Source organism: Rhodophyticola sp., assembly GCF_965284195.1.
Lineage (GTDB): Bacteria > Pseudomonadota > Alphaproteobacteria > Rhodobacterales > Rhodobacteraceae > Rhodophyticola.
On sequence record NZ_CBDIRM010000001.1, the window covers coordinates 1,287,570 to 1,344,491 of the forward strand.

Below are 56,922 nucleotides of genomic sequence, written 5' to 3' on the forward strand. Positions count from 1 at the left end.
CGACTTCGTGCAGGGGATCACAGCGGTTGCCCGGTCAAAGCCGCAGCAGGATGCGCGGCTGATCATGGAGGGGAAGGCGAAGGTTCTGTTGGAGAAAGCATGATCGCGCTTAATATAACATACATTCAATGCCCTGCAGAGATACGCTCACGCACTGAATGAAGATTTCGAGGGGCGCTATAGCCCCTCGATCGTGAACTCGGGTGCACCTTGCCAAACCAGCTTCCAGCTCGCGCCAGGGCGGACATTCTGGATGATCCCGGGATCGAAGGCGACGAAGCACCGGCCGCCGGGGTGGCGCATTGACGGATAGATCAGTCCACGATGCCCCTCTCCCCTCAAGTCCGCGGCGAGACGCTGCCCGGCCGGATAGCCCTGCTCGGGGACCGGATCGAGCGCCGGATGCTCCTCCCTGTGCAGATCCGGGAAATCCCCGATGAAATCCGCCAGAAGTTCCACGTAGCGTGCCTCGTCCTCGTAGCGGCCGATGAAACCCAATTCACGGGTCCGGTGGAACCCAACTTCCTGCGCGCTCGTCAGCATGTCCCAGGCGCAGTACCACGCGCCGCGGTCGCCGGTGTTGAACCGGTTGCCCGAGGGTCGCGTATAGGTGAAGGCCGCGTTGATATGGCTCTGGCCGTAGAGGGTCAGGTCATGTGACCGCCGCGCGAAAGCGAGTTCGCGGCGGTCGAGCGCGGGGCTGCCCTGCGCTTCGGCGATCAGGCGGGCACTGGTCTCGCCCTCGATCTCGGCGAGAATCGCGGCCTCCGCGTCGCTGTCGACCAGTCCCCGCAGCACGGGCGGCTTGTGATGGGTCTCGGAGATCAGCCGGATAAGGGCGCGGTCGTTGACCGACGTGATCCTCAAACCCCGCCCCGCAGCGCATCGACATAGCCCCGCACGCGCAGGATCTTGGGCAACCCGCCCGCGATCATCGCGTCCACGGGCCGCGCGCCGTCGAACTCCGGACCCCGGTTGGGCAGCTTCGCCCAGTCCCGCGAGATCGGCTCGTTGAAATAGAGTTCGAGCGACTTGTAGAGGCCGATCAGCGCGCTCAATCGCAGCATCTGGTCCCGCGTCAAATCCCCCGCAAAATCGGGCTTCTTCGCCCGCTTCCAGGTCGAGTCCGACATATCCGCCAGTGCAGCCGCCTCCCGCAGGGTGAGCGACCAGGCGTCCGCGATCCGGGCGAAGGCCTTAAGAGCGACACCCTGCCGATCCGGCGCAGGACGTTCCAGAACAACGTTCTCCATGTGTTGGCGCTCCTTCCTAGCTTGACTGATGATATAAGGTCATATGGATTGTATTACAAGTCCATATGACCTTTTTGGTGCCTCCAGAGTAAGAGGGGTGCCGGGTTTTCCGTGACGGGTTTGGAGGTCGGGAGAGAGGCTCCCGGCGGGCCCGTCGCGGAGATATCCCGATGACAAAGCAACAGAAAATCACCCTCAGCGCCTCGCGCGACATTCCCTTCAACAAGCTGATGCTCAGCCAGTCGAACGTGCGCCACGTCAAGGCGGGCGTGTCGATCGAGGAACTGGCCGAGGACATCGCGCGGCGGACGCTGCTCAGCTCCATCACCGTGCGGCCCGTGCTGGACGACAGCGGCGCCGAGACCGGCATGTACACGATCCCCGCCGGTGGGCGGCGGTTCCGGGCGCTGGAACTGCTCGTGAAGCAGAAGCGCATGAACAAGACCGCGCTGGTGCCCTGCATCGTGCGCACCGACGGCCTCGCCGAGGAGGACAGCCTGGCCGAAAATGTCCAGCGGGCGCCGCTGCATCCGCTCGACCAGTTCCGCGCTTTCCAGGCGATGCGCGAGAAGGGTCGCACCGAGGAGGAGATCGCAGCGGCGTTCTTCGTCTCGGCCAGCGTGGTCAAGCAGCGGCTGAAACTCGCCGCTGTCGCGCCGTCGCTGCTCGACGCCTATGCCGAGGAGGAGATGACGCTCGACCAGCTCATGGCCTTCACGGTCAATCCCGATCACGCGCGGCAGGAGCAGGTCTGGGAGGCGCTGCAGCGGCACTATTCGCGGCAGCCTTACGAGATCCGCCGCATGCTGACCGAAGGCGCGGTGCGGGCCTCGGACAAGCGGGCGCGCCTCATTGGGCTCGACGATTATGTCGAGGCCGGGGGCGAGATCCTGCGCGACCTGTTCCAGCAGGACGACGGCGGCTGGCTGCAGGATGCCGCCCTTCTCGACGTCATGGTGCGCGAGAAGCTCGCAAAGGAGGCCGAAGCGATCCGTGCCGAGGGATGGAAATGGGTCGAGGTCGATACCGAGTTTCCCTACGGCCACACCTTCGGGATGCGCCGGGTCCATGGCGAGGCGGTGCCGATGTGCGATGAAGAGGCTGCCAGCTACCAAGCGCTGAAGGCCGAATACGACGCGATCGAGGCCAAGCATGCGGAAGCCGACGAGCTGCCCGACGAGGTCGATGCCCGGCTGGGCGAGATCGAGGAGGCGATGGAGGCACTCGAAGCGCGCCCGATCCGGTTCGAGGCCGAGGATCTTGCGCTGGCCGGGGCCTTCGTCAGCATCGACAGCTCCGGGCGGCTGCGGGTCGAGCGGGGCTATGTGCGAGCGGAGGATGAACCGGTCGAGGAAGTGGAAGATGTGGGCGAGGTCGCATCCGATCCGGTACCGGTCGCGGATATCGACGAGACCGCCACGTCCGCCCCTGACGACGAAGAAGACGACGGCCTCAAGCCGCTCTCCGATCGCCTCGTCATGGAACTCACGGCCCATCGGACCCTGGCATTGCGCAATGCGCTGGCCCAGGACCCGCAGGTCGCTTTCCTCGCGGCGCTGCACGCGATGGTCCTGCGGCTCTTCTACCGCTACGCCGTGGACAGCTGCATCGAGATCGAACCACGCAACGCGGGTTTCGGATCGCAGGTGCCGGGTCTCGGCGACACGGCCTATGCGCAGGCCATCGACCAGCGCCACGAGACCTGGGCGCGCAACCTGCCGAAAGCGCGCGAGGACCTCTGGGAGGCGCTGACCGAGTTCGACAGCTGCAGCCGCGAGGCGCTCTTCGCCCATTGCGTGGCAATGAGCGTGAACGCCGTCCACGACCCCTACCAGCGTCGCCCACGCGCCATCGCGCATGCGGATGTGCTGGCCGGGACCGTCGGGCTCGACATGGCCAAGGCGGGCTGGACAGCGACAGGCGACAGCTACCTCGGCCGCGTGACCAAGGCGCGCATCCTCGAAGCAGTGCGCGAGGCGAAAGGTGAGGACGCCGCTGACCGGATCGCCGGGCTTAAGAAGGCCGAGATGGTGACGGCAGCAGAGGATCTGCTCCTCGGCACCGGCTGGCTACCGGACCCGCTGCGCACACCGCCGCTGCCGGAAGAGGACGCTCCGGAGATCGAGCTGGTCGACGAGGCGCATACCGCCGATGGAGGACCTTCGGACGACGATCCCGACAGCGGCGAAGCGCAAACGGCGGAAGACGGCGGCGAACCGGCTATCGGAGATTCCGAACCCTCGGGAGAAGATGATCCCGTCGCCGGTGACGCCTTCGCCCGGACTGCCGCCGAGTGACCTTCGAGCAGGTCGGAGCGTTCGTGCCCTGGCAAAGGTCCCCCGGACCTTTGCCAGCCGGGCACTCACCCCCACGAGTTCCGGCAGCCGGGGTCCGCCAGAAAAGGCGGGCCCCTTTTTCTATCCATGACAGGAGGCATAGAGCATGCACAGCCCCGCCGCCGACATCGCCCGCCGCCTTGCCGAGAATGCCGAGACCGTCTGCCGTCACTACCTTACGAACGGGCGCAAACAGGGCCGCTACTGGATCGTTGGCGATGTGCAGAACACACCGGGCCGCAGCCTCTATGTCAGACTGACCGGTCCGATCTCTGGTCCCGGTGCCGCCGGAAAATGGACCGATTCCGCAACCGGGCAGCACGGGGACCTTCTGGACCTGATCGCCCTGAACATGGGTATCACCACGCTGAGGGACACGCTGGACGAAGCGCGCGGGTTTCTCAGCCTGCCGCAGACGGACAGGCACCGCGTCGCCAATCCGTCAGCCTCTCGCGGCTCACCCGAGGCCACGCGGCGGCTCTGGGCCATGGGCCAGCCCATGTCTGGCACCTTGGCAGAACGCTATCTCGCAGGGCGCGGCCTCACAGGGCTGGGCCATCTCGACAGTCTTCGGTTTCACCCGAACTGCTTCTACTGGCGCGAGGATCACGCGCTGACAGACCGGCCCGAGGCCTGGCCAGCCCTGCTCGCCAAGGTGACGGACCTCGATGAACGGCTTACCGGCCTGCACCGCACCTGGCTTGACCCCGCCACTGCGGACAAGGCCCCGGTCATTCCACCGCGCAAGGCGATGGGCAATCTCCTCGGCCATGGTGTTCGCATCGGCAAACCGGTAAGCGTGCTGGCCGCGGGCGAAGGGCTGGAGACCATGCTCTCCCTGCATCTTGCGCTGCCGGAGTTGCCTGCGGTGGCGGCTCTGTCCGCCAATCATCTCGCAGCCCTGCAGCTGCCCGCCGATCTTCGCCGCCTCTACATTGCCGTCGATGCCGATCCGGCAGGCCTGTGCGCCGCAGACCAACTGGCGCATCGGGCCATGGGGGCCGGGATCGACGCGATCCACCTCTACCCCCGTCTCGGCGATTTCAATGACGATCTGCGGGCAATTGGCCGCGACGCGTTGCGCGCGCATCTGCGTCCGCAACTGGCGCCCGAGGATGCCGTGACCTTCCTCGACGACACCATCGATTGATCGGAGTCGGCGCAGCCGGCCAGCGCCTCCGCGATCAGAGCCACGCCTTCCGGCCTTCCGAGAGCGGGCAAAACGGAGCAGAGCCCGGACGGGCCCGCAACGGCCATGGCCGTCCTACGCTGCGCTTCGGTTCCACCCCATCGCGCGGGCGCGACGGGGACCCCTGAGAATGCAGACCCGCCCGGTCCCCGCTTTTCCGTTGCCCAGGAAGGCCGCGAGAGGCGCGGTCTTCGACAACCGGAGACGACATCATGACCGAGACCCATCTTCACACCCGATCCTCCACCGCCGTTGTGCTCGAAGAACTCCAGCTCTATGGCTGGCGCCCCTTCACGGACGAGGCTGACCCCCGCCCCTTGCCGGAACCCGACGCCATTCGCACCGCCGTCGCCGACATTTTCGACGCGCTCGTCTCGACCCTGTCCGACACGCGGCTGGAACCCGACCTCGAAGATCTGCTCTGGTCCACTGCGAACCTGTTTCACCGCATGGCGACGCGGACAGGCCGGGATCTCGACAGTAACGAACAGGCACAGAAACGGGCGCAGCGCGAACAGGACGGATCCGAGGTCCGGTCCGTCGAACTGGAAACCCTGATCGCGGAGGGCATCACGCTGATCGAGCGGCGCAACGCCTTTGAGGCCATGCGAGATCTCGCTGCCGAGTTGTTCGAGACCCATCTTGGCCAAACCTGGCACCCGCGCGGGGGCAGCCACGTGAACCGCCGTACCCTGACCGCTTCCCTGATCGACAGCCGCGACCACCTCGCCGCAAAGCGCCGGGCCGATCTGGAGCCGCTCCTGCCGCAGGGCACGAAAATCGCATTCACCGGCGGGCTGGACTGCAGCGATCACGCGGCCATCTGGGCGGCCCTTGACCGTGTCCACGCGAAACACGCCGACATGGTCCTGTTGCATGGCGGCGCGCCGCGCGGGGCCGAGCGCATCGCAGCCGCTTGGGCCGACAACCGCAGCGTGACGCAGATCGTCTTCAAACCCGACTGGACGCGGCACGGCAAATCAGCCCCGTTCAAGCGCAACGACCAGTTGCTCGATACCCTGCCCATCGGGCTCATCGTCTTCCCGGGCTCCGGCATCACCGAAAATCTCGCCGACAAGGCCCGCGCGATGGGCATCCCGCTCTTCGATTTCCGGCCGAAAGCCGCCCCCCCGGCATGACCGGATTTCCGCCGACGCCCGCCCCGGACCCTCCCAGGGTGGGCCGTTTTCTGCTATGATCGGCCTGTGCCAATGGAGGAGGTGGCGGCGCGATCCTTATTCTCGAAAGGAGTGCCTCATGTTTTTCTCCACCCTCTTCACGCTGTTCGGCCTCGGTGCCCTCTGCTGGATCTTGTTCAACCTGGCTGTCTACGCCCTGCCCTTCGCGATCGGGCTGACGTCCGGCATGTATCTGCATGAGTCTGGCCAAGGCGTCTTCCTGTCGATCATTGCGGGCCTCTTCATCGGCGGCTTCGTCGCGGCTCTCGGGGAATTCGCCTTTGACCGTATCCGCTCTATCCCCATCAAACTGGCCATCGGCCTGATCTACGCGGTCCCTGCCGGGATCGCCGGGTTTCATGCGGCAAAGGGTCTTGCCGAATTCGGCAGTGCGGGCGCTGGGACCACCACCTTCTTGTCCTGGCTGGGCGCGCTCATTATCGGCGGGACAGCTTGGGCGCGGGTGTCGGGCTGGTCCGAGGTCAACGCCATGTCCGAACCACACCCGCACAGATCTTTCGACGAACGCTGAACGCCCTGTGAAGCTTGTGCCGGTGCGTGCTGTCCGCCAAATCGTCAGCGTGCCGCGCAACCGATTGAGGCAACAGGTCTCGATCCTCGTCGTCACCGCAGAGTTGCGATTGGGCAGGACCGGCTGAGCAAAGCCAGATCACTGAGACCCATGTCATGGCGCATGTCCCCGGTCGCGCATGCACCTAGATCGTCGGCAGACCGAACCGGCAGACAAACACAGACACCGCGAGAGGGGGCAATCCCGGAGTAGAGAGGCACGTCCGGGACATGCGTCGTTTCCGCGAGCACGCTAAAACCTGTCTTTGCACGACGTCTGCTGCCGGAGTCTTGCGCGGTCCAGAGGTAGCCTGTCATCCCCTCTCCCATGGCTTGCGCCACGCGTCCCTTGCGGGCCTCTCAGCGGCTGATCTGACCGGGATCGGCTAACGCCTCGACCGCCTAGGCCGCAACGGTCGGTCCGGACTTTCTTCCCCTGGCGCCCCCGAACAATATCGGGTCCGCCATTCCTCGCGGAACAAGAAAGACCGGCCTTGCCGTCCTCCGCTGGCGCTGCGGGCCACAGGGGCTGCGTCGGCGGATCGCCCCGGTCCTGACGATCGCCATCGAGGCCGCGAAGGGCGCGGGCTCGGACAAGCCAAAAGGAGATATGATATGGCCACCATCGGAACCTTCAAAAAGACCGGCAGCGAATACGTCGGCGAAATCGTCACCCTCAGCGTTCAGGCGAAAGCCGTCCGCATCGTCCCCGAGGACAGCACCCCGAACGAGAATGCCCCCTCCCACCGCGTCTTTGTCGGCCGTGCCGAGATCGGCGCCGCCTGGTCCAAGCGCTCGACCGAGGGCCGCGACTACCTGAGCCTCAAGCTCGACGACCCGAGCTTCACCCAGCCGATCTACGCCAACCTCTTCGACGACACGGTGATCGAAGGCGGCGAAGAGACCTTCAGCCTCATCTGGTCGCGCCCCAACACCCGCCGCAACGGCGACTGACAGCAGACCGCCCCGCCCGGGATCACCGGGTGGGGCGAACTTTGTTTTCGCTGGTTTGGCAAGGAGCGGCTCGGCGTCACATTTAAAACTGTCGCCGGCCCACAGCTGCCCCGCAAGCTCATCGAAACGAAAGGCAGGAAACAATCAGGGCCAGCCTCGTCGGCCCGCGACATCAGCGTGGCAATCCTTAAATTTTCTGATATCCTCGTCCTGCTCTTTGGTCGGGAGAAAGATTTGATAATTCAGCCATCACTTCTAAAAACTGCGGCGCAAAACGTGTCATCTCGCGTTTTTGTTTGTGGTCCCGGATATTCCTCCCATGGCATCGCTGTCAGGGACATGGCTCGTGATGCGCTTCAGCAGATTCCGAATGTGAAGGCCCTCTACGGAGAAGAAATCGAAAGCCAGAGTAGCTACAAAAAGCAATCGACTGACCTGCAAACACTTGAGGTTCGATTTGCCCACGATGTTGACTTCACACTTCTGATCCTAGAGTCCCCGGGTTCTATTGCAGAGCTTGGGACATTCACGCAGATTCCAGGAATAAGGGAGCGCCTAATGGTCTTGCTGTCCGGCAGATTCTACCGGGCAGAAAGCTACATCTCACGGGGACCCCTAAGCTTGCTCACCCGCCTCAATCCAAATAGTGTCATCTATTTCGATGCAGAAAACAAAAACGAGATGTTGGATCGCGTGAGGTACCCGCTAACTTTTTTCAAATACGCTCAATACCTGAACCGATTTGACTACCTGAGAAATACAATGCTCCGCTACCAGAGAAAACCCACCAATTACTCCGCCTACATTAAGCCAATTCGTGATCAGTACCAGATGGCGTCCACCCTGATTGCAGTCTTGACTGGTGACAGGCCAAGCTACGCTGAGCTGCTCCTGTCTTCTGGACTTCACCCCGACCAGTTGAACTCGGCACTACATGGCCTCTACAAAGCGGGGAAAATCGAAAAGGTCGGTTCTGGCCGCTACCGCTCGGTGAACGGCTTTGCGGACGATCTCTTGGAGCCGTTTAGTTCGACCGCGATCAGCAAAACTCGATCTAAGAGGTTGGCCGCTGCTTGACGCCAGCCCCCGCTGAGGTAGTGTTGTCACATTCCTAGCAATTCCCCGTGAGGGGAGACGCAATGTCATCGTTGCGGGCACGCGAAGTACGCAGAAGCCTGCCATGCAATAAACCGATCCGAGGATTTCCTCGCATGCGTTTTATTGCATGGCATCGAGAGAGAGAAGAAGTAGGAATGGGTGCTGCGGACGATTGCAAGGACTTGGCGTCTCTCGCTGATTTCTTGGGATTTGCTCCGCAGCACATCTTCTATTTGGTCGAAGACCCTGACAGGTGCTACGTCTCCATCGAAATTCCGAAGAATTCCGACCCCACAAAGTTTCGGAAATTAGACATCCCCATATCAGAATTGAAAGGCGTTCAGCGAACGATCAACAAGAAGATCCTGTATGAGTTCCCGGTCGATGAGTGCGTACACTCATATGTGACCGCTCGATCAATTCTAACGGCGGCCCGAGAATTTTGCCCCGGTCGCGCTGTCCTAAAGGTGGATATTGAAGACTTCTTCCCATCTATCACCTTCGTGCGGGTTTTAGGACTTTTCAAGGCTCTTGGCTTCTCAGACGCAGCTTCCTTTATCCTCGCTCGACTAACTACATTCGGGGATCGCTTGGCACAAGGCGCTCCAACAAGCCCAGCCATATCAAATTTGATCATGCGAGGTATTGATCTTCGCTTGAAGAGGCTAGCTGCCACCTGGGAGTTGAAATACCTAAGGTATAGCGATGACATGTTTTTTCACAAAGAAAAGAACTTCAATCACCCGAAGCTGACCACCTACATTTCAAAGACTATCGAAGATGGTGGCTTTGCGACAAACAAACGAAAAACCAAGTATCATCCAAAAGGCCTGCCTCGAACTACGTTAGGCCTTCTGACACATGGCGAGAAGCCGAAGATACCGGGAAGCCAGCGTCGTGCTTACAGGTCGATGTTTTTCAAGGCTTCAAGGAACATCCATTGGGCGCACGAAAACAGAGAGCGGCTCCGCGGCATTATCGAGTGGTACAAGTGTGTCTATGGACGAGATGATACCTACACGCAGTATCGCGCAATTTTGGACAATGAGGCGCGTTTGAGAATCCACGACACGTATCAAAGCAAGTAGAGCCCAGCCAACTGGCAAAGCTCTTTGCATTGTCAAAGGCATTTCTGCCGTTGGTGCGCTGCGCAGCGATTGTCGGCAATCCGCTCCCCCGACATGGTTGCTTATCTACGAGCTTTCGCCTATATGACTAAGTCATACCTCGGAGCCCAGCATGACCGTCAAGACAACCCTCAGCTTCACCGACCGTCACCATCGGTTCCTGACCGACAAGGTGGGCCAAGGCGTCTTCGCCTCGCAAAGCGCGGCTGTGGCGGCGGCGCTGGAGCAGATGATGCGCGATGAAGAGGAGCGCGAGTTGGCACTTGGGGCGATGGCCGAAGAAATTCGGGCGCGGCTCGACACGCCGGGTGCCGACTATGTCTCGGCCGAGGACGCCTTTGCCGCCGCGCGGGCCCGGCTGCAGGCCGCGCGCGAGGCGTGAGCTATAGCATCCGGATCCATCCGGCGGTCGCGGGTGATCTCGACGCCATCACGCGCTGGCTGATCGACTATGCCGGCCCGCAATACGCCGCGCGCCGACTGGACGAGATTGAGGCCACTATCGCCAGCCTCGCTGACCTGCCGCACAAAGGCAGCCGCCGGGACGAGATCGCCCCCGGGCTGCGCGCCATTCCAGCAGGCCGCAAGGCCGTGATCGCCTTCACTGTCGACGATGATGCCCGCGAGGTTCATATCCACGCCGTGACTTTTGCCGGGGCCGACTGGATCACACGCAGCAAAGCGCGCGGGCGGTAGCAGGATGGTGCGCAAACCTGTCCACAAATGGGCCTTCAAACCCGGCATGCGCGCAAGCGCTTTCGGATGGCGCGGCTCCGCCAAGGCGACCCAGCGGTTGAAATCGGCCAGCGCGGAAATCCGGGCCGTCAATCGTGCGGATCCCGTCACGGCGGCGGACGGCGTGGTCGCATTGGCCGCGCGGATCTGGCCCGCGTTTGAGCATATCGACACCTCGTCGGGCGCGCTTGGCACCGCCGTGCGCCGGACGCTTGACGACCTTGTGCCGATTCTGATCGCAGCCCCTGCCGATGAAAAGACGCGCGCAAAATGGCTGGAGCAGCTGCGCGAGGCCATCGAGGACGATGGCGTCGACTACCTCGCCCCGATTTCGGAGCGGTTCGGCGAGATCGCCGTGTACCCCGCGCTCATGACACTGCATGCCGACCGTGATCTCGACCTGATCCATCGCGCCTGGTCGGATTGGCAGCGGTACGCGCATGTCGGCACAGCGACGCTCACGCTGTCCTGCCTGCTCGAAGCCGCGCGGTATGACGAATTGCTGGCGCTCCTCGCGGTCAAGAAGACCCGGCTGTGGTTCGACGACAAGTTCGGGGCCGAAGCCCTGCTTCGACAGGGCCGCGAAGATGACGCGCTCGCCTATGCCGACGCCCTTCTGCAAGAGGATCGCCAGACATGGGGCCATCACGACATCTGCCGGTTTTGCGAAGCGATCCTGGTGCGGCAAGGCAAGGCGGACGAGGCCTATCGCCGGTTCGGCCTGCCCACAGCAAGCGGAAAGACCTGGCTGGCGAAGTGGCGCGATCTGGTCAAGCGCTACCCTGACCGGGATGCCCGTGCATTACTGGAAGACCTGATCGCGCTCCACGGTCGCAAGGGCAAATGGTTCGCCGCAGCAAAGACCGCGACCTATTTCGACATCGCCCTCGACTGCGCAGCCGATCATGAGGCGGCACCGGCCACGCTCATCCGGGGCGCCCGCGATTTCGCGATCAAGGAACCGGCCTTCGCTGCCGATGTCGCTCTGCATGCGATAAGGCATCTTCTGGCGGGCCGTGGCTATGAACCCAGCCCGTTCGACATCGACGAAGCGGTCGATCACCTGATGACCGCCAGCACGCGCATTGACCGGCGGGGCTGGGCCATCGCGGCGCTTCAGCGACTGATGGAGACCACGCCCGGCGATGATCTGATGCAACGCCGCCTTGGCCAGAAGCTGACCGAACTCAGTGCTGAATAGCGGATTGATCGCTATCGAGAAGCAGCCTGCACGGCGCGATGAAACCAACCCATGCTCTGCGCTGACTTCGCAAGTTTCGGCCCAACAGCTGACCGCCCGGGCGAACGATCACGGTTTTCGGGAACGCACATCTCCTTCGGCGCGTTCTTCGATCAGCTTCGCCGGTGCCACATCCAGATGCGCCGCGACCCGCTGAAGAGTCTGCAAAGTGACATTCTGCTGGCCGCGTTCCATGGCGCTGACATGGGCACGGTCGACATCCATCGCTGCCGCCAACGCGGCCTGCGTCAGCCCACGCGCTTGGCGGTAGTGCTTGAGATTACTTGCAAAAACAACGCGGATGTCCATCCGCAGCTAAAAAGCCTATCGCGTATTTTGGTGCGACGTATTATAATACTCATCTGCCACCTGACTGACCGCGATCCGTTCTTGCACAGGCAATCCGATGTGCTTTTATGGACCTTAACGCCAAACGGCGAGGGGGAATCATGTCTGCCACCGGCACCACGCCGATCTCTGATCTCGCACCACAAGGCGATGATCTGACCGACTACGACCACGCACATATGACGCTTTACCTGCGCCTGTTCGACGCCGCTGAAAGCGGTGCAAGCCTGCAGGAAGTCAGCCAGATCCTGTTCGGCCTCGATGCGGACAAGGAACCGGAACGTGCCCAAAAAATCTATGACAGCCACCTCGCCCGTGCGCGCTGGATGACCGAACACGGCTATCGCAAGCTGCTTGAGGGCGGTAACGGCTGAACTTTGCGCAATTCGGCCCAGATCGGCGAACACTCGCGCAGGTTGCGCAAGTTGACCGTTCGCGTCGTCGTTTTCTTGCACCTCCCGGCTATACTCTTTCCCCATCGAAACCTCTGACGCGGAGCTTCGCCATGACCAGGGATTGGCAAGACGAAGCGGCGTATCGGCATTTCGACCGCCTCGACCTGTCCGGTTTGGCCTGGGAATGCCTGCGCCGCAATTCCGACTATCGCGCAACCTACCCGCTAATGCGGGATGGATTGAGATCACCGGCTGCATGGGGGTTGCGATTTCCCGGTTGATCCGGACATCGACGCACCCAAAGCACCCGTGTTCTGGACGCCTTCAATCGCCCCGGCAGCGGTAGGGTATGTTGTGCCGGTCCCCGGCGGCGACACCGCCGCGCCGCAAATCGATGCAAATGATCTAACCGTCATCGGAACGCAGGACGGCTTGATGTATGTGCGCCTCACAACGGGCGCGTTGCTCGTGTTGGACGCAAAGAACCTGCGTCGGCCCCTCGGCATCCTGGTGCCGCTGGACGAGCATTGGACAGCGCGGATCAATTCACTCGAGACGCTCCGCGCGCAACTGCTGCATCACAAACGATCCCCTCCGCCCCTGACGTCGCAGCAGCGACGGCGCATCCAGCTTGCATTGCGCACACTCGACGCGCGCCGGGATCGTGCCAGCTACCAGACGATCGCGCGGCATTTGTTCGGCGCAGAGGCTGTGTCGCGCGAGCATTGGAAGACCAGCTCCCTCAAGGCCCAGATCACCCGACTGACAGCCCATGGCACGCATCTTACCACCAAAGGCTATCGCTTTCTCCTTCTCGGCAAAAGACCCACGGGACGCTCCAAGCCGCGCAAATGATCACCGCGCGATCTCCGAAAATCGAACCCTCATCAGTCCCTGATCCTGCTGGCCTTTGGGGGTTACGTTTTCGCGCCGCGATCTTCGTCATCCCTCCCCACGGCGCTCTGCCGTTTTGATGACCTCCGACAGCCCGCGACGCGCCGTCGCGCGGCCTAGCCACCGGAGATGCTCAAATGCCCGACCCAAACGAAGGACTCCCGCCCCGCTACCTCAGAACCCCGGAAGCCGCCCGATTTCTCGGCCTGTCTGGCCGTACGCTGGAAAAACACAGGACCTACGGGACCGGCCCGCGGTACTCGAAAATCGGCGGGCGTGTCGTCTATGCGGTCGACGATCTGCAGGCCTGGGTCACGAGGGGCGAGAAGACCTCGACCTCGGACGAGACCGAGGACCGCGTCCTGCCCGCCAAACGCCATGCCGCCATTTCGCCGGCCTATCTGCGGCGGGGGCGCTGAGCCGATGCAGACAAGTGTCCACCTCACCTGGATCGAAGGGCGCATCGAGCGCTGGATCCGTTTCGGTCGGATTGCCGAGGAAACCATCCTGACGCGCACGGAAAAGCGCGTGGCCTTCGCTCCCGGCGCGATCTTCGCGCTCGTCCGCTGGTCGTCGAACCACCACGGCACCGTTGAAAGCCGGATCGACATTCTGCGCGCCGTCGGCGCTGGCGAGCCCTGCTCGACGGTGCCCTGTGTCACGCCAGGCGGAGAGCTTTTGCTGCGCCTCTCCGGCTGGCCCAAGGTCGAGGCGGCGCTGCGGTCCGTCGACATCGTGGAAAGCTATGGCATCGCACCGGAAGATGTCTGTCCCGATCATTGGCGGCACGTCCACAACCGCCTGACCGCGGCATTGGAGCCCCGGCCTTACACCCCTGCCCGGCATGCGGCCTGGCTCAAGCGTCGCATGGTGACGACATGAGCGCGGCGGTCTCTCCCCTCCTCGCGGCCGGTTTGTGCCTCGGTCTGCTTGCAGCTGCACAGATCGACCGCGCGCCCTGGCTGATCTGGAACGCGTCAGCAAGCGTGCCGATCGGACTCTACGTCGTTCGAGCGTCACATGGGCGATCGCTGGGCGAAATCGTTGCCGTGCGCCTGCCGGAAGACCTGTCATCCTGGGTGGTTGAACGCGGCTATGTCAGTGCGGATACCTTGCTGTTGAAACGCATCGCGGCCGTCTCGGGCATGACCGTCTGTCGCGATGGTCTCGATATCACCCTCGACGGTACCGTTGTTGCCGAGGCAGCATTGGCTGACCAACAGGGCCGCCCGCTTCCCCGTTGGACGGGATGTGTCACACTCGCCTCGGACGAGGTCTTCCTGCTCCTTGCTGGCGTCGCCGACAGCCTCGATGGGCGCTATTTCGGCCCGTTGTCAGAGGACACGATAATCGGACGCGCCATCCCTCTTTGGACATATGGAGGGGCGGCAGATGCGTAGTCTCGAACGCGGTCACAGCCGTCGGCACGCAGGCATTACTACCGCGCTTGTGCTGATCCTCTGCACGCCGATCACCGTGGCACCGACCGTCGTGATCGCTCAGGACCGCAGTGTTTCTGCATCTGAGCAGCAACCCATCGACATCCATATCGCAGAAGCCGCGCGCAGGTTCGGCATCCCGCAGCCCTGGATCCGTGCCGTCATGGAAGTCGAGAGCGCGGGCAATCCGCGCGCGGTGAGCCACGCGGGCGCCATGGGGCTTATGCAGATCATGCCCGGCACCTGGGCCGAATTGCGCGCAGCCCACCGGCTTGGCGATGACCCCTTCGATCCACGCGACAACATTCTGGCCGGCGCCGCCTATCTGCGGCAGATGTACGACCGGTTCGGGTCACCCGGCTTTCTCGCGGCCTACAATGCCGGGCCTGCACGGTACCAGAACCACCTTGATACCGGACGCGCCCTGCCGCTTGAAACCCGCAATTACCTCGCCATCCTCGCGCCACTCATCGCCGATGGAACCGACGTCGCGCGGGCAGTGAACAACCCGCAGAGGACGCAGGACTGGCGCGACGCCCCGCTGTTCGCGGCAATGGCCGAGGAGGGTCAGAACCCAGGCGATGACGCCCAACGGATTGCGTCTGACGCGTCTCGAAACGGCATCTTCGTGCCTCTCAGCCGGGGGCAAACGCCATGATCCGCGAAATCGCACCATGGCGAGGTCTGGAAAGCCCGGTCGCAGGAATGGGCCGGAGAAGGTCGACGCGCAGGGTCTCAACAGAAAGAGCGCGAGATAAAAGCGGTGCCGCAAGCGGACCTCAAGCTGTTGTTTCTCTGCGAGGATTTGCGCCGCACATCCAAGCTGCATGCCGCAAGACTTCACCTAGCGAGTTGATTTATGGGAGTTTTTCAAGCGGCAGCTGGTCTTGCAAGCGAGTGCGGCCATGACCCGGCACGACAACGACCTGCGCATCCGCCCCGGGCGTATCCGCGACGGCGGCAGGACCTCGAAGCAACCCACCCGTTTCGTCAACGAGGTCATGCGAGCTGCGCGGAAATCCGGACATACCGGCTACCGTATCGGCGCGGGCAGCACGCGCTCCGGCAACGCCGCTTTCGGGCGCGGACGGTTTGCCCGAACCGCTAAAGGTCTGACCCGCACCTCCCGGCGCGTCGTCGTGAAGGCTCGCATCGTACGGCACCAGGGCAAGCGCTTTCGCTCCGCGCCCATGGCCAAGCATCTCGGCTACTTGCAGCGCGATGGCGTCGGTCAGGACGGGCGCGACGCCGACTTGTTCGGGTCTGACCGCGATGATCTCGACCGAGGCGGCTTTGCGGCGCGCTGCGAAGACGACCGGCATCACTTCCGGTTCATCGTCTCGCCGGAGGACGCGGAAGACTTGGAGGACCTGCGCGCCTTCACCCGGGATCTGATGGCCCGCGCGGAGCGGGATCTCGGAACCGGATTAGACTGGGTCGCCGTCGACCACTGGAACACCGACAATCCGCATGTCCACATTCTGGTGCGCGGCAAGGCCGATGATGGGCGGGACCTTGTCATCTCGCGTGACTATATCAGCCAGAGGTTTCGGGCGCGCGCAGAAGACCTCGTGCAACTGGAACTGGGACCCCGCAGCGAGCGGGAGATTTCCCGAGCGCTGGAAACGCAGGTCACGGCGGAGCGCTGGACCGATCTCGACCGCGGCCTGCGATCACTGGCGGATGATCATGCCGGCATCGCCGACCTGCGGCGCGGAACGCCGGAACCCCGCGAACCGGAGCTGCGCCGCTTGATGATCGGGCGTGCAGAAGCACTGGAGAGACTCGGGCTGGCCGAACAAATCGACCCTGCCGTCTGGGAGTTGAAACCGAATGCCGAAGAGACTCTGCGCGAGCTTGGGATGCGCGGCGACATCATCAAACGAATGCACCGCGCCATGGGCGCCGACCGTAATCGCGCAGCGGGTGATTTCGCCATCGAAGGCACGCCCACCGCGCCGATCCTCGGGCGGCTCGTGGAACGCGGCTTTCATGACGACCACGCCGGTAGTGGCTACGCGATCATCGACGGAGTTGACGGTCGCGTACATCACCTACGCTTCCGGGATCTCGATGCGACCGGCGACACGCCGCAAGGTGGCATTGTCGAAACCCGGCTCTGGACGGGGAAGACGGACGGGACACCGCAACTGTCTCTTGTTGGTCGTTCCGATCTGTCGCTGGCCGCCCAGATCGAGGCCGAGGGCGCGACCTGGCTCGACCGCCTGCATCTTGCTCGGAACCGCGCACCGCTGAGCGGCGCCGGATTTGGCGCGGAGGTTCGCCACGCGTTGGAGCGCCGCTCGGATCACCTTGTCGCCGAAGGTCTCGCCCGACGGCAAGGCCAGCGCGTGACCTTTGCCCGCGATCTGCTGGCCAACCTGCGCAACCGCGAACTGGACGCCATCGCTCAGGACCTCACCGAACAAACCGGGCTTCCCAACCACAAGCCGACCGAGGGCGAGCCCGTCGCAGGCACGTTTCGCCAACGCCTCGATCTCGCCTCGGGCCGCTTCGCCATGATCGACGATGGGCTCGGATTCTCGCTCGTCCCCTGGACCCCGCAACTCGAACGTCATCTCGGCCAGACCGTCACGGGCACGATGACACCCGGCGGCGGGATCGATTGGAGCTTCGGGCGCAAGCGAGGGCTGAGCCTCTGAGCGGAAAGGACATCACCATGAGCCGTCAGGACACATCATCGGCCACCAAGATCCTCTGGGGCCAGATCCTCATCGTTAGCATCGTAGCGCTGCTCTTCGTCTGGGCAGCAACGCAATGGGTCGCGTTTCGTCTCGGGTTCCAACCCCAGCTTGGCGCGCCTCTCACCGCCCTCTTCGGCCTGCCGATCTATCGCCCATGGCAGGTCTTCACCTGGTGGTACTGGTACGACGCCTACGCGCCGCGCGTCTTCATTGAAGGGGCCGCAATTGCCGGCGCGGGCGGGATCGCCGCCATTGCCGTCGCGATCTTGCTGTCGGTCCTGCGGGCGCGCGAGGCGAGCGACGTGACAACCTATGGCTCGGCCAGATGGGCCAGCCCCAGGGATATCACCGCCGCTGGGCTGTTCGCAGACGACGGGGTCGTGCTCGGCCGCCTCGACAAGCGTTACCTCCGGCATGATGGTCCGGAACACGTGCTGTGCTTCGCGCCCACCCGCTCCGGCAAGGGCGTCGGCCTCGTGATCCCAAGCCTGCTGACCTGGCCCGGCTCCGCGATTGTCCACGACATCAAGGGCGAGAACTGGCAGCTGACGTCCGGATGGCGGGCGCGGTTCGGGCGTGTCCTGCTCTTCGATCCGACCAATGCGGCCAGCGCCGCCTACAATCCGCTGCTCGAGGTCCGCCGCGGCGAGCGCGAGGTGCGGGACGTCCAGAACATCGCCGACATCCTCGTCGATCCCGAAGGCCAGCTCGAGCGGCGGAACCATTGGGAGAAGACCAGCCATTCCCTCTTGGTCGGCGCGATCCTGCACGTTCTCTATGCCGAGAAGGACAAGACATTGGCAGGCGTCGCCGCCTTCCTGTCCGATCCGCGGCGTCCCATCGCCGCCACACTGACTGCAATGATGCGGACGGACCATCTCGGAGATCGCCCGCATCCCGTTGTCGCCCAGGCTGCGCGCGAGCTGCTGAACAAGTCCGAGAACGAACGGTCCGGCGTCCTGTCCACGGCCATGTCCTTCCTAAGCCTCTACCGCGACCCCGTGATCGCCGCCGTGACCCGGCGCTGCGACTGGCGGATCGATGATCTGGTCTCAGATGCGCAGCCGCTCACCCTCTACCTCGTGGTACCCCCGTCGGACATCTCCCGCACGAAACCGCTGGTCCGGCTGATCCTGAACCAGATCGGCCGCCGCCTGACGGAAGAATTGCACAACACCAACCGCAAGCACCGCCTTCTGTTCATGCTCGACGAATTCCCCGCCCTCGGACGTCTCGACTTCTTTGAAAGCCAACTGGCCTTCATGGCGGGCTACGGTCTCAAGGCCTTCCTGATTGCCCAGTCGTTGAACCAGATCGAAAAAGCCTATGGCCAGAACAATGCCATCCTGGACAACTGCCATGTCCGCGTGGCCTTCGCGACCAATGACGAGCGCACGGCGAAGCGCCTGTCCGACGCGCTCGGCACCACGACGGAACTGCGCGCGATGAAAAACTATGCTGGCCACCGCCTGTCACCCTGGCTCGGACATCTGATGGTCTCGCGCCAGGAAACCGCCCGCGCCTTGCTTACGCCCGGTGAGATCATGCAGCTGCCGCCCGATGACGAAATCATCCTCGTGTCGGGCGCAGCCCCGATCCGGGCACAAAAAGTGCGGTACTTCCGCAACGCACAACTGACGGCAAGGATCCACAAGCCACCTGTCGTCGAAGCATCTGCATTCGTCAGCCCCTTGGAAACCGATGATTGGAGCAGTCTTCAGCCAGTCGCACCGCCCCAAGAAACTGGCGTGAAGAAGCCCGCTGACGACGGGGATGGTGGCATCCGACGAGAGCCTGAAATCCCAGAACATGAGGATGTGGCGCCCGAGTTGCCGTTGCCGCGCGAGGAATTCGCGGCCCTCGAAGACGAACCCGATGACGAGGCCCAACGCGCCCGCGCCATGCAGACCCGCTTCCGCGCCGTCGCGCGTCAAGCGGCCCTCGATCCGGACGACGGCATTGAACTGTGAGGTGACAACATGAAGAAAGCCAAGATCACCGCCTATGTCGACACAGCCCTCTTCGATGAAGTCGACGCACTGGCCGCGCGGCGGCGCATCCCCAAAACCCAAGTCATCGAGGCGGCCTTGGCGTCGTTCCTCTCACCCGACAGCGCCGAACAGAGCGAGGCCGCGATCGTCCGCAGGCTGGACCGCCTGACGCGGTCGCTCGAACGGCTGGAACGAGACCAAGAGATCACAACCGAAGCGCTCGCGCTGTTCGTCCGCTTCTGGCTGACGACGACGCCCCCTTTGCCGGATGACAACTACGCGGCAGCCAAGGCGAAGGGAAAGGAGCGGTATGGAGGCTTCGTCGAGACGCTGGCGCGACGGTTGGGTAAAGGAACGACGCTCGTAAAGGAACTATCGCGAGACCTAACGCGCTCCTCCGAGCCAAACTAGTTGATGCGCAGACCTCGCCGTGGTTTCAGCTTGCCACCTTTAAAAAGGCCAGTGGCGCATTTCGTTTGAATACGAAAAGACTCCGAAGTAGCGTCCAGCAGGCACAGAAAATGGGTGAGCATAGTTATCGTGCGCATCGCGGAAAGTGGCTGTCAAAGTCGCCCTGATGCTCGAACACCATCCGCACAGCACGTTCGCGCACCTCTGGTGAATATCTGTTTCCACATCTGTTCTTTTCCATAGCCCAGTATCCTTACTTCTGGGTCTCCGGCAAACAAGGGGCGGTTCAGTTCAGAGCGTTGCTAGTGGCCTTTCTGAGCATTTCGATTGAACACGCTCAACTTCCCAAGTAGCCTCGGGTCAGCACAGAAAATGGGTGTGCATAGTTAACGTGCGGATCGGCAAGGCCGGGGGAACGCAGTGGAAAACGACAAGGTGGAGCTTCGCTGGGGAGTCGAACAACGACTCGAGTTCATCGAGTTCCGCCTGTTTTGGGAGGGGCATGTGAACCGTAGCGATTTGATGGAGCAGTTCGGGGTATCGGTGAACCAGGCGTCCACCGATCTGAACCGCTATATCGGCTTCGCCCCGGCCAATATGGTCTACGACAAGAGTGCACGCACCTATGTTCCTGGCTCGGACTATTCCCCGCAGTTCCTGAAGCCTGACGCCAGTCGTTACCTCGCACAGCTGCGGTCTTTGGCTGATGGCATCATGGACAGCGACGACACTTGGATTGCTGAACTGCCTTCATATGATGCTGCGCCAACGCCGGTGCGTGGGGTGAACCCCACGACCTTGCGCTCCGTGGTCGCGGCAATCCGAAGCAACGAAGCACTTGAAGTGAAGTACCAGTCCCTCTCACGTCCAGAACCCATTTGGAGATGGATCGCGCCTCATGCCATAGGGTTCGACGGGTTCCGGTGGCACACTCGGGCGTTTTGCCAGACGGACGAGGTCTTCAAGGATTTCCTCCTGTCCCGCATCATTGAAACACGCGAAACCAAGGCGAGCGAAGTAACCGATGCCGCCGATTCAGACTGGCAAGAACGTGTCACGCTTGAGATCGGCCCCCACCCTGAACTGTCGGATACACAAAAACAAGTCATTGCGCTGGACTACGGAATGCAGAGTGGCACGGCAAAGATCTCCGTGCGGCGCGCATTGATTTACTACGCCCTCAAACGGCTCGGGCTCGACACTGATCCAGCTGCACGGCAACCACAGGATCAGCAGATCGTTCTTCTAAATCGCGAGGTCCTCGATGAAAATCATCGATAACACCTCTCAGCTTCTTGGTGACGACCTCAAGGACACAGTGTCTCACGGATCGCGTCTCAAAATCGCCGCGTCATGTTTCTCCATTTATGCATTTGAGGCATTGAAAGCAGAGCTATCGAAGGTGGACAGCCTGCAGTTCATATTCACTTCACCAACGTTTGTACCAACCGAAGTAACCGATCGCTTACGAAAAGAACGGCGTGAATTTTTCATCCCAAAGGCGCGCCGTGAAAGCGGCCTTTATGGAACCGAGTTTGAAATTCAGCTTCGCAATAAGTTGACGCAACGAGCGGTAGCCCGCGAATGTGCGGCCTGGATCCGCAAGAAGGCGAAGTTCAAATCGAATACCTCCAAGGCGCCCATGCAGCAATTCATGCATGTCGACAGCTCTGCTGAAGGCGTCGCCTACATGCCCATCAGCGGTTTCACAGCAGTCGATCTTGGCTACCAAAAGGGCGATGCTGTTTCCAACTTTGTGACGAAGTTTGACGACCCAAGTCACGCGCAGATGTATCTTCAACTTTTCAATCAGATCTGGGCAGACTCAGAGAAGGTCAAAGATGTTACGGACGCGATCTGCGATCATATTGAGTCCGTCTATCAGGAGAATTCACCCGAGCGGATCTACTTTACGATGCTTTACAATATCTTCCAGGATTTTCTGGAAGATATCGACGAAGACGTACTGCCAAATGATCTGACGGGCTATCAAGACAGCCTTGTCTGGAACAAGTTGTTCAACTTCCAGAAGGATGCAGCAACTGGGATCATCAACAAGCTGGAGACATACAACGGCTGCATTCTGGCGGACAGCGTTGGCTTGGGGAAAACGTTCACAGCTCTCGCTGTCGTCAAGTATTATGAGCTTCGCAACCGTGCTGTCTTGGTGCTTTGTCCAAAAAAACTCGCCGACAACTGGCGGAACTACAACACCAATCTGACGACGAACATTTTTGCAAAGGATCGGTTCAACTATGATGTCCTCTGCCACACGGACCTGTCGAGGACCTCGGGCGAGTCATTCGGGATCCCGCTAAACCGGATAAATTGGGGGAATTACGATCTCGTTGTGATCGACGAATCCCATAACTTCCGCAACAACGACGTCTACAAGGATCGCGAGACCCGCTATCAGAAGCTGATGAACAAGGTCATCCGCGCTGGTGTGAAGACCAAGGTCCTCATGTTGTCGGCCACGCCTGTAAACAATCGTTTTACCGATCTCCGCAACCAGCTTGCCCTCGCATATGAAGGCCAGTCTGAAGGCTTAAGCCGCAACTTGAAGACCGACACGAGCGTCGAAGAGATTTTCAGGCGAGCCCAGAAAGCCTTCAACACCTGGTCGCTACTGCCCCCGGATGAACGAAACGCTGCGTCGATTCTCAAGGCGCTCGATTTCGACTTTTTCGAGCTTCTCGACGCTGTCACGATTGCCCGCTCGCGCAAGCATATCGAGACCTTCTACGACACCAAGGACATCGGTAAATTCCCTCAACGCCGGAAACCATTGTCGTACCATTGCCCTATCACCCATCGTGACGATGTGATGGGACTAAACGAGATCTTTGAACAGCTCTCGGTCCTCAAGCTGTCCGTTTACGCACCCATCAGCTACATCCTTCCAAGCCGCCTTCGGAAGTACGAAGAAATCTATGACACACAAGTCGAAGGGGGGCGTGGCAAGCTGCGTCAGGCTGACCGTGAGCGCAGCCTGCAAGCCTTGATGACGACTAACCTGCTTAAGCGCTTGGAAAGCTCGGTTGAGGCGTTCCGGCTTACTCTGCGCGCCCTCGCTGCAAACATATCACGGACGCTAACAGCGATCGGCGAATTCGAGCGATCCGGCGGCACGCAAAGCGTCAGTGATTACCTGGCCGATGTCGAAACGCTGGACGCGGAAGATGACGAACTTGAGGGCCTCAATGAATTCACGGTGGGCAAAAAGGTTCAGATCAGTCTCGGAGACATGGACCTACCGTCTTGGAAACATGATCTTCAGGCCGATCTTATTCTGATCGACGATCTGGTCGCTTCGATGGATAAGGTCCGACCTGAGGACGATGCCAAGCTCCAGCACTTGAAAGACGTTATTACCCGTAAAGTTGGCGAGCCAATTAACCCGGGCAACAAGAAAGTGCTTATCTTTACGGCGTTCGCGGACACGGCAAATTACCTCTTTGCAAACCTCGCCCCTTTCGCGAAGGACCTCGGGCTGCACACCGGGAAGGTGACTGGCTCGGATTCACCGAAGACCACACTCAAGAAGAGCTATGACTTCCAGGGCGTCTTGACGCTGTTTTCGCCCCGCTCGAAGGAAAAAGAAATCATCCTGCCGGATGAGCCAGCAGAGATCGACATTCTGATTGGCACGGACTGTATCTCCGAAGGCCAGAACCTTCAGGACTGCGACTATCTGATCAACTACGACATCCACTGGAACCCGGTGCGCATCATTCAGCGATACGGTCGCATTGACCGCATTGGTTCACCGAATTCGCAGATCCAGCTGGTAAACTATTGGCCCGACATTTCGCTCGACGAATACATCAACCTCAAGGAGCGTGTCGAAAACCGGATGGTGATCGCCGACATGGTGGGTACCGGTGACGACAACGTCCTGACAGCCAAAAGTGGCGACATCGCCTACCGCAAGGATCAGCTCAAACGCCTGCAGGAAGAGGTCATCGATCTTGAGGACGTCAAGACCGGTGTCTCGATCACTGACCTTGGCCTGAACGACTTCCGGATGGATCTACTCAACTATGCCAAGCAGCACGGCGAGCTCGACAACCTACCGAACGGCATGCATGCCGTGGTACCGTCGCAGGCACAAATGGGGCTCCGTCCCGGCGTAATCTTCGCGCTGAAAAACATCCACGATACCGTGAACATCAACCAGCAGAACCGGCTCCACCCCTTCTATCTGGTCTACATCGCCGACGATGGCGAAATCATCGCCGACCATACCGAGGTCAAGCGCCTGCTCGACCTGATCCGGACCAGCTGCAAGGGCCGCTCGATCCCTGTCCCCGACGTCTGCCGCACGTTCAACGAGCGCACGGAGGATGGCCGCAAGATGGAGCATTATTCCGGGCTCCTGAGCGCCGCGATCCGTTCCATGATCGAGGTGAAAGAGGAAAAGGATCTCGACAGCCTGTTCAGCGGCGGCCGCACAACCGCGCTGACCCACACCATCGCCGGGCTCGATGACTTCGAGCTGATCGGCTTCCTGGTGATCGAGGAAAGCGTCGCATGACAGGCTTCTTCGACTATCCCAAAAGCGCGGCCTTCGGCCGGGTTCTGCCCAAGAACAAGATCTACGAACACGCAGGCGCGAACACAGCCCTAAAGGAGCTGTTCGTGCGTGAGGTCGATCAGATCGTCTGGCGCTACAAACTCGCGCCAGAAACGATCAACCTGAGCGCCACCAAATCCGTGGCCGAAATTCAGGTCTTCGACATACCGCTGAAAACCGGCAAGCTGGACGAGGCCGTTCTACGCGCCATCGACAAGGCCATTCCTTTTCCCCTGATCTTCGAGTTGAGCCATGGCGGCAAACGCAGGGCCATGGCGGCCTACAAACGGCCGAGCGAGGCCGACAGCGCGAAGTGGGTAATCAGCGAGTATTTTGCCACCGACTGGGTGGCTGACACCGCCGCCAGGTCGCCCCTGCCAGTCGCGCTCAACCTCGGTGGGCTTTATGACGCGCTTCTGTCCGGCTTGATGCCGCAACAGGTTCAGTCCGCACCCGGACAGGACGCAGAAGACATTCAGACCCGCGTCGACCGGATGGAGGCGATCCGCGCCAAAACGCGAGACGTCGAACGGATCAAGGCGCGGTTGGGACGCGAGAAGCAATTCAACAAGCGCGTGGCGATCAACGCAGAGCTTCGCGCGGCGAAACTGGAATTGGAACGGTTGACCGGGGCGACGGCCCCGATGACCGCACCGAGTGAATAAAAGGACGATGAGCATGGATAAGATGAAGCTGCAAAGCCCGGACCTGAGCCAAGAGAACATTGGCAAGATCCGTGATCTGTTCCCAGGATGCGTAACTGTCGCTGCTGACGAGAGTGGTAGAGTGCGGCTGGCAGTAGATTTTGATCAACTGAGACAGGAGCTGAGCGATCATGTCGTTGAGGGTGGACAGGAGCGGTATCATCTGGATTGGCCGGGGAAGCGGGAAGCGTTGGCGCTCGCAAATGCACCGCTCGCCAAAACACTGCGACCATTTCCAAAAGAAAGTGTTGATTTTGACAAAACGCAGAATCTGTTAATCGAAGGGGAAAATCTTGAGGCTTTAAAAATGCTTCAGGAGACATATCTCGGTCAGATTTCCATGATCTATATTGATCCACCATATAATACCGGGAAAGACTTCATTTACGAGGATGACTTTTCAGAAGGTGTCCGCAATTTTCTATCTCGAACTAATCAGATAGGTGAAGATGGGGGGAAGCTCGTTGCAAATACTGAAAGCAACGGCCGTTTTCACTCTGACTGGCTTAGTATGATGTACAGTCGACTTCGCTTTTCTCGAAATCTCATGGCTCCCGATGGTGTTATATTCTGCTCAATCAACCATAGAGAGTTGGCCCAGCTCAAGCTTTTAATGGATGAAGTATTTGGTGCAGAAAATGCACTATGCACTTTTGCATGGCGAACGGATGGCAACTTCGATAATCAGGCGAAATTCAAATATTGCCACGAGTATATATTGGCATATGCGAGAAATGAGGCTGATTTTCCACATCCAAAGGTCGTGGATCCCAACGTACCAGAAAACAGCAAGATTTATCGCCCTGAAATTAGAAACACTATTGTCAAGAACGGCCCGAAGAACCCGCCAAGCAATATCGAGATTCCAGCAGGTTTTCCTACAGCATTTCCGGCCGGAAGCATCGAAAAACGCACCGACGGGTGGCCGCATTATAGTAACCAAGTCGATGTTTTGGATGGTCGAACGCAAAATGCCGTGTCGATATACAGTGGCTGGAGCTCGCGAGAGCTACTGGAAGAATATATCAGGAACGGCTGCGAGCCAATTTTAGATGCGAAGGGCCAGCATACTTCATTTGAAATTATTTCATCTGGTGCTGTCGAAGCAGTCAAAGTCAGAGGAGAGCCGAGCCATGTGATTTCTTGGCTTACTGGATTTGGGGGCTCGCAGAAGGCTACCGCTGAGATTGATGATCTAGGGCTGGTCTTTGATGATTATCCCAAGCCAACCAAGCTGATTGGCTATTTTGTCCAGATGGCGGCATCTAAGAATGGTATATTTTTGGACTTCTTTGCAGGTTCTGGAACTTCTGCGCATGCAACCATTCAACAGAACGCGTTAGACGGCGGCAACCGGAGATTTATTTTGGTCCAAATGCCGGAGGTGGTCGACAAAACCACAAAAGCTGGGAAAGAAGGCTTTGAAACTATTGCTGAGATTACGAAGGAACGTGTCCGCCGCGCAGGCAAGAAAGTTCTTGAGGGCGACACCCACCCAGACTGGAACAAGGACGTTGGCTTCCGTGTCCTGAAGGTCGACACGTCAAACATGGAAGACGTTTTTTACCGTCCAGACGAGATCAAACAGGCCGATCTGCTCACCGCCGTCGACAACGTCAAACCGGACCGGACAGCCGACGACCTGCTCTTCCAGGTGCTGGTCGACTGGGGCGTCGACCTGACGCTCCCCATTCGCCGTGAGACAGTGCAGGGTAAAACCGTGTTCTTCGTCGACGACAACGCGCTGATCGCCTGTTTCGACACCGGGATCACAGAGGATCAGGTGAAGGAGCTGGCCGGGCATGAACCGTTGCGCGTCGTGTTCCGCGACAACGGCTTCGTCTCGGATGCGGTGAAGATCAACGTCGAACAGATCTTCCGCCAGCTCTCCCCCACCACCGACGTCAAATCGATCTGAGGGGGAACAGCATGTCAGGCGCAATGAAACTCAAGTTCAAGGTCCAGCCCTATCAAACCAATGCTGTCGACTCCGTCGTGGACTGTTTCGCCGGTCAGCCGATGGCCAGTGGCGTCAACTATCGGATCGACCCCGGCCGCAAGGCACAAACCAGCGCTTTCGAGGAAGGCTTCAAGAATGCCGATATCGCCCTGAGCGAGGCGCAGGTGCTGGCAAACATCCAGGATGTGCAGCGCGGCCAGAACCTGCCGTTCAGCCAAAGCCTGACCGACTTCACAGTCGTCAACGGGCGTGGCGAGCGGACGCCAGCGCCAGCGACCTACACCCGCGACGCGCTGGCTGCGAGCCGCTACCACCTCGACGTCGAGATGGAGACCGGCACCGGCAAGACCTATTGCTACATCAAGACCATCTTCGAGATGAACAAGCGTTTCGGCTGGTCGAAGTTCATCATCATGGTGCCCAGCATCGCGATCCGCGAAGGCGTCTACAAATCGCTGCAGATAACGGCTGACCATTTCACGGAAAGCTACGGCAAGAAGGCGCGGTTCTTCATCTACAACTCAAAGCGTCTGCATGAGCTGGAAAGCTTCTCGTCGGACGCTGGCATCAACGTGATGGTCATCAATATTCAGGCCTTTGCCGCCCGTGGTGCGGACAACCGTCGCATCTACGACGAGCTCGACGACTTCCAGTCCCGCCGCCCCATCGACGTAATCGCCAGCAACCGGCCGATCCTGATCCTGGACGAGCCGCAAAAGATGCAGGGAAACGCGACGATGGAAGCGTTGCCGAAGTTCAAGCCGCTGATGGTTCTGCGCTATTCCGCGACCCACAGGACCCAGCACAACCGGATTCATCGCCTGGACGCATTGGATGCCTACAACCAGAAGCTCGTGAAGAAGATCGCCGTACGTGGCATTCAAACGCGCGGTCTGGCCGGAACCAATGCCTACCTATACCTTGAGGGGATCGACATCTCGAAGAAGGCGCCGGTCGCCCGGATCGAAATGGAAGTCAAGCTGAAATCCGGCGAAATCAAACGGCAACTTCGGCGGCTGGAATTTCGCGACGACCTGTTCACGCTTTCCGGAGAGCTGGATCAGTACAAAGGCTTCACGATCTCTCAGATCGACTACAACCACGACACGGTGGAATTCACCAACGGCGAGGTGCTTACGGCTGGCGAGGCCACAGGTGACGTGTCAGAGCGCGACATCCGGCGGATCCAGATCCGCGAGACGATCAAAGCGCATTTCGACAAGGAAAAGCAGCTCTTCGCTCAAGGGATCAAGGTCCTTTCGCTATTTTTCATCGATGAGGTGATTAAGTACCGTGACTACGGTCAGCCGGACGAAAATGGAGAGTACGCCCGTGTCTTTGAAGAGGAATACGAGCTGTTGAAGGAAGAGTATCTTTCAGAGCTGGCAATCGACAACGAGGCGTACCGAAAGTATCTCGCAGCGATTGACGTGACGAAGACTCACAACGGCTATTTCTCAATCGACAAGAAAACCAAACAGTTGAAGGATCCCGCAGTCGGTGCGCGGGCCGTCGATTCAGATGATGTCGACGCTTATGATCTCATCCTGAAGGACAAGGAGAGCTTGCTAAGTCTTCCCGGTCCAACCGACAGCGCCGATCAACGGGCAAAAAGAGAAGTTCGTTTCATTTTCTCTCACTCTGCGCTGCGGGAGGGGTGGGACAACCCCAATGTCTTTGTCATGTGCATGTTGAAGCATAGCGACAATACGATCTCTCGGCGCCAAGAAGTGGGTCGGGGTTTGCGGCTATCCGTAAACCAGCACGGTGACAGAATGGACCACCCGGCGGTGGTTCATGACATTAATGTTCTTACGGTGGTCGCGAGCGAAAGCTACAAGGACTTCGTGGGCGGGCTGCAGAAGGAAATTTCGGAGACTTTGTCCTCACGGCCCCGGCAGGCCACCGAAGCCTACTTTGCAGGCAAGACCATCACTACCGAGGCGGGCCCTATTGAAATCACGCCTGCAATGGCGAAGCAGGTCTACAGATATCTCGTTAAGAACGATTACACGGACGACGCTGATCAAATTTCTGAGGACTATCATAAGGCAAAAGAAGCAGGCACGCTGGTCGAGTTGCCAGATGAACTCAAACCGCATGCCGAGCAGATATTCCAGCTCATTGACAGTGTGTTCAGCGATGCACAGCTGCCTAAGGTTGACGATGGGCGAAAGCCAAAGACGAACCCGCTCAACGCCAACTTCGAAAAAAAGGAGTTCCAGGAGCTCTGGTCCCGGATCAATCGGAAAGCAGTCTATCGCGTGGACTTCGACTCAGCTGAGTTGGTTCGAAAATGTGTCAGCGCCCTCGACAGCCAGCTCCGCGTGACACCACTTCAGTATACAGTTCAGGCAGGCGTTCAGACCGATGGGATTACTGACGACCAGTTGAAGGCTGGCGACGGCTTCGCAGTTACCAGCACTTCCACCCAACATGGTGGCTCGGTGTACTCCCGGGTGAAATATGACTTGGTCGGCAAGATCGCAGAAAATTCCCAGCTGACGCGTCAATCGACCGCCGCAATTCTCTCAGGCCTAGAGGCCAGTGTCTTTGCTCAGTTTCAGCAGAATCCAGAGCACTTCATCGCAGAGGCATCGAGAATTATCGCCGAGCAGAAGGCGACGATGATCATCGAGCGTCTAAACTATGACGAGGTCGCAGACCGCTACGACGTCGATATCTTTACAGCCAATCAGACCGGTCAAGATTTCTCGCGCGCAAGCGCAAAGCTGAGGAACCACGTCTACGATTATGTTATGACCGACTCAGATGTAGAGAAGCGGTTCGTAGCAGACTTGGATACAAGCACAGAAGTGGTCGTATACGCGAAGCTTCCTCGCGGCTTCCTCATTCCAACGCCAGTCGGAGATTATAACCCAGATTGGGCGATCTCTTTCAAGGATGGAGGCGTGAAACATATCTATTTCGTGGCCGAAACCAAAGGTTCAATGTCGACGATGAAATTGCGCGAGATTGAGAAGACCAAGATCGAGTGCGCCAGAAAGTTTTTTGAAGAAATCAGTCATAAGATTTCGCAAGACAAGGTGAAATACGAGGTCGTCACTGATTACGCAAAGCTGATGGATATCGTCGGTCGTGCAGCGTAATGAAACGCTATTCAATAATTATGCCATTGCCTGATGGAGAAGCGCCGTGAAGATATCGACGATACTTGACCACATTGATAGCGGGCACATGGCGCTGCCAGAGTTCCAACGCGGCTATGTGTGGAACCGTGACCAGGTCCGAGGTCTCTTCGACTCAATGTACCGACGTCATCCGGTCGGCGGGCTGCTTGTATGGGCAACCGAAGCGAAGACGGCGGCTCATCGTGGCGATGGCTCTATCGCTGCAGGTATCGTCAAGTTGTTGCTGGATGGGCAGCAGAGGATGACATCGCTCTATGGGGTTGTGAGGGGGCATCCGCCGAAATTCTTCGACGGCAATCCTCAAGCGTTCACGGGACTTCGTTTCCACCTCGGTACGGAAACCTTCGCCTTCTACCAGCCAATCAAGATGCAGGACGATCCGCTTTGGATCGATGTTACGGCCTTGATGCAGGCTGGCACCGCTGGTCTCGGCAGTTTTGTTGCGAAGCTCTCTGCTGACCCTGAACAGGTCGCGAACGTCGGTGACTTCGTGGGCCGATTGAGCAAGCTGCTCAGCATCACTGACATCGACTTGCACATCGAAGAGGTCACCGGTGCTGACAAGACGCTCGACATCGTCGTCGACATATTCAATCGCGTAAACAGTGGCGGTACCAAGCTTTCGAAGGGCGATCTCGCCCTTGCCAAGATCTGCGCCGAATGGCCCGACGCCCGCGACACCATGAAAGCGAAGATCAAGGACTGGTCGGACGCAGGATACCATTTCAACATCGACTGGTTGTTGCGGTCGGTGAACACCATTCTCACGGGCGAAGCGAAGTTCAGCTATCTTCACGACAAGGACGCGATCGACATTCAGGACGGCCTGAAACGATCCACAAAGCATATCGACACATCGTTGAACTTGATTGCCGGACGCCTCGGCCTCGACCACGATCAAGTGTTTTTCGGCCGTTTCGGCGTTCCAGTGATGGTCCGATATATGGATAAGAAGAACGGCGGCCTAGACGCGAAAGAACGCGACAAACTGCTATTCTGGTTCGCGCAAGCTGGGATGTGGGGCCGTTTCTCGGGCTCAACCGAGACGGTCATTGACCAGGATCTCGCCGCACTAGAAGGACCAAATGGCGGACTGGACGCACTTATAGAACAGCTGCGCCTATGGCATGGGGGCCTGAGAGTTGAACCGGGGCATTTCACTGGCTGGAGCCTCGGTGCCCGGTTCTACCCGGTACTCTATATGCTAACGCGCATGGGCGAAGCTTCAGACTGGGGCACGGGTTTGCCACTCAAGGCGAATATGCTGGGCAAAATGAGCCGCCTCGAAGTCCACCACATCTTCCCCAAGGCCCAACTGTACAAACGGGAACACCGTCGCGCTGATGTAAATGCGTTGGCGAATTTTTGTTTCCTGACCAAAGATACCAACCTGAACATCAGTGATCGGCTGCCTGAGGACTACTTTCCCGAGGTGGAGGCGAAAAACCCTGGTGCGCTGGCATCACAATGGATCCCCATGGACCCCGCACTCTGGAAGATCGACCGCTATCTCGACTTCCTGGAAGCACGAAAGACCCTCCTAGCCGCTGAAGCAAACAAACGCTTCGAAGAGCTTCTGCATGGCGACACGCAATGGCTAGCCGCAGGGACGACACCCCCCGCTGCGACGACTTCCGGACCAATCGGTGGGATTACCAGCGAAGCCGAAGAACAGGACCTGGAAGCCCTAAATCAGTGGGTGGAAGACCAAGGTCTTCCGCGTGGGCTGGTCGCTTTTGACTACGCGGACCCCAAAACTGGTGCGCAAAAAGCGGTCTTCGATTTAGCTTGGCCACAAGGCCTTCAGCCCGGATTGTCGGGACCAGTTGTCGTACTACTCAACGAGACTGCAGAAGTTCTGGCTTTGGCTAGCTCAGCTGGGTTCCGTTGCTTCACCGCAGCAGCTGAGTTCCACACTTACGTTGAAGCCGAGATATTAAATTCAGAGGCGGCGTAGACGGGAATACATCGAAGGTGCAGTGTCCCACTCCAACAAAGCCTTGGGATAAATGGCGCACGGAATTTTTCTTATGGTGAAGAAGATTGAGCTGAATTTTGAAACATACCGGGCGCTATGCGAGTTCGTTCTAATTTCGACTTCAGAGGAACCGATTGCCTGGGACGGTCTGATGCGCCAGATTTTGACGGATCATGAAATAGAAAATGATGAGCCGTTTCGATGGCTATATTCACGCTGCATTGCAAAAATGATCGAGGAAAACTGGGTTGTTAAGACATCAGATGACCCTCTGTTCAAAATTGGAATTTCTTTCAAAGGCCGCACCGTGCTCCGCCATAAGGACGAAATAAGGGTTGTTTATGAACGGCACTTTGCATCCGCCATCACAAAGGTTTCGGAAGCCAAAGCATCCGCGCGAAAGAAGCGTGAATTACAGTTAAAACCAATTCACAAAGTGACGAAGCAAGAAAAGAGGAAGGCCAAAAGGCTTGCTAAGGCCGCCACGAAGCGAAAAGCTGACCCAAGATCTGCAAGCCCAGCAGTTGCCGCACAAAGATCAAAAATTGATTTGTTTGGCAGCGGCAAGAAAATTCGTGAGTCAATTCCATCCAAGGACAACGACCAGCTCCTGAAATTGTGGAAGTCAAACACTATTGGCGCAGCCAGTTCTTCAGGCGCAAAGCGCGAACAGCACCTTCTCATCGTTACTGCCGTCGAAAAAGAATGGAAGCGACGGATACGAGAGCTTCCGGAAAATGAGGCGTTCAAATGGCCATCAACCGATGTTGGTGGTGGTGCTGGGGGTGGGGATTTTGAAAGGCAAGAAATCAGTTATCTGAAAATTCTGGGATACACTGTCGGAAAAACAGATGGACTACCAGCATCGTCTAGGAGGCTGATCCTTGATCGCTGCTTCACCGGACAACTTCCGCCATACCAAAGTGTCGCTGAGCTAAGGAAATGGGGTGAGCCAAAGAGTTCAGGACGGCTGAAAAAGATGGCGTATCACATCGCATCCCTGGCGAAGAACTTCAAAAAAATGCCTTCTCGCGGTTACGACGATGCAATTGCCGACTGGGAAGACGACCTGAAGTACCTACACGACACCTATTATGTGCAGTACTTCCATTTCTCTTGGCCATCCCGCTGAAACAAATCTTTTGTCGGACATTAGTGCTGTCTACAACATCGGACGTCTCAGTCAGTCGCGTACTCCAGCAATCAAACTCATCGATGCCGAATTCTAGAGCGGCATTTGAACATCGCATTCTCCCTGTCTCTGCCCGACATGCCCCTACTACGCATTCACTACTGTTGCCCGTAGCCCAATAGCGGTCTTCTTGATCAGTCTCGTGAAACATCGCGAGGCCTACCATGACCGTTACGGCACTCAAATCAAAAACCTCCTCCCGCGGCGCGCGCATGCTGCGCACGGCGCTCGGGCCCGGCATCGCCGCCTGGCTCGAAGATGCGGGCGTCGTCGAAGTGATGCTGAACCCTGACGGGCGGCTCTGGGTTGACCGGCTGGCCGATGGGCTGAGCGACACAGGCGCGGTGCTGTCTCCCGCCGATGGCGAGCGCATCATCCGGCTTGTCGCGCATCATGTCGGCGCGGAAGTCCATCCCTCGGCCCCGCGTGTCTCCGCGGAATTACCGGGAAGCGGTGAACGCTTCGAGGGCCTGCTGCCACCAGTGGTTTCTGCACCCACATTTGCCATTCGCAAGCCCGCCGTCGCGGTGTTCACCCTCGAGGACTATGTTGCCGGCGGCGTTCTCTCCGTCGACGCCGCTCGTCACCTGCGCGAGGGTGTCACCAGCCGGGCCAATATTCTTGTCGCGGGCGGGACCTCCACCGGCAAGACGACCCTGACCAATGCGCTGTTGGCGGAGATCGCCAAGACCTCGGACCGCGTGGTCCTGATCGAGGACACGCGCGAGCTGCAATGCCTGACCCCCAACCTCGTGGCTCTCCGCACCAAGGACGGGGTCGCCACCCTGTCCGATCTCGTGCGCGCGTCGCTGCGGCTGAGGCCTGATCGTATCCCCATCGGCGAGGTGCGCGGCCCCGAAGCGCTGGACCTGCTCAAGGCCTGGGGCACCGGCCATCCGGGCGGGATCGGCACGATCCACGCCGGGTCCGCCATCGGCGCGCTGCGGCGGCTCGAACAGCTGATCCAGGAAGCGGTGGTCACCGTCCCGCGCGGGTTGATCGCAGAAACCATTGACCTGATCGCCGTTCTGTCCGGACGGGGCGCCGAGCGTCGCCTCTCCGAGTTGGCGCGTGTCACCGGCCTGACTGACAGGGGCGATTACGCCCTCACCCCCCTTTTCTCATCAATACAAGGAAGCCATCCATGACCCTTCTGCCATCATTTCGCGCAGCCCTTGGCGCAACCGCGCTCGGCCTGATCGCTTTTGCCCTGCCCGATCCGGCGCTCGCCGCCGGGTCCGGCATGCCATGGGAAGCCCCCTTGCAAACCATCCTCGAGTCGATCGAAGGCCCGGTCGCCAAGATCGTTGCTGTGATCATCATCATCGTGACCGGGCTGACGTTGGCCTTCGGCGACAGTTCGGGCGGGTTCCGACGGTTGGTGCAGATCGTTTTCGGGCTGTCCATCGCCTTCGCGGCCTCGAGCTTCTTTTTGTCCTTCTTCTCCTTCGGCGGCGGGGCGCTGATCTGATGGAGAACCCCACCGACATTCCCGGCTATTTCGCGCCGGTGCACCGCGCCCTGATCGATCCGATCCTGCTGGCCGGTGCGCCGCGCACCATCGCCATTGCCAATGGCACCTTGGCGGCCGCCATTGGGCTGGGCCTGCGTCTTTGGCTCGTGGGCCTCGCATTCTGGCTCGTTGGTCATCTCCTCGCCGTTTGGGCCGCCAAGAGGGATGCGCAGATCGCCGAGGTGGCGCGCAGACACCTGCGCTACCCGTCCTGGTTTGGGGTCTGAGCCGATGATGCGTCTGGCCGAATACCGCTCCAAATCCGCCCTTCTGGCCGATTTCCTGCCCTGGGCCGCGCTGGTCGCACCCGGCGTCGTCCTGAACAAGGACGGCAGCCTGCAACGCACGGCGCGGTTTCGGGGGCCTGATCTGGATTCCGCCACGCCCGCCGAACTGGTCGCCACATCAGCCCGGCTCAACAGCGCGCTGCGGCGGCTTGGTTCCCGCTGGGCCGTCTTCATCGAGGCGCAGCGGATCCCGGCACAGGACTACCCCACCTCCGAGTTCCCCGATCCCGTCTCGGCTCTTGTCGATGCCGAGCGGCGCGCGCAGTTCGAAGAAGCGGGTGCGCATTTCGAGAGCGCGTATTTCCTGACGCTGGTCTGGATGCCACCCGCTGAAGACGCGAGCCGCGCCGAAGGCTGGTTGCTGGAGAACGCTCCGGATCGCAGCACCACTCCTCAGGATCTTGTCTCCAGCTTTGTCGGCCGCGCCGACCGGCTGACCGATCTGCTGGACGGGTTCATGCCGGAGATCGCCTGGCTCTCCGATGCCGAGACCCTGACCTACCTGCATTCGACCGTTTCGACCCGGCGCCAACGCGTCCGCGTGCCGGAGGTGCCGATGCATCTGGACGCGGTGCTCGCCGATGATCCGTTGGTCGGTGGGCTGACACCTCGGCTCGGGGCCGCGCATCTCAAGACGCTGACCGTCATCGGGCTGCCAAGCGCCACCTGGCCCGGTCTGCTCGACGAATTGAACGCGCAGGGTTTCGAGTATCGCTGGTGCACGCGGGCGATCTGCCTCGACAAGACGGATGCTGCCCGGGTGTTCACCCGTATCCGCCGCCAGTGGTTCGCCAAGCGCAAGTCGGTGGCCGCGATCCTCAAGGAGGTGATGACCAACGAAGCCTCGACCCTGATCGACAGCGATGCGGCCAACAAGGCGGCGGATGCCGACGAGGCTCTGCAGGAACTCGGCGCCGATGTGGTGGGCGCGGCCTATGTGACCGCGACGATCACCGTTTGGGACGAGGATCCCGCAACCGCCGAGGCCAAGCTGAAGGTCACCGAAAAAATAGTGCAGGGGCGCGATTTCACCTGCATCCCGGAAACATTGAACGCGCTCGAGGCCTGGCTCGGCTCCCTGCCCGGCCATCTCTACGCCAATGTCCGTCAGCCACCCATCTCGACGTTGAACCTCGCCCATATGATCCCGATCTCGGCGGTCTGGGCGGGGCCGGACCGGAACGACCATCTGGACGGCCCGCCACTGTTCCGCGCCGAAACCGACGGCACGACCCCGTTCCGCTTCTCCACACATGTGGGCGATGTCGGCCATACCTTGATCGTCGGCCCGACTGGGGCGGGCAAATCAGTCCTGCTGGCCCTCATGGCGCTGCAGTTCCGGCGCTATGCCGGTGCCCAGGTCTTCGCCTTCGATTTCGGCGGATCAATCCGCTGCGCCACGCTCGCCATGGGCGGCGATTGGGAAAACCTCGGCGATGCGCTGGCCGACGGAGATCTCGCGGTGCAGCTGCAGCCGCTCGCCGGGATCGATGAGGCGTCGGAACGCGCCTGGGCGCAGGACTGGCTCGCGGGAATCCTCGGGCGCGAAGGCGCGACGATCGACCCTGCTGCGCGGGACCATCTCTGGTCGGCTTTGAGCTCGCTCGCCTCGGCCCCGCGCGAGGAGCGCACACTGACCGGCCTCTCGGTCCTGCTGCAATCGACAGAACTCAAACGCGCGCTCAAGCCCTTCTGCCTCGGCGGGCCTTTCGGACGGCTTCTCGATGCTGAGGCCGAAGACCTGGGCAGCGCGGACGTGCTCGCGTTTGAAACGGAGGGGCTGATCGGTTCCCCCGCCGCACCCGCCGTGCTCGCCTATCTCTTCCACCGGATCGAGGCACGCCTCGACGGCCGCCCCACGATGATCCTGATCGACGAGGGCTGGCTTGCGCTCGATGACGCCAATTTCGGCGGGCAGCTGCGCGAATGGCTGAAGACGTTGAGGAAGAAGAACGCTTCGGTGATCTTCGCCACCCAATCGCTGGCCGATATCGACGGGTCCCTCATCGCGCCCGCGATTGTCGAGAGCTGCCCCACGCGGATCTTCCTTCCCAACGAACGGGCCTTTGAGCCGCAGATCGCCCGGATCTACCAGAACTTCGGGCTGAACGACCGCCAGATCGACATCCTCGCCCGCGCGACGCCGAAGCGCGACTACTACTGCCAGTCGCGCCGCGGCAACCGGCTCTTCTCGCTGGGCCTCGGCGAGGTGGCGCTGGCCTTCACCGCCGCCGCCTCCAAGGCCGATCAGGCCGCAATCAGCAATCTTATCGCCACCCATGGCCGGGATGGCTTTGCCGCCGCCTGGCTGCGTCATCGCGGTCTTGATTGGGCCATCGACCTGCTCGGGCCCGACATCGCACCAGCCGATCCGACACCCCCTCACCCTGACCAAAAGGAGACAGAACATGACCCGCAATCCTGAGCGCCCTGCCCGGACCCGCAAACTCGCCGCCGCATTGATGGCCAGCGCCCTCGTCCTGACACCGGTTATATCGACACCCGCCCAGGCCTTCTTCTTCGGCGGCGGTGGGCGGATCGTCTACGACCCGCGGAACCATGCTGAAAACATCCTCTCGGCCGCCCGCGCGCTCGAGCAGATCAACAACCAGATCGCGCAGATCCAGAACCAGGCGCAGATGCTGATGAACGATGCGCTGAACCTCGCGAACCTACCGCATTCCTCTCTGGCGCAGCTGCAGGACGCCATCGGCGAAACCCAGCGCCTGTTGGCCGATGCCCAGAGCCTCGCCTTCGATTTGGCGACCATCGAACAAGCCTTCGCGCAGGACTACGGCGCTGCCGCGGCGCAGGGTGATTTCGACGCGATGATCGCCGGTGCGCGCGAGCGGTGGGAGACCTCCGTTGCGGGCTTCGAGGACGCGCTGCGTGTGCAGGCCGGGGTCGTGAGCAATATCGACGGCGCGCGCACCCAGATGGACGCGCTGATCCGCGAAAGCCAAGGGGCCGTCGGTGCCCTGCAGGTGGCCCAAGCCGGAAACCAACTCCTGGCCCTGCAGTCGACGCAGATCGCCGATCTGACCGCCGCCATCGCCGCGCAGAACCGCGCCGAAGCGCTGGAAGCCGCCCGGATCGCCTCGGCCGAGGCGCAGGGCCGCGAGAACCTCGCCCGGTTCCTCGATTACGGCGGCGGCTACACGCCCGGCACAGTACGGCTGTTCGGGGAGTAAGCGCATGGCCCTCGACACCCCGCGAACTCTGCGCCTTGTCGCCTTCGGTATCGGCGGCCTTGCCGCCCTCGCCGCCGCCGTCGAACTGACGCGCACGGTCCTGCCCACCGACACCGGGCATGTGGTCAGGGATGACGCCTTGCGCAGCACCCTCGCGCATTGCCGTGACCTGACGCCCGAAGACTACGCCACCGACACCGAATGCCGCGCCGCCTGGGAGGCGGCCCGGCAGCGCTTCTTCGATCTGGCTCCAGAGCCGGCCGGGACGGAGTGAGGGAATGGGCGGCATCAGTGTCATTGACCGGTTTCTCGAGGTCTTCGCCTCCTATATAGATTCCGGCTTCGGCCTTCTGGGTGGCGACGTCGCCTTCCTCGCCACCACGCTGATCGTCATCGACATCACGCTGGCCGCCCTCTTCTGGGCCTGGGGTACGGATGACGACATCATCGCCCGGCTGGTGAAAAAGACCCTCTTTGTCGGGGTCTTCGCCTATATCATCGGCAACTGGAACACGCTGGCCCGGATCGTTTTCGACAGTTTCGCGGGCCTTGGCCTGGTCGCCACCGGCGGCACGATCTCCGCCGGTGAACTGCTTCAGCCGGGGCGCATCGCGCAGGTCGGGCTCGAGGCCGGGCAGCCGATCCTCGCCTCCATCGCCGACCTCTCCGGGTTCGTCGCCGTCTTCGAGAACTTCATCCAGATCGGGATCCTGTTCTTCGCCTGGCTGGTGGTCCTGCTCTCGTTCTTCATCCTTGCGATCCAGCTTTTCGTCACCCTGATCGAATTCAAGCTGGCCACGCTGGCAGGCTTCATCCTCGTGCCCTTCGGCCTCTTCAACAAGACCGCCTTCATGGCCGAACGCGTGCTGGGCCTTGTCATTTCCTCCGGCGTCAAGGTTTTGGTGCTGGCCGTCATCGTCGGCATCGGCTCCACCATCTTCAGCGAATTCACAGCCGGGTTTGCGGGTGAGCCCACGATCAATGACGCCATGTCGGTCGTCCTTGGTGCGCTGGCGCTCCTCGCCCTCGGCATCTTCGGCCCCGGCATCGCGAATGGCATCGTCTCGGGCGGGCCGCAGCTTGGCGCAGGCGCCGCGGTCGGCACCGGTATCGCCGTGGGCGGTGCCGCGGTCGCCGGTGCCGCCGGAACCCGGATGGCCCTTGGCACCGGTGGCGCGGCCCTGCGCGGTGCCAGCGCTGTCGGCAGCGGAACCGCCACTGCATACCAGCTCGGCGCGGCCTCGCGCAGCACAGGCCTCGGAAAAACCGTCGGTGGCGCGGCTGCGGTCGGAAAGACCGGTGCCGTCGCCGCCTTCAGCCCGCTCCGGCGCGCGATCTCGGACGGCGCGCAGTCCGGCACCCGCGCGGCCTATGCCGCAACCGGCGGACGCATGGCGGGTGGCGCCCTACCCGCCCAGGCCAATGACGGCCCACCCGACTGGGCGCGCCGGATGAAGCGCCAGCAATCCCTTCAACACGGCCTCTCGACGGCCGCCCATGTCCTCCGCTCCGGCGATCATGGCGGCGGCGGCACGGTCGTCAGCCTCTCCGAAAGGTCCTCCTGATGTTCCGACGCCCCAGTGTTCGCTACGGCACCACGCCCGAGCCCATCACCCCCTACCAGAAGGCCGCGCAGGTCTGGGACGAGCGTATCGGCTCCGCCCGCGTCCAGGCCCGCAACTGGCGCCTTATGGCCATGGGCTGCCTCGCCCTGTCGGCCGGGCTCAGTGCGGCTCTCACCTGGCAATCGACGCGCAGCAGCGTCGTCCCTTACGTGGTCGAGGTCGACAATCTAGGTGCGGCACAGGCCGTCGCCCCGGCCCTTGCTGAATATCGCCCGACCGACCCGCAGATCGCCTGGCATCTCGCCCGCTTCGTCGAGCATGTCCGGCAGGTCCCGGCCGACCCCATTGTGCTGCGCCAGAACTGGCTTCGTGCCTACGATTTCGCCACGGATCGCGGCGCCATTGCGCTGAATGACCATGCCCGCGTGAACGATCCCTTCGCCCTGGTCGGCGACACGCAGGTTTCCGTCGAAGTCTCGAGCGTCATCCGCGCCTCGGATACGAGCTTCCGCGTCGCCTGGATCGAGCGGCGCTACGAGAACGGCCAGCTCGCCACGACTGAACGCTGGACCGCCATCCTGACCGTCGTGATCCAGCCGCCGCGCGATGCGGAGCGCCTGCGGGCCAACCCGCTCGGCGTCTATGTCCACGCCATCAACTGGTCGAGGGAGAATGCCCAATGAAACGACTTCGCCCCATCCTCGTTCTTCTCCTCGCGGCCACCGCGCTAACGGCCTGCACCGGACAACGCCCGCCCGAGATCGCCTATGACGACCAGGTCCCGGCCCTTGCGCCACCGCCGGCACCACCCCCGGCCGAGGGGCCACCCCGCCCCGTCCACACGCCGCCTGCCTGGACGCCCTCCCGAGGCGGCGATCCGGAAGCGGATACGCCCGAGGCGCGCATCATCGCTGCCAATGCCGCCGCTCGGGTCGAACCCCGCCAGCAGGGCTATTACAACGCCATGCAGGTTTTTCCTTGGAGCGAAGGCGCGCTTTACCAGATTTACGCCGCCCCTGGGCAGATCACCAATATTGCGCTCGAACCCGGAGAACGCCTGACCGGCCCCGGCCCAATCGCAGCAGGCGACACCGCGCGCTGGATCATCGGTGACACCACAAGCGGCGCGGGCCGCACCGAGCGCGTCCATATCCTCGTCAAACCCACGCGCCCCGACATCTCCACCAATCTCGTCGTCAACACCGACCGGCGCACCTATCACATCGAGTTGCACGCCGACGAGGAGACCTGGATGCCCAGCGTTGCGTGGGCCTATCCAGTGGTGCGATCCACGCCCCGCGCCCCGACAATCCGCCGTCCCGCGATCCCGCCCGAGGCCGAGCGGCACTACCGTTACGGCTTGCAGGGCGACGCCCCGCCCTGGCGGCCGGTCTCGGTCTTCGATGATGGACGGCGTGTCTATGTCGTGTTCCCGCCCGGCATCGCCCAGGGCGAAATGCCTCCGCTCTTCGTGATCGGCGCGGATGGACGCGGCCAGATCGTCAACACCCGCGTTCTCGGCAACGTGCTGATCGTGGACCGCCTGTTCGGGGCCGCAGAACTGCGTCTCGGCGAAAGGCAGCAACAGGTCGTACGGATCGTAAGGACGGATAGCGATCAGCGCCCGCCGCGCGCGCCACAACCGGAGGCGGAGCGATGACACAGACCCCTGATATGCGAGAGCCGACACGCACCGAGGAAAACATCGCCCAGGAGCTTCGCCTCAGGCCCGATCCGCCCCGTGTCATGCGCCTGTCCCGCCGGGCCATCGCCCTTGCCACCGCAATCGGCGGACTTGGCCTTGGCGCAATCCTGATCGTGGCCCTTCAGAACAACCGGCAGGAGGGCAACCAGACCGAGCTCTTTTCCACCGAGCGCATTCAGGCGGCTGAAGGGCTGTCGACGCTACCGCGAGATTACGCCGATGTCCCGCGTCTCGGCCCGCCCTTGCCCGGTGAGCTGGGCCGCGCCATCCTTGGGGCGCAAGATCGCGGCCAGCCGGTCCCGGCACCGCCCCTTTCCGGTCCATTGGCCCCCACAGTCGACCCGGAGGAACAACGCCGCCTTCAGGAACTCGACGCCGCCCGGCTGAGCGCCCTTTTCGCCGAGGCGCAAACCGTGCCGCGCGGCGGAGCACAGGCCACACCGACGCCCCCCGCGACCGGCGCGCTCTTCCCCTCCACATTGGGCAGCCCGACGGCAAACGATCCGGTCTCAAACCGGGAGGCGTTTCCCACCCGGCCCGGAAACACAGACACCGTCAGCGCGCAGCGCATGACGCCGCCGCCCAGCCCCTACATCCTGCAGGCCGGCACGGTGATCCCGGCCGCCCTGATCACCGGCCTACGCTCCGACCTACCCGGCCAGATCTCGGCCCAGGTGACTTCGAATGTCTATGACAGCCCGTCGGGGCGGTACCTGCTGATCCCGCAAGGCGCTCGGCTTCTGGGAGAATACGACAGCCGCATCGCATCCGGCCAAAGCCGCCTGCTTCTGGTCTGGACCCGCCTCATCCTCCCGGACGGCCGATCGATTGTACTGGAACGCGCACCCGGCACTGACGGAACAGGCGCGTCCGGCCTGCAGGACCGGGTCAACTATCATTGGGGTCGCGTCTTTCTCGCCGCAGGCCTCGCCACGATCCTGAACCTCGGCCTGGAAAGCGGGGCCGACAGCGAGGATGACGTCGCCCGCGCCATCCGCGAGGCCGCGCAAGACACGATCGGACGGACCGGGGACGAGATCGTCCGACAGCAGCTCGCCGTCCCGCCGACACTGACGATCCGCCCGGGCTTCCCCGTCCGCGTCATGGTCACCCGCGACCTGATCCTCGAGCCCTTGGGAGAAATCCGATGACGAAGCTGAAGCTTGGCCCGATCCATGACGACAAACCGGTCAAGCTGACCGTGGAACTTCCCGCCGATGTGCACCGTGACCTTATCGCCTATGGCGAAATCCTCGGCCGAGAGACGGGCCAGCAGCCGATCGAACCCGGAAAACTGATTGTCCCCATGCTAGAGCGGTTCATCACGACGGATCGGGGGTTCGCCAAGGCGCGGCGAAGCCGCACAAAAGAAAGCCCATAGGCCGCCAAATAAAGCCCCCTTTAATTGCACATCTCCTTATTAAAGTAATTTCCATCTTGCTTTAATAACGAGAGTCAGCAAGAATAAGTGATGATCGACGCCGCACCCAACCCGCGCCTGGGACGATACATCGAAACACCTGTCGCGGGCGAGACCGTGCGTGCCTTCGTGCCGCCGCCCTTGCCGCCCGATCCTCCAATCGATGTGCTGGGCCTGATTGACCGCCTCAGCCTCGCGGAACGTGCGCTTGGCCGCCTCGATGGGATCACCATGCTCCTGCCGCGACAAGAGTTGTTCCTTTACATGTATGTGCGCAAGGAAGCGGTGCTTTCCTCGCAGATCGAAGGCACGCAGTCGACCCTATCCGATCTCCTGCGCTTCGAGACCGAGGCGCAGGACGGCGAGCCGATCGACGACATCCGCGAGGTGTCGAACTATGTCGATGCAATGATGCATGGCCTCGAGCGGCTCGACACCCTGCCCCTGTCGCTGCGCCTCATCCGCGAGATGCATGGCCGCCTTCTGCAAAGCGGTCGCGGCGAGACCAAGGCCCCGGGTGAGTTCCGTCGCACCCAGAACTGGATCGGCGGCAGCCGTCCCGGAACCGCCCTCTTCGTGCCACCCCCGGTGAGTGAGTTGGAAACTTGTCTCGACGCGCTGGAGCGCTTCTTTCACGACGAGACCTCGCGCCTGCCCGCGCTCATCCGGGCCGGTCTGATCCATGTTCAGTTCGAGACGCTCCACCCCTTCCTCGATGGCAATGGCCGCATCGGGCGATTGCTCGTAACGCTCTACCTCTGCGTCCATGGCGTTCTGCGAAGCCCACTGCTCTATCTCAGCCTCTACCTCAAGACCCATCGCGCCGAGTACTACCGGCTCCTGCAGGATGTTCGCGAGAAAGGCGACTGGGAGGCCTGGCTGGACTTCTTTCTCACCGGTGTTACCGAAACAGCAAACCAGGCCTTCGACGCGGCCACCCGGATCGTGGACTTGTTCAAGGAGGACCGGGAACGCATCACTTCGGACAGCGCCCGAGCCGGTTCAGCCTTGCGTGTCCACGACTGGTTCGAACAAGCACCCTTCCTGACTTCGGGGCAGCTGGTGGAGCGGACCGGGCTGACCGCACCGACCGTGAACGCAGCTCTGGCCGATCTGGAGCGTCTCGGCATCATCGAGGAGTTTACGGGTCGAAAGCGGGGAAGGGTCTTTCGCTACCACCGCTACCTGGAAATTCTTAATGAGGGTACGGATCCCGTTGGGACAAGCTGAAGTGACGATGCCATAGCTGTCCCATCCCGGATGATCACATTTCCCCTCGGCGCTCGGCCCTCCCATGCCGATTGCACACGGATCGCACATCGGCATCCCCTAACCGCCTCACCTCGCTAGGGATTCGGTCCGATCCTCCATGAGCGCTGTGCACGACAGCACGGCTTGCGAAACTGTGTTCCAAGGCAACTGAGAGTTTCTTAACCGTCAGGTTTCCTGACAGCCCCCTCGCAATCCTCAGGCGTGCAGTGGCGCAAGAGCCTGCCATTTCTTCCGGTAGGCCGAAGCGGAGATCCCAACGCGCTTTCGAAAGGCCGAACGGAAGCTCGACGGCTCGGAATATCCTACCTCTGCCGAGATCTCGTCGATCGGCGAAGTTGTGGTTTCGAGAATCTGCTTTGCCTCCTCGATCCGAAGGGTCTGGATGTAATCGCCCGGTGCCTGACCCGTCACCTTCTTGAACCGGCGATGGAATCCGCGCTCGGTCATGCCGCTCTGCTCCGCCATGGTGGCGACAGGACTGGGGGTGTCATAATGCTGCGCCGCCCAGACCTGTGCTTGCGCGATCAATTGGTCATCGTGCTGACGTCCGGATGTCAGTGACGCATAGGTCAATTGCCCGTCGAGATGCGGGTCGATTAGGTAGATCTTGGCAATCCGGCGGGCTTCATCCGCGCTGGCGAAACGTCTGATTAGGTACAGCATGAGGTCGGCCCAGGCCGACGCCCCGCCAGCTGTGACGACGCGGTGTCCTTCTCCCGCGGGTACGAGAATGCGGTCCCGGCAGACTTTCACCTCGGGGAACTCACGGTCCAGCATGTCGGCAAAGCCCCAATGCGTGGTCGCCTCCTCGCCGTCGAGCAATCCGGCCGCACAAAGCAATACGGCGCCGGAACAGACGGATGTGACAATCGCTCCCCTCTCATGGGCCGCCCCCAGCCAGCCCGCGAACGGTCTCAGGTCTTCGGGCAACCCAGCGTTCGGGTCGAAATGCAGATCGGGCACGATGACAAGATCCGGTTCAGGGGCCTCGGTAAGCACGGCATCTGGCGTGATCTTGCGGCCATTAACGTCCCAGTACGGGGCACCATCCGCTGTTCTAAGGCTGACATCGAACATCGGGACCTGCATCGGAAGCCCGTGCAGCATTTCCCAATCACGTCCCACCGAAGCGAGGACGTCGAGGATCGAGAACAGCACCGACGTACCAGCATGGCGTGATCCGATAACGGTCGTACTGATGGTCATTTTACCCTCCAACAGGCTCATGGTGTCTGAAAATCACCGTTTTGATCCAGTACTCCTCTAATGCGAATCGACCCAAACGTCCATGACCCTGCCCATGACATCGGCCGAACTGGCCATTCAATCATGAGAAAGGATCAAATGATGACCATTCAAAACCAAACCGCAGCCTTCCACACGGACGTGACCCGCAGCTACCTCGCTGACCCGCGCACCTACCTGACCGATGGCGGGTTTGAGACCTCCATGCTGTTCCTCGAAGGGTTCGACTTGCCGGCCTTCGCGGCCTCTGTGCTGCTCGAAGACGATGCCGCCTGTTCGGCGATGGACCGTTACTTCGACCGCTTCCTCGCGATGGCCGAGAGGGCGGGAACCGGTTTCGTTCTCGACACCAACACATGGCGCTCCGGGACACATTGGGCCGACGCAGTCGGCCGTTCGCCCGCCCAGATGCAGGAGCTCACCCGTGAGGCCGTCAGGTTCGCCATGGCGATCCGGGCCCGGTGGCAAGATCGCGTATCGCCGATCCTGCTCAATGGCGTGATCGGACCAGCCGGCGACGCCTATGATGGCACGCTCACCCTGGATTCCGCCACCGCCGAAACAATCCACGCGCCGCAGATCGCGTTGCTCGCGACCTGCGGGGTCGATCTGGTCAGCGCGCTGACCTTCGGCAGCATGCCGGAGGCGATTGGGTTCGCCCGTGCAAGCGTCAAGGCCGGTGTGCCCGTTGCGATCTCTTACACGGTGGAGACGGACGGACGCCTGCCGGACGGAACACAGCTCGCGCGCGCCGTTCTGGAAACGGACGCCGCAACCGGAGGTGCACCGCTGTATTACATGATAAATTGCGCGCATCCCGAGCACTTTCGAGACGTTCTGACCGACGAAGCATGGTGCCGCCGCATCCGCGGTATTCGCGCAAACGCATCGCGGCTGAGCCACGCGGAACTCGACGAGGCAGAGACCCTTGACGATGGCGACCCCGAAGAGTTCGGCACGCTCCATGCAGATCTTTCCCGAATGCTCCCGGCGCTGAAAGTCGTCGGCGGGTGCTGCGGCACGGATCACCGGCATGTCGGCTGCATGGCGGACGCCATGCTTCTCTTCACCTCGGCCTGACCTCCTCCCTACGTTCCGGCCCGCGAACAACCGATATTGATCGGTCATTGCGGGCTGGCCCTGCGCGGATTGTGGCGTCGAAACCGCCGCGGACTACCAAAGGGAAAACGGCGTCGCTTCGGTCGAGACCCAGCGCCTGCCGAACGATCCCTTCAATGTAAACTTTATCGCCCGTTTCAAAACCGGCCAACACAAGGACCAAAGACATGACCATGATTTCCATCCACGCCGGCGCACCGCGCCGACCACCTTCGAGCATCGCAAAGGCGCTCCGCGACCGGCTGGCAGAAGCCGCGAAGCGGCAGCGCATCCGTAAGGAGATGAAAGAGCTTTCGAAACTCCCCCGCCACCTTCTCCGAGACATGGGGCTGGAGCAATACGCCGCCCCGCGTGAGCCCACCATCAACATCCATTGGTGATGCACCCTCGAAAGGACAGAAAATGAACAGAATTAAACGCGGCAGTACGATCGTGATCGGCGCGGGGCTCTCGGGCCTTGCCGCCGCCCATGCCCTGACCGAACGCGGGCTGCCCGTTACCGTGCTGGAAGCACGGGACAGGGTGGCCGACCCCTGGCGGAACCGCCACCCGGCTCTTCGCCTGAACATCCATCGCAAGTTCGCCGGGCTGCCGGGACAGGCGGCGCCGAAATCGGACGGCACGTACCTGAAGCGCGACACGGTCGTTGCGCATCTGGAGCGCTACGCCGCACGGCTGAATGCGCCGATCCATTTCGGCGTTGCCGTGACGGCTGTCGTACGCATCGGAACCGGATGGCGGGTCACGACCAACGCCTCGGAGTACGAGGCGGAGAACCTCGTCCTTGCGACCGGAAGGGACAGCATTCCTGACATGCCGGACTGGCCGGGGCACGACGCCTTTGCCGGAGAGCTGTTGCACGTGGCCGATCTCGGCGATGTGTCCCGCTTCGATGGCAAGCGCGTGCTGGTCGTGGGCGCGGGTAACTCCGGCACGGACGCGCTGAACCACTTGTCCCGGCACAATCCGGCCGAGGTGATGGTTTCGCTGCGCTACGGCCCGGCGGTCGTGCCGAAAAGCATCTTCGGCTATCCGATCCACGGGTTGGCACGCGTCTTCGCGGCCCTGCCGAACGCGGTGCTGGACCCGGCCTTCAGGCTGACGGAAAGGCTCTTTCTCGGCGATCTGCGGCGGTACGGGCTGACCAGTCACCCTGACGGCGGAAGCACGCGGCTCTTGCGTGATGGGGTGACCTTCGCGATCGACGAAGGTTTCGTCGCGGCCCTGAAGGCAGGACGCTTCCGGATCGTGCCGCGCGTCGAGGGGTTTTCCGGCGACACCGTCGCTCTGGCCGATGGATCGGTCTACCGCCCGGATATCGTGATCGCGGCGACCGGCTATCGCACGGGGCTCGAGCCGCTTTTCGGCCAACTGGGTGTGCTGGATGAGAACGGCCGCCCGCACCATCCGATGGGCGAGCGCGATCCGAAGCGACCGGGCCTCTGGTTTGCCGGTTTCAAGCCGATCTACACCGGTTTCTTCGACGCCGCGGGCATTGCCGCCAGCCGCATCGCCACCGGTATCGCCGCCGACGCGCGCCACGTCACGCACTCCAAAACTTCCGACATGCGCGCACCGCATGTCGCCCACCAGCGCCCCGCACCCGCGGACGCATCCTAAACCTTAAACACCAATAAAAGGACCTACCCCATGAAACACACGAATCTACTTCTCGCCGCTGCCATTGCGGCCATGCCCTTCGCTGGACACGCGGGTGAACCGCTTCCCGCCTTTGACGTGGCCGAAGACATCTCTCGCTTCGTCTTCTCCGCGGCGCCGGTCTTCGACGACGGTATGCCCGCCTATGGCAATGCCTTCATCACCCAGGGCTATCTGTACCCCGCCGGTACGCTCGAAGGTGGCGTCGAGGGCACTCTGCCCAACGGCGACCCGGCCTTCCCGGACCTCGTGATCGGGGAATGGACCTGTGACGGGTACTTCATCGGCGACGGCATGCGCACGGAAACGGGCGCCCTCGTCATGACCCGGCAGGTCTACCGTTTCAACGATGGCGATGTGCTGATCAGCCATGGCGCCGAGCTTGTCGATACTGGCGTGACCGTCACGCGCGCCGTCACCGGCGGGACCGGCGACTATGCCGATGCCCCGGCCGAGATCAACCAGGTGCTGCTGGGCATGAGCGATGGCTACGGTGTGCGGTTGCAGATCGAGCTGGGCGGCGGCTCTGCGAACGCCGATGGCGAAGAAGACCACACCGAGTGGGATTCCGGCGTCCCGGTCGGACCCATGCCGACCTCGGGCTCCCATGAGGCCGGCTGAGGCCGGTTCATCATTATCGGAAAGGCGCGGAGGTCACTCTCCGCGCCCTCCACGGCAAAGGCTGAACCAATGACCTATTTTGATATGCCGCGCGTTGCCGGCAATCCCTTGAGACATGCCGCTCGAAAGGTGAGCAAGGCCGAAACATGGGCCCTATTGCGGCTTGCCGCGCCTTTGACCGGTCTCGCGCTGGTCAACATGGCAATGAGCGTCACCGACACGCTGATGACCGCCGCGTTCGGGGTGGAAGCCCTTGCCGCAGTCGCCGTTGCAAGCGATTTCTATTCGATCCTCTTCTACCTCGCCGTCGGCTGTATCGGCGGTCTCGGGCCACTCTATGCGGCGGCCCATGCGGCGGGCGACCCGGATCGGTTGTCACGGCTCAGAACGGCCGGCACCATCACTTGTCTCCTTCTCGCCTTGCCGACCTGTGGCCTGCTCTGGCACACGCCGGCGCTGCTGAGCCTGCTCGGCATCGATCAGAACCTTACCGATGCAGGGACGGGCTACGCCCGGGCGATGGCGTGTACGCTGATCCCGATGCTGGCGGTGGGCGTCCTGCGCACGCGCCTGACGGCCATCGAACGCCCAGGTGTCATGCTGCGGATCACCTTGTGCGCGGTGCCGCTCAATGCCGTATTCAACTACGCGCTTATGTATGGCGCCTTCGGTCTGCCGGAGCTTGGCGTGACGGGCGCGGGCGTGTCGTCCTTGCTGGTTAGCCTGCTGACGCTTGCCGCCTTGATGCGGGAGGCGCGCCGCGTTGGCGACAGCGGGTCAGGCCGCGTGGACCCAGGCGATGTAGCCGCGATCTTTCGTATCGGGATCCCCATCGGGGTCGCCACACTGGCCGAGGTCGGTATCTATCTGGGGGCCACGATCTATGCCGCGTCGCTCTCCGTCACGGACGCGGCCGCACATTCCGTCGCGATCCGTCTGGCGGGCATCGGCTATGCTTTCTATTTCGGCCTGCAGCAGGCCTCGATGACCCGGCTGGCACGGGTCGATCCCAAATCGTGCCGCGAAGGCGATGTCGTTGGCACCACGATGGTTGTCGGCGTCGCGATCGGTCTGTCGATTTGCACCACCTTGCTGATCGTGGCGGCCCCGGTCGCCAACTACGTGCTGCAAGGCTCGACGCCTGCTGCGATCAGCGCCGCAATTACCGTGATCGGCGTGCTCGCCGTGGCGGAGCTGTTCGGTCCGACCGGCGCAGGTGCTGCGGGATTGTTACGGGCAAGGCAAGTGACGCGCCCGGTCATGGTCTATTCGCTGATCGGGAACTGGCTGGTCTCTGCACCGCTGATCGCTGTTTTCACGATCGCCTTCGACATGGGGGCGGTCGGGATCTGGATCGCGATGGCCACCGGAACGGTCGTCTATTCGAGCCTGTGCGTCTGGGCCCTTCGCAACTTGCCAGCGGTGGGAGTCGAGACATGAAGCTCTATTTCATGCCCGGCGCCTGCTCATTGGCGGCCCACATCGCAATGTGCGAAGCGGCCCTGGAGTTCGATCTCGTGGAGGTGGATTATCAGACGCGCCGCATGGACTGCGGCAGCGATTATCGCACGATCAATCCGAAGGGCTCCGTCCCGGCCCTGAGGCTTGCCGATGGCTCGGTCCTAACCGAAGTTCCGGTGATCCTACAGTACGTCGCTGACGAAGCACCCGACACGAGGCTGCTGCCTGCCTCCGGCATGCGGCGTTTGCGGGCGCTGGAATGGTTGAATTTCATCGCGACCGAGATCCACAAGAGCTTCAGCCCGCTTTTCCGGCCAACGACACCGGACGCCTTTCTTCAGCCGGGCAAAGCACATCTTCGCAGCAGGCTGGGCTTTGCCGAGCGTCACCTGTCCAACAGAACCTACCTGATGGGTGACGATTTCTCTCTGGCTGATGTCTACTTGTTCACTGTTTGCCGCTGGCTTGCGGACCAGAACATTTCCCTCGGCAACTGGCCGGCCTTGCAACAGCACTCTGAGAGAATTCGGTTTCGACCACCTGTCCGGAAGGCTTTGGATCGAGAGGGGTGCAAGTGATGGCTCATCCGAGAGGACCGATTACGGACCGGCAGGTAATGTATCGCGAGATGCAGCGCACCATTCCCGGCCTCGACGCGATGTACCGGCTCGTTCACGCGCTGATCGCCAGCCACGCGCAAGCGGCACCGCAGGTCCTGGTCGTCGGGGCGGGTGGCGGAAGGGAGATCGAGGAGTTCCGGAACAGTGACAGCATCGGATGTATCACGGCAATTGACCCGTCGGCCCGAAATCTTGAGACCGCACGGGCCGCAGTCGGGCGATCCGCCGCATCGCCCGATGTCAGTTTCATCGTCGGAACCGTCGATGACCTGCCCGACGACGAGAAATTCGATATCGTGACATCGCTGCTAGTGATGCATCACCTGCCGGACGACGGCAGCAAGCTGGACTATCTGAGAGGGCTTCGCCAAAGGCTCGCCCCCGGCGGGCAGTTGATACATGCGGACGTGTGTTTCGATGAGAACGAGGACTTCGACCGATTGACACCCGCTCTTCGGGCGCACGCGGATATTCTTGGCGTGTCAGCAGACGCGGTCCGGCTGGAACTCGAAGCGATCCCAAAACTGCCTGTGGTATCCGGCGCTCGGACCGGAGTCCTCTTTTCCGAGGCAGGTCTGACGGAGCCGCAAGAGGTTTTCCGCACACTTTGGTATCGCTGCTGGGTCAGCACGGGCAGCCAGATATGATTTGCACTGCGAATAATCCCTTCAACCAATGGGTTAGGCACGTCCGTGCCTGCCCACTCACCCTCAAACCACGGAAGCCCCCATGACTGCTCGCATCCTTCAGATCTGCCTCTCACTCATCTTTGTCCTTCTTGGGTCCTGGTGCCTTTTCTTCCCGGGCATGGTCATCGAGGTGACATTCCGGCCGGAGCTTGCCTTCGCCACCGAACAAGCCCGGTTCATCATGGGCTGCTTCGGGGCCCAGGCCGTGTTGACCGGCACGATCATCTGGACGGCTCGTTTCACGCCGACAACCTTCCTTGTGTTCGGCCTGGTCGGGTCGATCCCATTCTTTGTCTTCAATTTCTGGTTCCTGTTCATCGAACCGGTCTTAAACCAATGGATGCTACTCGACTTCATTGGCAACCTGGGGATCCTGATTACAGGAGTCTGGGGGTGGCAACTCAGCAAACAAGAGCAGCGCATCTAACACGTTACTGAAACCAAGAGGAGCAAATCATGCACTTACCTATTAGTCCTACTGGCATTGCGGCACCGACGAGTCACTACTCTCACGCATTCTATATTGAGCCTGGCGCGGCGTTGATGACCCTGGCGGGCCAGTTGGGTGAACGCCCTGACGGCAGTTGCCCCGAAAGCGTGGTCGAACAATCGGAGCAGGCCTGGCAAATTGTCCTCGCGATCCTCGCGGAAAAAGACTTTGGCATGTCGAATGTGACCAAGGTCACGAGCTACATTGTCGGCGAAGAAAACATCGACGGCTACGTTCAGGTGCACCAAAGAGTTGTCGGCGCGCATTTGCCGCCGTGGACGATGGTTGTCGTCCCCGCCCAGGGACGGCCAGACTACAAGGTTGAGGTGGATGTAATTGCCGCCGTGACCGTTGAGGCGCGAAATGCGGATCTATGAAAGAGGTGCGTCATTGCCCAGGAACCACGGACCTGAACCGGTGCGCTGCAGCGGTGACACGCACCCCTTCGCATGATGCATCACCATCCATGACGCAATCATTTCCGGAAGAGCTATAGGAATGACCAAGAAATCCTATGCAGATGATGACAGGAGTTTGATATGATCTGGACATTACTCGCGTTCGCAATCCTGGGCATAGTGGTCTGGTTTGCCAACGGCATCAGGAAGATTGGCGCCGTCAGTGTCGGGGAGCCCATTCCGGCCCGATCTGAAACGGCTTTGCTTTTGATTGATCTTCAAACCGCCTTTTGGGAGGCGGGTACATTCACCGACACGGCGAAAGCGGAGGCCAGGACTCGAATTATGGCCGAGGTGGAGAAAGCAAAAGCTGCCCGGACGCCTATCATCGGCGTGCGCCACGAATGGTCAATCCCATCTACAAAAGCCATCGCAAAGCTTCTGGGAAAAGGACTGGCTATAGAGGGCACGGCCGGAACCGAATTGATTGCACCGCTTGATGAACTCGCCGACTATACGGTGGTAAAACGTGTTCAAGATGCGTTTGAAACAGGGGAGCTCGACCGTCTCCTGAGGCAACTCGAAGTCGGAAAACTTCGCATCGTTGGGCTCGATATGAATTACTGTGTCGCAAAGACCGCGCTCGCGGCACGTCAGCGCGGATATGAAGTCGATATTGTCCGGCAGGGCGTTTTGACCGCGGATCAGAAAAAGTCAGAGAAAACCTGCGACTTGCTGCGTGAAAAGCAGGTGAAGCTGCAATAGGTCGCGTTCAGGTTGGGACAGTCACCACGACCGGCCACATCCAAAATCGAGATGGCCGTTGCAGCGACATTATTTCATAGGTCAAGTTCTCTTGCGTGACGAGCGGAATGAAGTCCGCTCACACCCGTCCCCGGGTAAGACCTGGCGCAATTTTCAGTGAAAAAAGTACGACTGAATTCGGCTTTCATCGCATCCTGGGCTGCGACGACTCAGCAAATGTCGCTGCACTGAACTCCGGGCAATCGAATTTGCTGCAAAACCACAAATCAGACGTTCCGATTATCACCGTTTGCTGCCGCTTAGCCCATATCGACAGCCCTGGACCCGCGCTAGATACGCCATAGTGAGACGCCGTATTGGACGGCATCTACGATCACTTCGGAGAACGATATGAAGAAACTCATCCCTTCCCTGCTGCTTTGCCTCCTGTCGGCCGGAGCAATGGCGAGCGAAGCCCGTAATGGCCTCCAACTCAATGGCCTTCAACTGAACGGCCTGGGATCCAACGGGTTTACGCTGAACAAGATCGCTTGGAACGTCATCACGATCAACGCAGCGCAATCCGTCGATGCGGCGGTGTTCGACGCGTTGGCGGATATGGCGTCCACCAGCTTGGCTGACTGAGAGGCGGTTTTGATATGAACGCACGCTCCCTCCTCTTTGCCTTAGCCTGCAGTCTTTCCCTGTCCTCCGCCAGCGGTGCCGAGGAGGGTGGTGCACCGATAATCGACCTGAGCGGTTCTGCCCTTCTTGCCACCAAGGAAAGCAGGACGGTGCTCAAGTACGTGGTGCAATGCGCATTGCCGGCCACAGTCACTGCAAAGGCCACACATGATGGTCAGGAAATCCAGTTTCGTGGCGCAATGGGGATTGCCCCCAAATGGCAGCTGCGCGCGCTCACCCACGAAGAGCAAGCGGCAGTATCGGCATGCATGCTGGCGCGGACTAACGCCTTTGGCATACCCGTCCAGATCTCGATCCGCAGCAATGAAGGGCCGCTGGCGCGTATCCCCGGCTTTGGCACAAGCCAACCCGAACGCCGTGCTTTTCCGGTCTTTGAAGGCGCGTTCTTTGGCAATGTGTTCGCCGATCCGCCAATGGCATATGCATGCCGCGGTGATACATCTTCTGAAGCCGAGCGCGCGTTGAAACACATCAACCGGATCTGCACGTTGCCTACGGGGCAACTGACATCGCAGGGCAATCCAATCTCTGCCTGTGGGTTTGTGGTTCTGGGTCGATGTGATGCGCCGAATGTCAACCGCATCAAGGCTGAATACGCCAATGCCGCCGCCGAGGTTTACTTGCCACGCAAGTAACGATGGTCGCTGAAAAATCGCTTTTGCTCCTGCGTGTCCATTCGGGAGTGTCACGTCCGCCTTGCCCGTGAGGGCAAAGGCAAATCATTCAATTACATCAAAAAGGTGCGTCATGAACCGCTTTATTCTTGTCTATGCTCTGTGCTGCTATGTGCTGTTTGGCGTCGTATTTGGCTGGCTTGCCGTCTTCCTGCTGAACGTAGGTGATCTGCGAGGTCCGGCGCGGGCCTCAGTCGGTCCGTCCGTTGCAGTAAACCTGGGTTTGATCACTCTGTTTGGCGTGGCCCACAGCGTCATGGCGCGGCCGGCCTTCAAGCGGGTCTGGACCCAGATCATCCCACCTGCTGGCGAACGGGCGACCTATGTCCTGCAATCCTCGGTCCTGCTTGGCCTGATCATCTGGCAATGGCATCCGATCCCCACGGTTGTCTGGCATATTGACGAGATCGCCGCATGGGTCATTTTTGGTGCTTTTGCCATTGGCGCGGTGATTATTCTGGCTTCGACGTTTTTGCTCGGTCATTTCGAATTTGTCGGGTTGTCACAGGCCTGGGACAACCTGCGAGGTGTGCGCCCGCGACGGCCCGCATTTCGCACTCCCATGCTCTACCGGATCGTGCGCCATCCCCTGCAGCTTGGCCTGCTGATCATGATGATCTCAACACCGGTGATGACCCTCGGACATCTAATATTCGTGCTTGCGATGCTCCTCTATATCCTGATCGGTTTGCAGTTCGAGGAACGCGCCCTGTTGCGTGAATTTGGCTCATCCTATGCGGCCTACAAACGCGAAGTGCCGATGCTCATTCCGAACCCGTTTCGTCGGCCAGTGCGCCGAGAGGCTGCAGAATGACCCACATTGGCATATGGAAAGCATACCCTCCATTTTTGTGAGATCGTGTACCTAACGCTTAATCAGCGGGGCAGAAGAATTTCATTGGTATCGGCATTGCAATCGTGGTGGACGTGGGCGTCTATGCAGGCAATAGCCGAGCGTGCACAAGTCCGCTTGTCCGCGTCGTTAGTTTTTGTTTTGATTGCAGCGAAATGGCGATTTAGATCTACGTGCCGTCGTAGCTCTGAATGTCCGATTTGGCGACGCCGCGGCAACGCAGCGACTTAGAAGCTGCACTTGCAAGCAAATGCAGCGTCAGCGAAAGCCGCGGTTGCACAAGGCGGCTTAGTCCCGCATCTTATCAGTTCGTGCGCCGTGCAGCGAACGGCGCTGTTTCTAGAACCGGCCTTACGTGGCTTGTGCGGCAAATGCTACTGAAGAGCCCACAGCGGAAGTGCCGAAATCTTGCTGCGCGCGCTCGCAGAATGACAAGTGCCGCCGAAGCGCGATTTTCGGTGCCGCGGCGCAGCGGGAATACTGGCCATTCATGCAAGCCGAAGCGGAATTGTGAACGTCAGTGACCAGGTTGTGCACAAAAAAAGACGCTTGCAACGAAAGGTGGGGGAGCCGACATTAATGGTGCGTTCATTAAATCGCCAAACGGCATCCAGGACGGTCTCCTAACGAAAGCAGTATTCTGGTCCGTTGTAAGACCGGTGCCCCGACGAGCCAATGAGCCGCAACAGATCAGGGGTTTGGCATTGATCGAATGCATGTCAAGGAGTGCACTGAAACCGGTATCACTGAACCTTCACTGACCATTCGGCATCAAACGCAGCCGCAGCCGGACCGGAGCAGTCTTCACCGCCTGCTGGCGCGGCAAGGTACTCATGATAGGTAATTTGACGAACCCCGCCATTCACCTCGGTTTTGACCAAAACCATGTTCAGCACCAGTCCGAATTGCGGCACGACGGCTGCTGTGGCCATGGCCATATCAACGGCGTCGGTAGCACCTTCGGGAACAAACGCGTAGATCGCGCAGACCTGCTGTGGAGCAAGATATTCCGTCCCCTCGCCCAAGACGTCGTTGATGAAACCCAGTGCCGTCAGGAATGCCGGGCCGCCCGCATCTGCGTCGGTGATGAATTCCTGACTGCGGAAGACATCGGCGTCCGGCGCATAGACGCTGTTGGCGAGCGCCGTAATCGGGGCCATCTCACCACTGGTGTCGGCGGCCTCGAAAGCGTTGACGATCCGCAGGATACCGTCAACCGCCTGCACAGCAGCAACCTGCGCCACATCGGGTCCAAAGAGGTCGGTG

General features: G+C 60.9%; 58 protein-coding genes (2 of these 58 running past the window's edge). 53 read left to right on the top strand and 5 right to left on the bottom strand.

What is annotated here, in order from left to right:
- A protein-coding gene (locus ACQ651_RS06425; RefSeq protein WP_430448788.1) for a DUF932 domain-containing protein crosses the window boundary here: on the top strand, positions 1-103 show its 3' portion. Its footprint begins 1,088 nt before the window's first position; the window shows 103 of its 1,191 coding nt (coding positions 1,089-1,191); its start codon lies off the left edge, out of view; its stop codon occupies positions 101-103.
- Positions 104-177: 74 nt separating this feature from the next.
- On the opposite strand, the gene ACQ651_RS06430 is transcribed toward ACQ651_RS06425, so the two are convergent.
- Together ACQ651_RS06430 and ACQ651_RS06435 are read right to left on the bottom strand one after the other, a co-directional pair.
- The gene (locus ACQ651_RS06430; RefSeq protein ID WP_430448789.1) at positions 178-867 is read right to left on the bottom strand and encodes an RES family NAD+ phosphorylase; all 690 of its coding nucleotides are present in this window, start codon (positions 865-867) and stop codon (positions 178-180) included.
- Positions 864-1,253, bottom strand: a complete 390-nt coding sequence (locus ACQ651_RS06435; RefSeq protein WP_430448790.1) for an antitoxin Xre-like helix-turn-helix domain-containing protein — start codon at positions 1,251-1,253, stop codon at positions 864-866. Before ACQ651_RS06435 ends, ACQ651_RS06430 begins: the two co-directional genes overlap by 4 nt.
- 170 nt (positions 1,254-1,423) lie before the next feature.
- Here ACQ651_RS06435 and ACQ651_RS06440 point away from each other — a divergent pair, with 170 nt between their 5' ends.
- From ACQ651_RS06440 to ACQ651_RS06485, 10 genes are all read left to right on the top strand, one after another.
- The gene (locus ACQ651_RS06440; protein WP_430448791.1) at positions 1,424-3,550 is read left to right on the top strand and encodes a ParB/RepB/Spo0J family partition protein; all 2,127 of its coding nucleotides are present in this window, start codon (positions 1,424-1,426) and stop codon (positions 3,548-3,550) included.
- A 145-nt stretch (positions 3,551-3,695) separates the two neighbouring features.
- Positions 3,696-4,739, top strand: a complete 1,044-nt coding sequence (locus tag ACQ651_RS06445) for a DUF7146 domain-containing protein (RefSeq protein ID WP_430448792.1) — start codon at positions 3,696-3,698, stop codon at positions 4,737-4,739.
- Between the two features lie 251 nt (positions 4,740-4,990).
- Entirely contained in the window at positions 4,991-5,917 is a 927-nt protein-coding gene (locus ACQ651_RS06450; protein ID WP_430448793.1) for a DUF2493 domain-containing protein, read from the top strand.
- A gap of 118 nt (positions 5,918-6,035) precedes the next feature.
- A complete protein-coding gene (locus ACQ651_RS06455; protein WP_430448794.1) occupies positions 6,036-6,488 on the top strand; it encodes a hypothetical protein in 453 nt (150 codons plus the stop codon).
- A 653-nt stretch (positions 6,489-7,141) separates the two neighbouring features.
- On the top strand, positions 7,142-7,480 hold the full coding sequence (locus ACQ651_RS06460) for a DUF736 domain-containing protein (protein ID WP_093741780.1): 339 nt from the start codon (positions 7,142-7,144) through the stop codon (positions 7,478-7,480).
- A 177-nt stretch (positions 7,481-7,657) separates the two neighbouring features.
- Complete coding sequence (locus tag ACQ651_RS06465) at positions 7,658-8,557, top strand: retron St85 family effector protein (RefSeq protein ID WP_430448795.1); 900 nt, start codon at positions 7,658-7,660, stop codon at positions 8,555-8,557.
- 134 nt (positions 8,558-8,691) lie between these two features.
- Positions 8,692-9,666 (top strand): reverse transcriptase domain-containing protein, encoded by a 975-nt coding sequence (locus tag ACQ651_RS06470; protein ID WP_430448796.1) that lies wholly within the window; start codon positions 8,692-8,694, stop codon positions 9,664-9,666.
- A 151-nt stretch (positions 9,667-9,817) separates the two neighbouring features.
- Positions 9,818-10,087: a hypothetical protein gene (locus tag ACQ651_RS06475; protein ID WP_430448797.1), complete on the top strand. Its 270-nt coding sequence runs from the start codon at positions 9,818-9,820 to the stop codon at positions 10,085-10,087.
- Positions 10,084-10,401 carry a type II toxin-antitoxin system RelE/ParE family toxin gene (locus ACQ651_RS06480; protein ID WP_430448798.1) on the top strand — a complete coding sequence of 106 codons (318 nt, stop codon included), beginning with the start codon at positions 10,084-10,086 and terminating at the stop codon, positions 10,399-10,401. Before ACQ651_RS06475 ends, ACQ651_RS06480 begins: the two co-directional genes overlap by 4 nt.
- A 4-nt stretch (positions 10,402-10,405) precedes the next feature.
- On the top strand, positions 10,406-11,641 hold the full coding sequence (locus ACQ651_RS06485) for a hypothetical protein (RefSeq protein ID WP_430448799.1): 1,236 nt from the start codon (positions 10,406-10,408) through the stop codon (positions 11,639-11,641).
- A 108-nt stretch (positions 11,642-11,749) separates the two neighbouring features.
- Here ACQ651_RS06485 and ACQ651_RS06490 read toward each other — a convergent pair whose 3' ends face one another.
- Positions 11,750-11,989: a helix-turn-helix domain-containing protein gene (locus ACQ651_RS06490; protein ID WP_430448800.1), complete on the bottom strand. Its 240-nt coding sequence runs from the start codon at positions 11,987-11,989 to the stop codon at positions 11,750-11,752.
- A gap of 140 nt (positions 11,990-12,129) precedes the next feature.
- On the opposite strand from ACQ651_RS06490, the gene ACQ651_RS06495 reads away from it, so the two are divergent.
- The 29 genes from ACQ651_RS06495 (at position 12,130) to ACQ651_RS06635 (ending at position 44,336) form a co-directional block, all read left to right on the top strand.
- The gene (locus ACQ651_RS06495; protein ID WP_430448801.1) at positions 12,130-12,402 is read left to right on the top strand and encodes a DNA -binding domain-containing protein; all 273 of its coding nucleotides are present in this window, start codon (positions 12,130-12,132) and stop codon (positions 12,400-12,402) included.
- Between the two features lie 131 nt (positions 12,403-12,533).
- Positions 12,534-12,704 (top strand): transcriptional regulator domain-containing protein, encoded by a 171-nt coding sequence (locus ACQ651_RS06500; protein ID WP_430448802.1) that lies wholly within the window; start codon positions 12,534-12,536, stop codon positions 12,702-12,704.
- 73 nt (positions 12,705-12,777) lie between these two features.
- Complete coding sequence (locus ACQ651_RS06505; RefSeq protein ID WP_430448803.1) at positions 12,778-13,278, top strand: DUF2285 domain-containing protein; 501 nt, start codon at positions 12,778-12,780, stop codon at positions 13,276-13,278.
- Between the two features lie 176 nt (positions 13,279-13,454).
- Complete coding sequence (locus ACQ651_RS06510; RefSeq protein WP_430448804.1) at positions 13,455-13,736, top strand: helix-turn-helix transcriptional regulator; 282 nt, start codon at positions 13,455-13,457, stop codon at positions 13,734-13,736.
- Positions 13,737-13,740: 4 nt separating this feature from the next.
- Positions 13,741-14,199, top strand: a complete 459-nt coding sequence (locus tag ACQ651_RS06515) for a DUF2840 domain-containing protein (RefSeq protein ID WP_430448805.1) — start codon at positions 13,741-13,743, stop codon at positions 14,197-14,199.
- Positions 14,196-14,717, top strand: a complete 522-nt coding sequence (locus ACQ651_RS06520; RefSeq protein WP_430448806.1) for a S26 family signal peptidase — start codon at positions 14,196-14,198, stop codon at positions 14,715-14,717. The genes ACQ651_RS06515 and ACQ651_RS06520 overlap by 4 nt, the downstream gene beginning before the upstream one ends.
- Positions 14,710-15,414, top strand: coding sequence for a lytic transglycosylase domain-containing protein (locus tag ACQ651_RS06525; protein WP_430448807.1), 705 nt, complete (start codon positions 14,710-14,712; stop codon positions 15,412-15,414). Before ACQ651_RS06520 ends, ACQ651_RS06525 begins: the two co-directional genes overlap by 8 nt.
- 247 nt (positions 15,415-15,661) lie before the next feature.
- The gene (locus ACQ651_RS06530) at positions 15,662-17,419 is read left to right on the top strand and encodes a relaxase/mobilization nuclease domain-containing protein (protein WP_430448808.1); all 1,758 of its coding nucleotides are present in this window, start codon (positions 15,662-15,664) and stop codon (positions 17,417-17,419) included.
- Positions 17,420-17,436: 17 nt separating this feature from the next.
- Positions 17,437-19,431, top strand: coding sequence for a conjugal transfer protein TraG (locus ACQ651_RS06535; RefSeq protein WP_430448809.1), 1,995 nt, complete (start codon positions 17,437-17,439; stop codon positions 19,429-19,431).
- 9 nt (positions 19,432-19,440) lie between these two features.
- On the top strand, positions 19,441-19,863 hold the full coding sequence (locus ACQ651_RS06540) for a CopG family transcriptional regulator (RefSeq protein WP_430448810.1): 423 nt from the start codon (positions 19,441-19,443) through the stop codon (positions 19,861-19,863).
- 420 nt (positions 19,864-20,283) lie between these two features.
- The gene (locus tag ACQ651_RS06545) at positions 20,284-21,144 is read left to right on the top strand and encodes a WYL domain-containing protein (RefSeq protein WP_430448811.1); all 861 of its coding nucleotides are present in this window, start codon (positions 20,284-20,286) and stop codon (positions 21,142-21,144) included.
- Positions 21,128-24,400 (top strand): helicase-related protein, encoded by a 3,273-nt coding sequence (locus ACQ651_RS06550; protein WP_430448812.1) that lies wholly within the window; start codon positions 21,128-21,130, stop codon positions 24,398-24,400. The genes ACQ651_RS06545 and ACQ651_RS06550 overlap by 17 nt, the downstream gene beginning before the upstream one ends.
- A complete protein-coding gene (locus ACQ651_RS06555; protein WP_430448813.1) occupies positions 24,397-25,104 on the top strand; it encodes a DUF4391 domain-containing protein in 708 nt (235 codons plus the stop codon). Before ACQ651_RS06550 ends, ACQ651_RS06555 begins: the two co-directional genes overlap by 4 nt.
- A gap of 13 nt (positions 25,105-25,117) precedes the next feature.
- The gene (locus tag ACQ651_RS06560; RefSeq protein ID WP_430448814.1) at positions 25,118-27,061 is read left to right on the top strand and encodes a site-specific DNA-methyltransferase; all 1,944 of its coding nucleotides are present in this window, start codon (positions 25,118-25,120) and stop codon (positions 27,059-27,061) included.
- An 11-nt stretch (positions 27,062-27,072) separates the two neighbouring features.
- Complete coding sequence (locus ACQ651_RS06565) at positions 27,073-30,213, top strand: type III restriction-modification system endonuclease (protein ID WP_430448815.1); 3,141 nt, start codon at positions 27,073-27,075, stop codon at positions 30,211-30,213.
- A 46-nt stretch (positions 30,214-30,259) separates the two neighbouring features.
- Entirely contained in the window at positions 30,260-32,212 is a 1,953-nt protein-coding gene (locus ACQ651_RS06570; protein WP_430448816.1) for a GmrSD restriction endonuclease domain-containing protein, read from the top strand.
- 73 nt (positions 32,213-32,285) lie between these two features.
- Positions 32,286-33,365: a hypothetical protein gene (locus tag ACQ651_RS06575; protein ID WP_430448817.1), complete on the top strand. Its 1,080-nt coding sequence runs from the start codon at positions 32,286-32,288 to the stop codon at positions 33,363-33,365.
- 272 nt (positions 33,366-33,637) lie between these two features.
- Positions 33,638-34,573, top strand: coding sequence for a P-type conjugative transfer ATPase TrbB (gene trbB / locus ACQ651_RS06580; RefSeq protein ID WP_430448818.1), 936 nt, complete (start codon positions 33,638-33,640; stop codon positions 34,571-34,573).
- Positions 34,570-34,896: a TrbC/VirB2 family protein gene (locus ACQ651_RS06585; RefSeq protein ID WP_430448819.1), complete on the top strand. Its 327-nt coding sequence runs from the start codon at positions 34,570-34,572 to the stop codon at positions 34,894-34,896. Before trbB ends, ACQ651_RS06585 begins: the two co-directional genes overlap by 4 nt.
- Positions 34,896-35,165: a VirB3 family type IV secretion system protein gene (locus ACQ651_RS06590; RefSeq protein WP_093014907.1), complete on the top strand. Its 270-nt coding sequence runs from the start codon at positions 34,896-34,898 to the stop codon at positions 35,163-35,165. Before ACQ651_RS06585 ends, ACQ651_RS06590 begins: the two co-directional genes overlap by 1 nt.
- 4 nt (positions 35,166-35,169) lie before the next feature.
- Positions 35,170-37,650 (top strand): conjugal transfer protein TrbE, encoded by a 2,481-nt coding sequence (trbE, locus tag ACQ651_RS06595; RefSeq protein ID WP_430448820.1) that lies wholly within the window; start codon positions 35,170-35,172, stop codon positions 37,648-37,650.
- A complete protein-coding gene (trbJ, locus tag ACQ651_RS06600; protein WP_430448821.1) occupies positions 37,634-38,416 on the top strand; it encodes a P-type conjugative transfer protein TrbJ in 783 nt (260 codons plus the stop codon). The genes trbE and trbJ overlap by 17 nt, the downstream gene beginning before the upstream one ends.
- Positions 38,417-38,420: 4 nt before the next feature.
- Complete coding sequence (trbK-alt, locus tag ACQ651_RS06605; RefSeq protein ID WP_193142273.1) at positions 38,421-38,690, top strand: putative entry exclusion protein TrbK-alt; 270 nt, start codon at positions 38,421-38,423, stop codon at positions 38,688-38,690.
- Between the two features lie 4 nt (positions 38,691-38,694).
- Positions 38,695-39,981 (top strand): P-type conjugative transfer protein TrbL, encoded by a 1,287-nt coding sequence (gene trbL / locus ACQ651_RS06610; protein ID WP_430448822.1) that lies wholly within the window; start codon positions 38,695-38,697, stop codon positions 39,979-39,981.
- The gene (gene trbF / locus ACQ651_RS06615) at positions 39,981-40,664 is read left to right on the top strand and encodes a conjugal transfer protein TrbF (RefSeq protein ID WP_430448823.1); all 684 of its coding nucleotides are present in this window, start codon (positions 39,981-39,983) and stop codon (positions 40,662-40,664) included. Before trbL ends, trbF begins: the two co-directional genes overlap by 1 nt.
- The gene (gene trbG, locus ACQ651_RS06620; protein ID WP_430448824.1) at positions 40,661-41,641 is read left to right on the top strand and encodes a P-type conjugative transfer protein TrbG; all 981 of its coding nucleotides are present in this window, start codon (positions 40,661-40,663) and stop codon (positions 41,639-41,641) included. Before trbF ends, trbG begins: the two co-directional genes overlap by 4 nt.
- Complete coding sequence (locus ACQ651_RS06625) at positions 41,638-42,837, top strand: TrbI/VirB10 family protein (protein WP_430448825.1); 1,200 nt, start codon at positions 41,638-41,640, stop codon at positions 42,835-42,837. Before trbG ends, ACQ651_RS06625 begins: the two co-directional genes overlap by 4 nt.
- Positions 42,834-43,067 (top strand): DUF2274 domain-containing protein, encoded by a 234-nt coding sequence (locus ACQ651_RS06630; RefSeq protein WP_430448826.1) that lies wholly within the window; start codon positions 42,834-42,836, stop codon positions 43,065-43,067. Before ACQ651_RS06625 ends, ACQ651_RS06630 begins: the two co-directional genes overlap by 4 nt.
- A 90-nt stretch (positions 43,068-43,157) precedes the next feature.
- Entirely contained in the window at positions 43,158-44,336 is a 1,179-nt protein-coding gene (locus tag ACQ651_RS06635; protein ID WP_430448827.1) for a Fic family protein, read from the top strand.
- Positions 44,337-44,573: 237 nt separating this feature from the next.
- Here the strand turns inward: ACQ651_RS06635 and ACQ651_RS06640 are convergent, their stop codons facing one another.
- Positions 44,574-45,584: a GlxA family transcriptional regulator gene (locus ACQ651_RS06640; RefSeq protein WP_430448828.1), complete on the bottom strand. Its 1,011-nt coding sequence runs from the start codon at positions 45,582-45,584 to the stop codon at positions 44,574-44,576.
- A gap of 141 nt (positions 45,585-45,725) precedes the next feature.
- On the opposite strand from ACQ651_RS06640, the gene ACQ651_RS06645 reads away from it, so the two are divergent.
- From ACQ651_RS06645 to ACQ651_RS06705, 13 genes are all read left to right on the top strand, one after another.
- Complete coding sequence (locus tag ACQ651_RS06645; protein WP_430448829.1) at positions 45,726-46,703, top strand: homocysteine S-methyltransferase family protein; 978 nt, start codon at positions 45,726-45,728, stop codon at positions 46,701-46,703.
- 206 nt (positions 46,704-46,909) lie between these two features.
- Complete coding sequence (locus ACQ651_RS06650) at positions 46,910-47,122, top strand: hypothetical protein (protein ID WP_430448830.1); 213 nt, start codon at positions 46,910-46,912, stop codon at positions 47,120-47,122.
- A gap of 22 nt (positions 47,123-47,144) precedes the next feature.
- Complete coding sequence (locus tag ACQ651_RS06655; protein ID WP_430448831.1) at positions 47,145-48,362, top strand: flavin-containing monooxygenase; 1,218 nt, start codon at positions 47,145-47,147, stop codon at positions 48,360-48,362.
- A 30-nt stretch (positions 48,363-48,392) separates the two neighbouring features.
- The gene (locus ACQ651_RS06660; protein WP_430448832.1) at positions 48,393-49,022 is read left to right on the top strand and encodes a hypothetical protein; all 630 of its coding nucleotides are present in this window, start codon (positions 48,393-48,395) and stop codon (positions 49,020-49,022) included.
- 69 nt (positions 49,023-49,091) lie between these two features.
- Positions 49,092-50,462: an MATE family efflux transporter gene (locus ACQ651_RS06665; RefSeq protein ID WP_430448833.1), complete on the top strand. Its 1,371-nt coding sequence runs from the start codon at positions 49,092-49,094 to the stop codon at positions 50,460-50,462.
- The gene (gstA, locus tag ACQ651_RS06670) at positions 50,459-51,061 is read left to right on the top strand and encodes a glutathione transferase GstA (protein ID WP_430448834.1); all 603 of its coding nucleotides are present in this window, start codon (positions 50,459-50,461) and stop codon (positions 51,059-51,061) included. Before ACQ651_RS06665 ends, gstA begins: the two co-directional genes overlap by 4 nt.
- Entirely contained in the window at positions 51,061-51,750 is a 690-nt protein-coding gene (locus tag ACQ651_RS06675; RefSeq protein ID WP_430448835.1) for a methyltransferase domain-containing protein, read from the top strand. Before gstA ends, ACQ651_RS06675 begins: the two co-directional genes overlap by 1 nt.
- Positions 51,751-51,832: 82 nt before the next feature.
- On the top strand, positions 51,833-52,219 hold the full coding sequence (locus ACQ651_RS06680; protein ID WP_430448836.1) for a hypothetical protein: 387 nt from the start codon (positions 51,833-51,835) through the stop codon (positions 52,217-52,219).
- A 29-nt stretch (positions 52,220-52,248) separates the two neighbouring features.
- Positions 52,249-52,659 carry a RidA family protein gene (locus tag ACQ651_RS06685; protein ID WP_430448837.1) on the top strand — a complete coding sequence of 137 codons (411 nt, stop codon included), beginning with the start codon at positions 52,249-52,251 and terminating at the stop codon, positions 52,657-52,659.
- A gap of 162 nt (positions 52,660-52,821) precedes the next feature.
- A complete protein-coding gene (locus tag ACQ651_RS06690; RefSeq protein WP_430448838.1) occupies positions 52,822-53,445 on the top strand; it encodes a cysteine hydrolase family protein in 624 nt (207 codons plus the stop codon).
- A 390-nt stretch (positions 53,446-53,835) separates the two neighbouring features.
- Positions 53,836-54,069: a hypothetical protein gene (locus tag ACQ651_RS06695; protein ID WP_430448839.1), complete on the top strand. Its 234-nt coding sequence runs from the start codon at positions 53,836-53,838 to the stop codon at positions 54,067-54,069.
- A gap of 14 nt (positions 54,070-54,083) precedes the next feature.
- Positions 54,084-54,764, top strand: coding sequence for a hypothetical protein (locus ACQ651_RS06700; RefSeq protein ID WP_430448840.1), 681 nt, complete (start codon positions 54,084-54,086; stop codon positions 54,762-54,764).
- Positions 54,765-54,876: 112 nt separating this feature from the next.
- A complete protein-coding gene (locus ACQ651_RS06705; protein WP_430448841.1) occupies positions 54,877-55,617 on the top strand; it encodes a methyltransferase family protein in 741 nt (246 codons plus the stop codon).
- Between the two features lie 782 nt (positions 55,618-56,399).
- Here ACQ651_RS06705 and ACQ651_RS06710 read toward each other — a convergent pair.
- Positions 56,400-56,922: the 3' portion of a hypothetical protein gene (locus ACQ651_RS06710; RefSeq protein WP_430448842.1), read on the bottom strand. Its footprint extends 89 nt past the window's final position; the window shows 523 of its 612 coding nt (coding positions 90-612); its start codon lies beyond the right edge, outside the window; its stop codon occupies positions 56,400-56,402.

Bases quoted from the DNA above. Each gene is read 5' to 3' on its own strand.
- ACQ651_RS06435 (WP_430448790.1), bottom strand. From the start codon at position 1,253: ATGGAGAACGTTGTTCTGGAACGTCCTGCGCCGGATCGGCAGGGTGTC.
- ACQ651_RS06440 (WP_430448791.1), top strand. From the start codon at position 1,424: ATGACAAAGCAACAGAAAATCACCCTCAGCGCCTCGCGCGACATTCCC.
- ACQ651_RS06445 (WP_430448792.1), top strand. From the start codon at position 3,696: ATGCACAGCCCCGCCGCCGACATCGCCCGCCGCCTTGCCGAGAATGCC.
- ACQ651_RS06450 (WP_430448793.1), top strand. From the start codon at position 4,991: ATGACCGAGACCCATCTTCACACCCGATCCTCCACCGCCGTTGTGCTC.
- ACQ651_RS06455 (WP_430448794.1), top strand. From the start codon at position 6,036: ATGTTTTTCTCCACCCTCTTCACGCTGTTCGGCCTCGGTGCCCTCTGC.
- ACQ651_RS06460 (WP_093741780.1), top strand. From the start codon at position 7,142: ATGGCCACCATCGGAACCTTCAAAAAGACCGGCAGCGAATACGTCGGC.
- ACQ651_RS06470 (WP_430448796.1), top strand. From the start codon at position 8,692: ATGCGTTTTATTGCATGGCATCGAGAGAGAGAAGAAGTAGGAATGGGT.
- ACQ651_RS06475 (WP_430448797.1), top strand. From the start codon at position 9,818: ATGACCGTCAAGACAACCCTCAGCTTCACCGACCGTCACCATCGGTTC.
- ACQ651_RS06485 (WP_430448799.1), top strand. From the start codon at position 10,406: ATGGTGCGCAAACCTGTCCACAAATGGGCCTTCAAACCCGGCATGCGC.
- ACQ651_RS06490 (WP_430448800.1), bottom strand. From the start codon at position 11,989: ATGGACATCCGCGTTGTTTTTGCAAGTAATCTCAAGCACTACCGCCAA.
- ACQ651_RS06495 (WP_430448801.1), top strand. From the start codon at position 12,130: ATGTCTGCCACCGGCACCACGCCGATCTCTGATCTCGCACCACAAGGC.
- ACQ651_RS06500 (WP_430448802.1), top strand. From the start codon at position 12,534: ATGACCAGGGATTGGCAAGACGAAGCGGCGTATCGGCATTTCGACCGC.
- ACQ651_RS06510 (WP_430448804.1), top strand. From the start codon at position 13,455: ATGCCCGACCCAAACGAAGGACTCCCGCCCCGCTACCTCAGAACCCCG.
- ACQ651_RS06515 (WP_430448805.1), top strand. From the start codon at position 13,741: ATGCAGACAAGTGTCCACCTCACCTGGATCGAAGGGCGCATCGAGCGC.
- ACQ651_RS06520 (WP_430448806.1), top strand. From the start codon at position 14,196: ATGAGCGCGGCGGTCTCTCCCCTCCTCGCGGCCGGTTTGTGCCTCGGT.
- ACQ651_RS06525 (WP_430448807.1), top strand. From the start codon at position 14,710: ATGCGTAGTCTCGAACGCGGTCACAGCCGTCGGCACGCAGGCATTACT.
- ACQ651_RS06530 (WP_430448808.1), top strand. From the start codon at position 15,662: ATGACCCGGCACGACAACGACCTGCGCATCCGCCCCGGGCGTATCCGC.
- ACQ651_RS06535 (WP_430448809.1), top strand. From the start codon at position 17,437: ATGAGCCGTCAGGACACATCATCGGCCACCAAGATCCTCTGGGGCCAG.
- ACQ651_RS06540 (WP_430448810.1), top strand. From the start codon at position 19,441: ATGAAGAAAGCCAAGATCACCGCCTATGTCGACACAGCCCTCTTCGAT.
- ACQ651_RS06550 (WP_430448812.1), top strand. From the start codon at position 21,128: ATGAAAATCATCGATAACACCTCTCAGCTTCTTGGTGACGACCTCAAG.
- ACQ651_RS06555 (WP_430448813.1), top strand. From the start codon at position 24,397: ATGACAGGCTTCTTCGACTATCCCAAAAGCGCGGCCTTCGGCCGGGTT.
- ACQ651_RS06560 (WP_430448814.1), top strand. From the start codon at position 25,118: ATGGATAAGATGAAGCTGCAAAGCCCGGACCTGAGCCAAGAGAACATT.
- ACQ651_RS06565 (WP_430448815.1), top strand. From the start codon at position 27,073: ATGTCAGGCGCAATGAAACTCAAGTTCAAGGTCCAGCCCTATCAAACC.
- ACQ651_RS06575 (WP_430448817.1), top strand. From the start codon at position 32,286: ATGGTGAAGAAGATTGAGCTGAATTTTGAAACATACCGGGCGCTATGC.
- trbB (WP_430448818.1), top strand. From the start codon at position 33,638: ATGCTGCGCACGGCGCTCGGGCCCGGCATCGCCGCCTGGCTCGAAGAT.
- ACQ651_RS06585 (WP_430448819.1), top strand. From the start codon at position 34,570: ATGACCCTTCTGCCATCATTTCGCGCAGCCCTTGGCGCAACCGCGCTC.
- ACQ651_RS06590 (WP_093014907.1), top strand. From the start codon at position 34,896: ATGGAGAACCCCACCGACATTCCCGGCTATTTCGCGCCGGTGCACCGC.
- trbE (WP_430448820.1), top strand. From the start codon at position 35,170: ATGATGCGTCTGGCCGAATACCGCTCCAAATCCGCCCTTCTGGCCGAT.
- trbJ (WP_430448821.1), top strand. From the start codon at position 37,634: ATGACCCGCAATCCTGAGCGCCCTGCCCGGACCCGCAAACTCGCCGCC.
- trbK-alt (WP_193142273.1), top strand. From the start codon at position 38,421: ATGGCCCTCGACACCCCGCGAACTCTGCGCCTTGTCGCCTTCGGTATC.
- trbL (WP_430448822.1), top strand. From the start codon at position 38,695: ATGGGCGGCATCAGTGTCATTGACCGGTTTCTCGAGGTCTTCGCCTCC.
- trbF (WP_430448823.1), top strand. From the start codon at position 39,981: ATGTTCCGACGCCCCAGTGTTCGCTACGGCACCACGCCCGAGCCCATC.
- trbG (WP_430448824.1), top strand. From the start codon at position 40,661: ATGAAACGACTTCGCCCCATCCTCGTTCTTCTCCTCGCGGCCACCGCG.
- ACQ651_RS06625 (WP_430448825.1), top strand. From the start codon at position 41,638: ATGACACAGACCCCTGATATGCGAGAGCCGACACGCACCGAGGAAAAC.
- ACQ651_RS06630 (WP_430448826.1), top strand. From the start codon at position 42,834: ATGACGAAGCTGAAGCTTGGCCCGATCCATGACGACAAACCGGTCAAG.
- ACQ651_RS06635 (WP_430448827.1), top strand. From the start codon at position 43,158: ATGATCGACGCCGCACCCAACCCGCGCCTGGGACGATACATCGAAACA.
- ACQ651_RS06640 (WP_430448828.1), bottom strand. From the start codon at position 45,584: ATGACCATCAGTACGACCGTTATCGGATCACGCCATGCTGGTACGTCG.
- ACQ651_RS06645 (WP_430448829.1), top strand. From the start codon at position 45,726: ATGACCATTCAAAACCAAACCGCAGCCTTCCACACGGACGTGACCCGC.
- ACQ651_RS06650 (WP_430448830.1), top strand. From the start codon at position 46,910: ATGACCATGATTTCCATCCACGCCGGCGCACCGCGCCGACCACCTTCG.
- ACQ651_RS06655 (WP_430448831.1), top strand. From the start codon at position 47,145: ATGAACAGAATTAAACGCGGCAGTACGATCGTGATCGGCGCGGGGCTC.
- ACQ651_RS06660 (WP_430448832.1), top strand. From the start codon at position 48,393: ATGAAACACACGAATCTACTTCTCGCCGCTGCCATTGCGGCCATGCCC.
- ACQ651_RS06665 (WP_430448833.1), top strand. From the start codon at position 49,092: ATGACCTATTTTGATATGCCGCGCGTTGCCGGCAATCCCTTGAGACAT.
- gstA (WP_430448834.1), top strand. From the start codon at position 50,459: ATGAAGCTCTATTTCATGCCCGGCGCCTGCTCATTGGCGGCCCACATC.
- ACQ651_RS06675 (WP_430448835.1), top strand. From the start codon at position 51,061: ATGGCTCATCCGAGAGGACCGATTACGGACCGGCAGGTAATGTATCGC.
- ACQ651_RS06680 (WP_430448836.1), top strand. From the start codon at position 51,833: ATGACTGCTCGCATCCTTCAGATCTGCCTCTCACTCATCTTTGTCCTT.
- ACQ651_RS06685 (WP_430448837.1), top strand. From the start codon at position 52,249: ATGCACTTACCTATTAGTCCTACTGGCATTGCGGCACCGACGAGTCAC.
- ACQ651_RS06690 (WP_430448838.1), top strand. From the start codon at position 52,822: ATGATCTGGACATTACTCGCGTTCGCAATCCTGGGCATAGTGGTCTGG.
- ACQ651_RS06695 (WP_430448839.1), top strand. From the start codon at position 53,836: ATGAAGAAACTCATCCCTTCCCTGCTGCTTTGCCTCCTGTCGGCCGGA.
- ACQ651_RS06700 (WP_430448840.1), top strand. From the start codon at position 54,084: ATGAACGCACGCTCCCTCCTCTTTGCCTTAGCCTGCAGTCTTTCCCTG.
- ACQ651_RS06705 (WP_430448841.1), top strand. From the start codon at position 54,877: ATGAACCGCTTTATTCTTGTCTATGCTCTGTGCTGCTATGTGCTGTTT.